Source organism: Xanthomonas sp. NCPPB 3218 (genome assembly GCF_056725185.1).
Genome location: NZ_CM161516.1, coordinates 4,063,070 through 4,119,612, shown reverse-complemented (window position 1 = coordinate 4,119,612; position 56,543 = coordinate 4,063,070). Strand labels below are relative to the sequence as shown.

47 protein-coding genes, 2 other RNA genes and 1 riboswitch (2 of these 50 running past the window's edge) are annotated in these 56,543 nt (G+C 66.5%); of the genes, 27 read left to right on the top strand and 22 right to left on the bottom strand.

Going from position 1 to position 56,543, the window contains the following annotated elements:
* On the top strand, positions 1-117 hold the 3' end of the coding sequence (gene arsC / locus AC1PLS_RS17025) for an arsenate reductase (glutaredoxin) (protein WP_481104512.1). Its footprint begins 306 nt before the window's first position; 117 of the gene's 423 nt are visible here — the last part of the coding sequence; its start codon lies off the left edge, out of view; the stop codon is at positions 115-117.
* A 201-nt stretch (positions 118-318) separates the two neighbouring features.
* Positions 319-834 (top strand): peptide deformylase, encoded by a 516-nt coding sequence (gene def / locus AC1PLS_RS17020; protein WP_046344300.1) that lies wholly within the window; start codon positions 319-321, stop codon positions 832-834.
* Between the two features lie 60 nt (positions 835-894).
* Here def and ettA read toward each other — a convergent pair whose 3' ends face one another.
* Positions 895-2,556: an energy-dependent translational throttle protein EttA gene (ettA, locus tag AC1PLS_RS17015; RefSeq protein ID WP_024940592.1), complete on the bottom strand. Its 1,662-nt coding sequence runs from the start codon at positions 2,554-2,556 to the stop codon at positions 895-897.
* Between the two features lie 226 nt (positions 2,557-2,782).
* On the opposite strand from ettA, the gene AC1PLS_RS17010 reads away from it, so the two are divergent.
* From AC1PLS_RS17010 to ribD, 5 genes are all read left to right on the top strand, one after another.
* On the top strand, positions 2,783-3,298 hold the full coding sequence (locus tag AC1PLS_RS17010) for an RcnB family protein (protein WP_024940591.1): 516 nt from the start codon (positions 2,783-2,785) through the stop codon (positions 3,296-3,298).
* Positions 3,299-3,489: 191 nt separating this feature from the next.
* The gene (gene glyA, locus AC1PLS_RS17005; protein WP_046344297.1) at positions 3,490-4,743 is read left to right on the top strand and encodes a serine hydroxymethyltransferase; all 1,254 of its coding nucleotides are present in this window, start codon (positions 3,490-3,492) and stop codon (positions 4,741-4,743) included.
* Positions 4,744-4,845: 102 nt separating this feature from the next.
* Positions 4,846-5,370 carry a transcriptional regulator NrdR gene (gene nrdR, locus AC1PLS_RS17000; RefSeq protein WP_006453216.1) on the top strand — a complete coding sequence of 175 codons (525 nt, stop codon included), beginning with the start codon at positions 4,846-4,848 and terminating at the stop codon, positions 5,368-5,370.
* Complete coding sequence (locus tag AC1PLS_RS16995) at positions 5,367-5,852, top strand: GNAT family N-acetyltransferase (protein WP_184379242.1); 486 nt, start codon at positions 5,367-5,369, stop codon at positions 5,850-5,852. Before nrdR ends, AC1PLS_RS16995 begins: the two co-directional genes overlap by 4 nt.
* On the top strand, positions 5,849-6,943 hold the full coding sequence (gene ribD, locus AC1PLS_RS16990) for a bifunctional diaminohydroxyphosphoribosylaminopyrimidine deaminase/5-amino-6-(5-phosphoribosylamino)uracil reductase RibD (RefSeq protein WP_184611329.1): 1,095 nt from the start codon (positions 5,849-5,851) through the stop codon (positions 6,941-6,943). The genes AC1PLS_RS16995 and ribD overlap by 4 nt, the downstream gene beginning before the upstream one ends.
* Positions 6,944-7,038: 95 nt before the next feature.
* Here the strand turns inward: ribD and AC1PLS_RS16985 are convergent, their stop codons facing one another.
* Entirely contained in the window at positions 7,039-7,662 is a 624-nt protein-coding gene (locus AC1PLS_RS16985; RefSeq protein ID WP_104567979.1) for a hypothetical protein, read from the bottom strand.
* Positions 7,663-7,881: 219 nt separating this feature from the next.
* Positions 7,882-8,060, top strand: a riboswitch (FMN riboswitch).
* Positions 8,061-8,222: 162 nt separating this feature from the next.
* Here AC1PLS_RS16985 and AC1PLS_RS16980 point away from each other — a divergent pair.
* From AC1PLS_RS16980 to AC1PLS_RS16955, 6 genes are all read left to right on the top strand, one after another.
* Positions 8,223-8,825: a riboflavin synthase gene (locus AC1PLS_RS16980; protein ID WP_054592512.1), complete on the top strand. Its 603-nt coding sequence runs from the start codon at positions 8,223-8,225 to the stop codon at positions 8,823-8,825.
* Complete coding sequence (gene ribB, locus AC1PLS_RS16975) at positions 8,822-9,961, top strand: 3,4-dihydroxy-2-butanone-4-phosphate synthase (RefSeq protein WP_039519001.1); 1,140 nt, start codon at positions 8,822-8,824, stop codon at positions 9,959-9,961. The genes AC1PLS_RS16980 and ribB overlap by 4 nt, the downstream gene beginning before the upstream one ends.
* Before the next feature lie 270 nt (positions 9,962-10,231).
* Positions 10,232-10,696 carry a 6,7-dimethyl-8-ribityllumazine synthase gene (gene ribH, locus AC1PLS_RS16970; protein ID WP_005997267.1) on the top strand — a complete coding sequence of 155 codons (465 nt, stop codon included), beginning with the start codon at positions 10,232-10,234 and terminating at the stop codon, positions 10,694-10,696.
* A complete protein-coding gene (gene nusB, locus AC1PLS_RS16965) occupies positions 10,693-11,181 on the top strand; it encodes a transcription antitermination factor NusB (protein WP_024940797.1) in 489 nt (162 codons plus the stop codon). Before ribH ends, nusB begins: the two co-directional genes overlap by 4 nt.
* A gap of 110 nt (positions 11,182-11,291) precedes the next feature.
* Positions 11,292-12,266, top strand: a complete 975-nt coding sequence (thiL, locus tag AC1PLS_RS16960; RefSeq protein ID WP_154832628.1) for a thiamine-phosphate kinase — start codon at positions 11,292-11,294, stop codon at positions 12,264-12,266.
* A gap of 340 nt (positions 12,267-12,606) precedes the next feature.
* Positions 12,607-14,187: a CocE/NonD family hydrolase gene (locus tag AC1PLS_RS16955; RefSeq protein WP_184433522.1), complete on the top strand. Its 1,581-nt coding sequence runs from the start codon at positions 12,607-12,609 to the stop codon at positions 14,185-14,187.
* A 619-nt stretch (positions 14,188-14,806) separates the two neighbouring features.
* Here the strand turns inward: AC1PLS_RS16955 and AC1PLS_RS16950 are convergent.
* On the bottom strand, positions 14,807-15,751 hold the full coding sequence (locus AC1PLS_RS16950; RefSeq protein ID WP_184433524.1) for a DegV family protein: 945 nt from the start codon (positions 15,749-15,751) through the stop codon (positions 14,807-14,809).
* 476 nt (positions 15,752-16,227) lie between these two features.
* On the opposite strand from AC1PLS_RS16950, the gene AC1PLS_RS16945 reads away from it, so the two are divergent.
* Positions 16,228-17,043, top strand: a complete 816-nt coding sequence (locus tag AC1PLS_RS16945; protein WP_046344285.1) for a GH12 family glycosyl hydrolase domain-containing protein — start codon at positions 16,228-16,230, stop codon at positions 17,041-17,043.
* A gap of 500 nt (positions 17,044-17,543) precedes the next feature.
* Here the strand turns inward: AC1PLS_RS16945 and AC1PLS_RS16940 are convergent, their stop codons facing one another.
* The 5 genes from AC1PLS_RS16940 to AC1PLS_RS16920 all read right to left on the bottom strand — a co-directional run bounded on the left by AC1PLS_RS16940 (position 17,544) and on the right by AC1PLS_RS16920 (position 22,986).
* Positions 17,544-19,145 (bottom strand): rhamnogalacturonan lyase B N-terminal domain-containing protein, encoded by a 1,602-nt coding sequence (locus AC1PLS_RS16940; protein ID WP_481103884.1) that lies wholly within the window; start codon positions 19,143-19,145, stop codon positions 17,544-17,546.
* Between the two features lie 246 nt (positions 19,146-19,391).
* On the bottom strand, positions 19,392-19,718 hold the full coding sequence (locus AC1PLS_RS16935) for a hypothetical protein (protein WP_184434363.1): 327 nt from the start codon (positions 19,716-19,718) through the stop codon (positions 19,392-19,394).
* A 157-nt stretch (positions 19,719-19,875) separates the two neighbouring features.
* Positions 19,876-20,271, bottom strand: coding sequence for a ribosomal maturation YjgA family protein (locus tag AC1PLS_RS16930; protein WP_184433527.1), 396 nt, complete (start codon positions 20,269-20,271; stop codon positions 19,876-19,878).
* A gap of 37 nt (positions 20,272-20,308) precedes the next feature.
* Positions 20,309-21,589, bottom strand: a complete 1,281-nt coding sequence (locus AC1PLS_RS16925; protein WP_166770300.1) for an amidohydrolase family protein — start codon at positions 21,587-21,589, stop codon at positions 20,309-20,311.
* Positions 21,586-22,986, bottom strand: coding sequence for an amidohydrolase (locus AC1PLS_RS16920; protein WP_184433529.1), 1,401 nt, complete (start codon positions 22,984-22,986; stop codon positions 21,586-21,588). Before AC1PLS_RS16920 ends, AC1PLS_RS16925 begins: the two co-directional genes overlap by 4 nt.
* 140 nt (positions 22,987-23,126) lie before the next feature.
* On the opposite strand from AC1PLS_RS16920, the gene AC1PLS_RS16915 reads away from it, so the two are divergent.
* Entirely contained in the window at positions 23,127-23,687 is a 561-nt protein-coding gene (locus tag AC1PLS_RS16915; protein ID WP_102251291.1) for a DUF924 family protein, read from the top strand.
* A gap of 290 nt (positions 23,688-23,977) precedes the next feature.
* Here the strand turns inward: AC1PLS_RS16915 and AC1PLS_RS16910 are convergent, their stop codons facing one another.
* The gene (locus AC1PLS_RS16910) at positions 23,978-24,847 is read right to left on the bottom strand and encodes a hypothetical protein (protein ID WP_184433531.1); all 870 of its coding nucleotides are present in this window, start codon (positions 24,845-24,847) and stop codon (positions 23,978-23,980) included.
* Between the two features lie 166 nt (positions 24,848-25,013).
* On the bottom strand, positions 25,014-25,940 hold the full coding sequence (gene grxD, locus AC1PLS_RS16905) for a Grx4 family monothiol glutaredoxin (RefSeq protein ID WP_024938949.1): 927 nt from the start codon (positions 25,938-25,940) through the stop codon (positions 25,014-25,016).
* A gap of 45 nt (positions 25,941-25,985) precedes the next feature.
* Here grxD and AC1PLS_RS16900 point away from each other — a divergent pair, with 45 nt between their 5' ends.
* From AC1PLS_RS16900 to AC1PLS_RS16890, 3 genes are all read left to right on the top strand, one after another.
* A complete protein-coding gene (locus tag AC1PLS_RS16900; RefSeq protein WP_172837895.1) occupies positions 25,986-26,777 on the top strand; it encodes a polysaccharide deacetylase family protein in 792 nt (263 codons plus the stop codon).
* Between the two features lie 290 nt (positions 26,778-27,067).
* Positions 27,068-29,257 carry a TonB-dependent siderophore receptor gene (locus AC1PLS_RS16895; RefSeq protein WP_481103883.1) on the top strand — a complete coding sequence of 730 codons (2,190 nt, stop codon included), beginning with the start codon at positions 27,068-27,070 and terminating at the stop codon, positions 29,255-29,257.
* Positions 29,258-29,697: 440 nt separating this feature from the next.
* A non-coding RNA gene (locus AC1PLS_RS16890) (sX9 sRNA) lies at positions 29,698-29,773 on the top strand.
* Positions 29,774-29,807: 34 nt separating this feature from the next.
* Here the strand turns inward: AC1PLS_RS16890 and AC1PLS_RS16885 are convergent.
* The 3 genes from AC1PLS_RS16885 to AC1PLS_RS16875 all read right to left on the bottom strand — a co-directional run bounded on the left by AC1PLS_RS16885 (position 29,808) and on the right by AC1PLS_RS16875 (position 32,499).
* The gene (locus AC1PLS_RS16885) at positions 29,808-30,479 is read right to left on the bottom strand and encodes a methyltransferase (protein WP_003483442.1); all 672 of its coding nucleotides are present in this window, start codon (positions 30,477-30,479) and stop codon (positions 29,808-29,810) included.
* A 71-nt stretch (positions 30,480-30,550) separates the two neighbouring features.
* Positions 30,551-31,228 (bottom strand): SGNH/GDSL hydrolase family protein, encoded by a 678-nt coding sequence (locus AC1PLS_RS16880; RefSeq protein ID WP_184433535.1) that lies wholly within the window; start codon positions 31,226-31,228, stop codon positions 30,551-30,553.
* Positions 31,228-32,499 carry a pyridoxal phosphate-dependent aminotransferase gene (locus AC1PLS_RS16875; RefSeq protein ID WP_016902304.1) on the bottom strand — a complete coding sequence of 424 codons (1,272 nt, stop codon included), beginning with the start codon at positions 32,497-32,499 and terminating at the stop codon, positions 31,228-31,230. The genes AC1PLS_RS16880 and AC1PLS_RS16875 overlap by 1 nt, the downstream gene beginning before the upstream one ends.
* Positions 32,500-32,652: 153 nt before the next feature.
* Between AC1PLS_RS16875 and rsgA the strand changes: the two genes are divergently transcribed.
* The 3 genes from rsgA (at position 32,653) to AC1PLS_RS16860 (ending at position 35,924) form a co-directional block, all read left to right on the top strand.
* The gene (rsgA, locus tag AC1PLS_RS16870) at positions 32,653-33,744 is read left to right on the top strand and encodes a ribosome small subunit-dependent GTPase A (RefSeq protein ID WP_104567984.1); all 1,092 of its coding nucleotides are present in this window, start codon (positions 32,653-32,655) and stop codon (positions 33,742-33,744) included.
* Positions 33,744-35,006, top strand: coding sequence for a flavohemoglobin expression-modulating QEGLA motif protein (locus AC1PLS_RS16865; protein WP_104556107.1), 1,263 nt, complete (start codon positions 33,744-33,746; stop codon positions 35,004-35,006). Before rsgA ends, AC1PLS_RS16865 begins: the two co-directional genes overlap by 1 nt.
* Positions 35,007-35,243: 237 nt before the next feature.
* Positions 35,244-35,924 (top strand): type 1 glutamine amidotransferase domain-containing protein, encoded by a 681-nt coding sequence (locus tag AC1PLS_RS16860; RefSeq protein WP_024938957.1) that lies wholly within the window; start codon positions 35,244-35,246, stop codon positions 35,922-35,924.
* 66 nt (positions 35,925-35,990) lie between these two features.
* Here the strand turns inward: AC1PLS_RS16860 and AC1PLS_RS16855 are convergent.
* The 3 genes from AC1PLS_RS16855 to AC1PLS_RS16845 all read right to left on the bottom strand — a co-directional run bounded on the left by AC1PLS_RS16855 (position 35,991) and on the right by AC1PLS_RS16845 (position 40,812).
* Positions 35,991-36,067: non-coding RNA, sX9 sRNA (locus tag AC1PLS_RS16855), on the bottom strand.
* 334 nt (positions 36,068-36,401) lie between these two features.
* The gene (locus AC1PLS_RS16850) at positions 36,402-38,321 is read right to left on the bottom strand and encodes an amylosucrase (RefSeq protein ID WP_481103882.1); all 1,920 of its coding nucleotides are present in this window, start codon (positions 38,319-38,321) and stop codon (positions 36,402-36,404) included.
* Between the two features lie 34 nt (positions 38,322-38,355).
* Positions 38,356-40,812, bottom strand: coding sequence for a TonB-dependent siderophore receptor (locus tag AC1PLS_RS16845; RefSeq protein WP_481103881.1), 2,457 nt, complete (start codon positions 40,810-40,812; stop codon positions 38,356-38,358).
* A gap of 267 nt (positions 40,813-41,079) precedes the next feature.
* Between AC1PLS_RS16845 and AC1PLS_RS16840 the strand changes: the two genes are divergently transcribed.
* On the top strand, positions 41,080-42,399 hold the full coding sequence (locus AC1PLS_RS16840; protein WP_481103880.1) for an MFS transporter: 1,320 nt from the start codon (positions 41,080-41,082) through the stop codon (positions 42,397-42,399).
* Between the two features lie 151 nt (positions 42,400-42,550).
* Here AC1PLS_RS16840 and AC1PLS_RS16835 read toward each other — a convergent pair whose 3' ends face one another.
* The 4 genes from AC1PLS_RS16835 to AC1PLS_RS16820 all read right to left on the bottom strand — a co-directional run bounded on the left by AC1PLS_RS16835 (position 42,551) and on the right by AC1PLS_RS16820 (position 47,508).
* Entirely contained in the window at positions 42,551-43,582 is a 1,032-nt protein-coding gene (locus AC1PLS_RS16835; protein WP_184632524.1) for a LacI family DNA-binding transcriptional regulator, read from the bottom strand.
* A gap of 439 nt (positions 43,583-44,021) precedes the next feature.
* A complete protein-coding gene (gene phbB / locus AC1PLS_RS16830; RefSeq protein ID WP_024938962.1) occupies positions 44,022-44,762 on the bottom strand; it encodes an acetoacetyl-CoA reductase in 741 nt (246 codons plus the stop codon).
* Between the two features lie 121 nt (positions 44,763-44,883).
* Positions 44,884-46,212: a CitMHS family transporter gene (locus tag AC1PLS_RS16825; protein ID WP_024938963.1), complete on the bottom strand. Its 1,329-nt coding sequence runs from the start codon at positions 46,210-46,212 to the stop codon at positions 44,884-44,886.
* Between the two features lie 102 nt (positions 46,213-46,314).
* Entirely contained in the window at positions 46,315-47,508 is a 1,194-nt protein-coding gene (locus AC1PLS_RS16820) for an OprO/OprP family phosphate-selective porin (protein ID WP_104544796.1), read from the bottom strand.
* A 243-nt stretch (positions 47,509-47,751) separates the two neighbouring features.
* Between AC1PLS_RS16820 and AC1PLS_RS16815 the strand changes: the two genes are divergently transcribed.
* The 4 genes from AC1PLS_RS16815 (at position 47,752) to AC1PLS_RS16800 (ending at position 51,711) form a co-directional block, all read left to right on the top strand.
* Positions 47,752-48,453, top strand: a complete 702-nt coding sequence (locus AC1PLS_RS16815) for a response regulator (protein ID WP_104556113.1) — start codon at positions 47,752-47,754, stop codon at positions 48,451-48,453.
* Positions 48,446-49,831, top strand: coding sequence for a sensor histidine kinase (locus AC1PLS_RS16810; RefSeq protein WP_039510483.1), 1,386 nt, complete (start codon positions 48,446-48,448; stop codon positions 49,829-49,831). The genes AC1PLS_RS16815 and AC1PLS_RS16810 overlap by 8 nt, the downstream gene beginning before the upstream one ends.
* Positions 49,831-50,880, top strand: a complete 1,050-nt coding sequence (locus AC1PLS_RS16805) for an ABC transporter substrate-binding protein (RefSeq protein WP_047127218.1) — start codon at positions 49,831-49,833, stop codon at positions 50,878-50,880. The genes AC1PLS_RS16810 and AC1PLS_RS16805 overlap by 1 nt, the downstream gene beginning before the upstream one ends.
* Positions 50,881-51,072: 192 nt before the next feature.
* Positions 51,073-51,711, top strand: coding sequence for a response regulator (locus AC1PLS_RS16800; RefSeq protein ID WP_024938967.1), 639 nt, complete (start codon positions 51,073-51,075; stop codon positions 51,709-51,711).
* A gap of 199 nt (positions 51,712-51,910) precedes the next feature.
* Here the strand turns inward: AC1PLS_RS16800 and AC1PLS_RS16795 are convergent, their stop codons facing one another.
* Positions 51,911-52,981: an aldo/keto reductase gene (locus tag AC1PLS_RS16795; RefSeq protein ID WP_481103879.1), complete on the bottom strand. Its 1,071-nt coding sequence runs from the start codon at positions 52,979-52,981 to the stop codon at positions 51,911-51,913.
* A 507-nt stretch (positions 52,982-53,488) separates the two neighbouring features.
* Positions 53,489-55,609, bottom strand: coding sequence for a TonB-dependent receptor (locus AC1PLS_RS16790; protein ID WP_260300140.1), 2,121 nt, complete (start codon positions 55,607-55,609; stop codon positions 53,489-53,491).
* A gap of 365 nt (positions 55,610-55,974) precedes the next feature.
* Between AC1PLS_RS16790 and AC1PLS_RS16785 the strand changes: the two genes are divergently transcribed.
* Positions 55,975-56,543: the 5' portion of a LysR family transcriptional regulator gene (locus tag AC1PLS_RS16785; protein WP_184433548.1), read on the top strand. 334 nt of this gene lie beyond the right edge of the window; 569 of the gene's 903 nt are visible here — the first part of the coding sequence; its start codon is at positions 55,975-55,977; the stop codon falls past the right edge of the window.

The window sequence follows — 56,543 nt, the reverse complement described above, 5'->3', positions numbered from 1 at the left end:
CGCTTGTGCCACCCCTCCGAACGCGTGCTCGACCTGCTGCCGCACGCGACGAGCGGCTTCGTCAAGGAAGACGGCGAACGCGTGCTGGACGATGCCGGGCAACGCGTAACGGGCTGATAGACAGATACCCGAAACGCAGTCGCTCCACATCAAGCGCAGCCACCTCAGCTCAGATGCGAAACGCCAAGCAGCGCCACTGACGCCCCAGCGACCAATCCCTAATCCTGATTCCCGACTCCCCAATCCCGACTCCCCAACCTCACCCCCACCTACCGCACAGGTCTTAGAATCGCCGCAACGTTTCCCGGGAGCAGTCAGATGATTCGCGAGATTATCCGCATGGGCGACAAGCGCCTGCTGCGCGTGGCGCCGCCGGTGACCAACCTGGGCAGTGCCGAGCTGCGCGCGCTGGTGGCCGACATGTTCGAGACCATGGACGATGCGCGTGGCGTGGGCCTGGCCGCACCGCAGATCGCGGTGGACCTGCAGCTGATGGTGTTCGGCTTCGAAGCCAGCGAACGCTATCCCGATGCGCCGGCGGTGCCGCGCACCGCGTTGGCGAATGCGCAGATCGAACCGCTGTCGGAGGAGATGGAAAACGGCTGGGAAGGGTGTCTGTCGATTCCCGGCTTGCGTGCGGTCATTCCGCGCTATCGCCACATTCGCTACCGCGGCTTTGCGCCGGATGGCAGCCCGATCGAGCGCGAGGCCGAAGGCTTCCACGCACGCGTGGTGCAGCACGAGTACGACCATCTGGTCGGCCGCCTGTATCCCTCGCGGATCGAGAACTTCGCCACCTTCGGCTTCGAAGACGTGCTGTCCTACGACCTGTAGGCCATCGGTCGCAGCTGCACCCGCATGTGACAAGGGCGCCTTGCGGCGCCCTTGTCGTGCTTACTTGAGCGCCTTGAAGCGCAGACGCTTGGGACCTGCGTCATCGCCCATGCGGCGGCGCTTGTCTTCTTCGTACTCGCGGTAGTTGCCTTGGAAGAACTCCACGTGCGAGTCGCCTTCGAACGCCAGGATGTGCGTGGCGATGCGGTCCAGGAACCAGCGATCGTGCGAGATCACGAAGGTGTTGCCCGGGAACTCCAGCAACGCATCTTCCAGCGCGCGCAGGGTCTCGATGTCCAGGTCGTTGGACGGTTCGTCGAGCAGCAGCACGTTGCCGCCCTGCAGCAGGGTCTTGGCCATGTGCAGGCGACCGCGCTCACCACCGGACAGCGAGCCGACCATCTTCTGCTGGTCCTGGCCCTTGAAGTTGAAGCGGCCGATGTAGGCGCGCGACTGGATCTCCACGCCGTTGATGTTGAGGATGTCCAGGCCGCCGGCAATCTCCTGGAACACGTTGTGGTTGCCTTCCAGCTTGTCGCGGCTCTGGTCCACGTAGGACAGCTGCACGGTCGGGCCGACCACGATCTCGCCGGAATCGGGCTTCTCCGCGCCGGTGATCATCTTGAACAGGGTCGACTTACCGGCACCGTTGGGGCCGATGATGCCGACGATGGCGCCGGGCGGCACGATCATCGACAGATTGTCGATCAGCAGGCGGTCGCCGAACTTCTTGGAGACGTTCTTGAACTCCATCACCGCATTGCCCAGGCGCTCGCCTGGCGGGATGAAGATCTCGTTGGTCTCGTTGCGCTTCTGGTAGTCCACCGACTGCAGCTCTTCCAGGCGGGCCAGACGCGCCTTGCCCTTGGTGCGGCCGCCCTTGGCGTTCTGGCGCGACCATTCCAGTTCCTTCTGGATCGCCTTCTGGCGCGACTTTTCCTGGTTGTCTTCCTGCTTGAGGCGCTCGTCCTTCTGGGTCAGCCAGTCGGTGTAGTTGCCCTTCCACGGAATGCCGCGGCCGCGGTCCAGTTCCAGGATCCACTCGGCGGCGTTGTCGAGGAAGTAGCGATCATGCGTCACCGCCACCACGGTGCCGGTGTAGCGCGCCAGGAACTGCTCCAGCCATTCCACCGATTCGGCGTCCAGGTGGTTGGTCGGTTCGTCGAGCAGCAGCATGTCCGGCTTCTGCAGCAGCAGCCGGCACAGCGCCACGCGGCGCTTTTCGCCACCTGACAGCTTGCCGACCACCGCGTCCCACGGCGGCAGGCGCAGCGCATCGGCGGCCACGTCCAGCTGGTTTTCCAGGGTGTGCGCATCGCCGGCGGCCAGGATCGCTTCCAGGCGTTCCTGTTCCTTGGCCAGGGCGTCGAAATCGGCGCCTTCCTCGGCATAGGCCAGGTACACCGCATCCAGCGCGGCCTGGGCCTGCAGCACGTCGCCCACGCCTTCCTCGACCGCTTCGCGCACGGTGTGCTCGGGGTTGAGCTGCGGTTCCTGTGCCAGGTAGCCGACCTTGATGCCGGCCTGGGGACGGGCTTCGCCCTCGAAATCGGTGTCCACGCCGGCCATGATCTTCAGCACCGTGGACTTGCCGGCGCCGTTCAGGCCCAGCAGGCCGATCTTGGCGCCCGGGAAAAAGCTCAGCGAGATGTCCTTGATGATCTGCCGCTTGGGCGGGACCACCTTGCTGACGCGGTTCATGGTGTAGATGTATTGCGACATGGGTGCTCCGTGGACGCAGGCAGCCCACCGGCCGGGGCCGGAGGCAGCGGAAAAGGGATTGCGCCGATTATACGGGCAACCGGCCTGGCTCGCGGCGGCGCGGCCGCAGCTAAACGGCAGCTTACCTTCCACCTGAATGGGCGTTTTCGTAATCGATTCCAGCAAGAATGCGTTAAGGCGGCCAGCGCCTTAATGAAATTGCGACATCGCAGACAGGAGCAATCCCATGAACCGCAAACGCATCGTGACTGTTGTGCTTTCCTCCATCCTGGCGCTGGGCTCCGTGGCCCCGGCAGCGTTTGCCGACGACTGGGGCCGCGGCCACGACCGTCGTGGTCATGATCGCGACGATCGCCACGACCGCGATCACCGTGGCAATTGGCGCAACGACCGCCGCGACTGGCACGACGAGCGCCGGGCCGACCGCCGCGATGACCGCCGTTACTACAGCAACGGCTACCGCGAGGGGTATCGCGATGCCCGTTATCAGGACCGTCGCTACGACCGCAACCGGGTCTATGTCTACGATCGCCCCAGCTACTACCGCCCCGGCCCGCCGCCGCGCCCGTACTGGGCCCGCGGTCAGCGTTACCACGGCCCGGTCTACGTGATCAACGACTACGACCGCTACAACCTGCGCCGCCCGCCGTATGGCTACCGTTGGCAGCGCGACAACACCGGCAATCTGCTGCTGGTGGCCATCGCCACCGGGGTGATCGCCGACCTGGTGCTCAACAACTAAGCCTGTCTACCGTCCGGGTCAGGCCTGGGTAGGCAGGGAACCCGCAAAGGCGCACTCCGGTGCGCCTTTGTCGTTCAGGACGGAACCCGCAATGGCGCGCCCGGCCTGCGCCCGCGTCTCAATTGGTCACCTGTCCATGCGGGGGCTTACAATCTGCGCCCCTACTGGCAACAGCTGCCCCGGAGCTCTGCATGTTCTCGCGCGACGTCCGACTGGAAACCTACGACCCCGAACTGGCCCAGGCCATCGCTGCTGAAGCCGGCCGCCAGGAGGATCACGTCGAGCTGATCGCCAGCGAAAACTACTGCAGCCCGCTGGTGATGGAGGCCCAGGGCAGCCAGCTGACCAACAAGTACGCCGAAGGCTACCCGGGCAAGCGCTACTACGGTGGTTGCGAGTTCGTCGACATTGCCGAGCAGCTGGCGATCGAGCGCATCAAGCAGGTGTTCGGCGCCGATTATGCGAACGTGCAGCCGCATAGCGGCTCGCAGGCCAACCAGGCGGTGTATCTGGCGCTGCTGCAGCCCGGCGACACCATCCTGGGCATGAGCCTGGCCCATGGCGGCCACCTCACCCACGGCGCCAAGGTCAACGTCTCCGGCAAGCTGTTCAACGCCGTGCAGTACGGCGTCAACGAGCAGGGCCTGATCGACTATGACGAAGTCCAGCGACTGGCCACCGAGCACAAGCCGAAGATGGTCGTGGCCGGGTTCTCGGCGTATTCGCAGAAGATCGACTGGGCGCGTTTCCGCGCCATCGCCGACAGCGTCGGTGCGTATCTGTTCGTGGACATGGCGCATGTGGCCGGCCTGGTCGCCGCAGGCGTGTATCCGAGCCCGCTGGAGCATGCGCACGTGGTCACCTCGACCACGCACAAGACCCTGCGCGGCCCGCGCGGTGGCATCATCGTGGCCAAGGGCGCGAGCGAAGAGCTGCAGAAGAAGCTGCAGTCGATCGTGTTCCCCGGCATTCAGGGCGGCCCGCTGATGCACGTGATCGCGGCCAAGGCGGTGGCGTTCAAGGAGGCGCTGGAGCCGGAATTCAAGACCTACCAGCAGCAGGTGGTCAAGAACGCGCAGGCGATGGCCAACACGCTGATCGCACGCGGCTACAAGATCGTGTCCGGCGGCACCGAAAATCACCTGATGCTGGTGGACATGATCGGCCGCGACGTCTCCGGCAAGGACGCAGAGGCCGCGCTCGGCAAGGCGCACATCACCGTCAACAAGAACTCGGTGCCCAACGACCCGCGCTCGCCGTTCGTCACCTCCGGCCTGCGCCTGGGCACCCCGGCAATCACCACCCGCGGTTACCTGGAGCAGGACAGCATCGACCTGGCCAACTGGATCGCCGATGTGCTCGACGCCCCCAGCGACGAAGCGGTGCTGGCCAAGGTCCGCGACGCGGTGACCGCGCAGTGCAAGAAGTATCCGGTGTATGGCTGAGGTGCCGGGATTGGTGATTCGGGATTGGGGATGCGCGACAAGCGCGTCCTTGCTCCTGCTGTTGCCAATCCCCAATCCCCACTTCCCAATCTCGGCGACCTGATGCACTGCCCCTTCTGCCAGCACAACGACACCCGCGTGATCGATTCGCGGGTGTCCGAAGACGGGACGACGATTCGTCGGCGTCGCGAGTGCGAGGCGTGTGGCGAGCGTTTCAGTACCCTGGAGACGATCGAGCTCAAGCTGCCGACCGTGGTCAAGAGCGATGGCGGGCGCGAGGCGTTCGACGCGCGCAAGCTGCGCACCAGTTTCGACCGCGCGCTGCAAAAGCGCCCGGTGTCCGAAGAACAGATCGAAGCGGCAGTGCGCGCGGTGGTGCATCAGTTGCGCATGTCCGGCGAGCGCGAGGTGGGCTCGCTGCGCGTGGGCGAATACGTCATGGTCGAGCTGCGCAAGCTGGATCATGTGGGCTATGTGCGCTTCGCCTCGGTGTACCGCAGCTTTCAGGACGTGGCCGATTTCCGCGAGGAAATCGAAAAGCTCGAGCGCGAGCTCCCGGTCGGCATCGAGCAGTTGCCGTTGCTGGAAGCGGCCCTGGAGCGCGCCGGCAAGCCCGGCAAGCGGTGAGCGCGGTCCGCATCGCGTGCGTGGCCGACGCGCCGCAGCTGCTGCCCGCCATCGCGCAGGCGCATCTGCAGGCCTTCGGCAGTCTGTTGCCGGACTGGAATTTCGATCAGGCCTTGAGCGAGTTGCGTAGCCACACGCGCGACGGGGTGATCCCGACCACGTGGGTGGCGCTCGATCAGGCGCAGTGGCTTGGGTCGGTCAGCCTGCTGGAAAACGACGATTCGCGCATTCGGCAATGGTCGCCATGGCTGGCGTCGCTGTACGTGCAGCCGCAGGCGCGCGGGCAGGGCATCGGCGAGGCGCTGGTGACGCACTGCGTGCAGGCCGCCGCGCGCATGGGCGTGCCGGCGTTGTACCTGTATTGCCAACCAGTGCTGGTGCCGTTTTATCAGCGGCTGGGCTGGCAGACGCATGCAGAATTACTGCTGGGGCCGATGCAGATCGTGGTGATGTGTATCGAACCGCAAGCGGCAACGCAATGAGCGCAACGGCCGACGACCATCGCTGGATGGCGCAGGCATTGCGCCTGGCCGAGCGTGGCGCCTACACCACCCGCCCCAATCCGATGGTTGGCTGCGTGATCGTGCGCGATGGCGCGTGCGTAGGCGAGGGCTTTCATCAACGTGCCGGCGGCCCGCATGCGGAAGTATTCGCACTGCGCGCGGCTGGCGCGCTGGCGCGTGGCGCCACCGCCTATGTCACGCTGGAGCCGTGTGCGCATTACGGACGCACGCCGCCCTGTGCCCTGGCCTTGATCGATGCCGGCGTTGCGCGTGTGGTTGCGGCGATGGCCGACCCGTTTCCGCAGGTCAACGGCGGCGGATTTGCGCTGCTGCGCGAGGCCGGAATCGAAGTGCTCAGTGGTGTCCTGCAAACACAGGCGCGCGCGCTGAATCGTGGGTTTCTGTCGCGGGTGGAGCGTGGGCGGCCGTGGTTACGTGTCAAGCTCGGCGCCAGCCTGGATGGGCGTACGGCGCTGGCCAGCGGTGAATCCAAGTGGATCACCGGAAGTGACGCGCGCGCAGACGTGCAGCGCTGGCGCGCGCGTGCGGGCGCGATCCTCACTGGTGCGGGCACGGTGCTGGCCGACGACCCCTCCATGACGGTGCGGCTGGGCGATGACACGCCGGTCGTGCCGCCGCTGCGCGTGGTGCTCGATGCCGGGCTACGGACGTTGGCGTGCAGGAACCTGCGTCAGGGCGATGCGCCCACGCTGTATCTGCATGGCGAGGATGTCGCCGCGCCGTCGCTGGACGATGCGCAGTTCCTTGCGATGCCGTTGCAAGCCGGCCGCTTCGATCTGGCGGCGGTGGTGGCACTGCTTGGCGAGCGCGGCATCAACGAGGTGCATGTGGAAGCCGGCGCAACGCTGAGTGGTGCGCTGCTGCAGGCCGGCCTGGTCGACGAACTGCTGGTGTACATGGCGCCGGTACTGCTGGGCGATACCGCCAGGCCGCTGCTGGCCGGGCTGGGCATCGAGACGATGGCGCAGCGCGCTGCGTTGCAGCTGCTGGATGTGCGCCAGCTCGGTCAGGATCTGCGTCTGCGCTATGCGCCGGTTGTTGCCGGGTGAGCGCTGCATGGCCTGCGCGATACCGCGCAGCTGTGCTGTTGCGCGCATGAAAAAGGCCCCGCATGCGGGGCCTTCGTGTATCTGAGTCGCGTCGATCAGAAGCTCGCGCGCACGCCGACCTTGTACTGGTTGGCGTCGTCGATGAACTGCGCTTCGGCGACCAGGCCCCAGGTGCGGGTGAAGTTGACCTGACCACCCAGGGTGCCGACGAACTCGCCTTCGTCCACGTCGCTACCGTCGATATAGCCGGCCTTGATCCAGGCTTCGGTCCGCGGCGAGGGCTTGCCGCGCAGGCCCAGGTTGGCGAAGCCCAGGTTGGTCGAATCCGATGCCTTGTCGATCGAACGGCCGCGCAGGCGCAGATCGGATTCGACTTTGGTGCGCAGCACGCTGATGTCGGCGGTGAACTCGACGCGCTCGGTCATTTCCTGGCGGTAACCGATACCCGCCGTGGCCTGCTGCAGGGTGCCGTCGATCACGAAGCCGCTGCCGAGGTTGTAGTCCTTGGTGGCACGCTCGTAGCTGGCCAGCAGGTAGACCGGCTGGGCAATCTGCCAGGAGCCGCGGATGTAGCCGCCATCGATGTCGTCGGACGCGTCGTTGACGTTGATTTCGGTCCGGTTCCAGCCGCCTTCGACGTAGGAATAGCTCAGGCCTTCGGCCGATGCGGCAAACGGTGCGGCGGCCAGCAGGGCAGCCAGAATCAGGGTGTTACGCATTGGATGTCTCTCTCCGAATTGATGTCCGTGTCTCCGTCCCGTTGCGGGAGGGAAAAAAGCGACGTCTCCCGTCGCGGCGCGTAAATTAACAGATCCTTCACAATCCTGGCTATGGGGGATTTCCCCACATGACGCAGTGTCCTGCCAGCCTTGGCCCACGCTCAGCCATCGCGCCGATGTGCCCTGTTAGACTTTGCGCACCGGTTCGCCGGTACTCACGAACGTCTTCAGGGCGGGGTGCGATTCCCCACCGGCGGTAGGCATGCGCAAGCATGCGAGCCCGCGAGCGCTTGCACTTCAGGGTTGAGCGGATCCACGCGAAACCCCTGCTGCGCAAGGTCAGCAGATCCGGTGCGATGCCGGGGCCGACGGTATAGTCCGGATGAAAGAAGACGGCCAACGCGCAGCCTTGCGGCTGTGCGCGCGCCTGTTTGCCTTGTGGCGTTTTTCGCTCAACTCCTGCGAGAAACGACTATGTCCATGCGTCACCCGTCGCGCTGCGTCGCGATCTTTCACCGCACTCCGTCCGCACTGTCGTCATCAACGACGGGGGGGCGCTGATGTTTACCGGAATCATCGAAGGCGTCGGCCATCTGGCGGCGCGCCAGCCGCAGGGCGGCGATGTGCGTTTCACCTTCGCCACCGGCAACCTGCCGTTCGAGGCGGTGCAACTGGGCGAAAGCATTGCCGTCAACGGCGTGTGCCTGACCGTGATCGCCTTCGACGCGGGCAGCTTCCAGGCCGATGCCTCCACCGAAACCCTGTCGCTGACCACGTTGGGCGCCTTGCCGGAAGGTGCGTTGCTCAATCTGGAGCGCGCGATGCGCCCGACCGACCGCCTCGGCGGGCATCTGGTCAGCGGGCATGTCGACGGTCTGGGCCAGGTGCAGTCGGTGCACGGCGATGCGCGCGCGCAGCGCTGGCGGTTTGCCGCCCCGCCGGCGGTGTTGCGCTATGTCGCCAAGAAGGGCTCGATCTGCGTGGACGGGGTCAGCCTCACCGTCAACGAAGTGGACGCGGACGGCTTCGAGGTCGCGTTGATTCCGCACACGGTGGCCAACACCGCGTTTGCGCAGACCGCAGTTGGCGCGCAGGTGAATCTGGAAATCGACCTGGTGGCGCGCTATGTCGAACGCCTGCTCGGCACGCGGGGTGCGGCATGAATTTCGCACCCGTTCCGGAATTGATCGAGGAACTGCGCGCCGGCCGCATGGTGGTGATCGTCGATGACGAGGACCGCGAGAACGAAGGCGATCTGATCATGGCGGCCGAGCTGGTCAAGCCGTCGGACATCAACTTCATGGTGACCCACGCGCGCGGTCTGGTGTGTCTGTCGCTGACCCGCGAGCGCTGCGCGCAGCTCGGCCTGGCGCCGATGGTGCGCAACAACACCGCGCAGTTCCAGACCAACTTCACCGTGAGCATCGAGGCGGCCGAAGGCGTGACCACCGGCATCTCCGCCTACGACCGCGCACACACCGTGCGCACCGCGGTGCGGCCGGATGCCAAGCCGCAGGATCTGAGCCAGCCGGGGCATATCTTCCCGCTGATCTCCCAGCCCGGCGGCGTGCTGACCCGCGCCGGCCATACCGAGGCGGCCAGCGACCTGCCGATGTTGGCCGGGCTGGAACCGGCCGGCGTGCTGGTGGAAGTGCTCAACCCGGACGGCAGCATGGCGCGCCGCCCGCAGCTGGAAGTGTTCGCGCGCGAGCACGGGCTGAAGATGGGCTCGATCGCCGATCTGATCGCCTACCGCCTGGCTAACGAGCACACCGTCGAGCGCGTGGACGAGCGCGAGATCAGCACCGAGTTCGGCCCGTTCACGCTGGTGACCTACCGCGACCGCATCGCCCACGACCTGCACTTTGCGCTGGTGCGCGGCACTGCCGATCCGGCCACGCCGACACTGGTGCGCGTGCAGGTGGAAAACCCGCTGGCCGATCTGCTGCACTGGCAACGCGACGACTTTGGCGTGGCCGCCACCGATGCCTTGCGTGCGATCGCCGCCGAAGGGCAGGGCGTGATGGTGGTGCTGTCGGCACCGCGCGACACCGAATCCTTGCTGGCGCGGCTGCGCCAGCAACCGGAAGCGGCCACCAACGCCAAGGACGTCAGCCAGTGGCGGCGCAACGGGGCCGGGGCGCAGATCCTGGCCGAACTGGGCCTGGGCAAGCTGCGCGTGCTGGGCACGCCGCGGCGTCAGGTGGGCCTGGCCGGGTTTGGGCTGGAGGTGGTGGAGTACCTGGAATGCCACGCGGGCGAAGGGGTGCGCTCGGTGCCGGCGGCCGCGCTGCCCTGACGTAGCGTGGGCGGCATGGAGCCGCCGCCGTCCGATGGTTGCCGGGCGCGCAGCAGGAACCGTGTTGGCCGGGCGGTTCCTGCGGTTGTTGCGTATCGACCATGCCCGCTGCGAGCTGCCAGCTGCCGCCGCACCAGCCCCTGCTGCGCGCTCCACAATCGTTTCCTGGAGACATGGCCGGGCCTGCTTCGGCACCCCGGCCGGCACGTACCGGCCGGGCCAGGCCCCGGCAGCTGTTAAACTTGCCGCCCCCTCGAGTTGCCGACCCGCATGACCCACTACGAAGGCGATCTCCGCCCCACCACCGCGCGCTTTGCGATCATCGCCAGCCGCTGGAATGCCCGCATCACCGACGCGCTGGTCACCGGTGCGCGTCAGAGCCTGGCCGGCAACGGCATCGGCGAGGACGCCATCGACGTGATCCGCGTGCCGGGCGCCTGGGAAATTCCGATCGCCGCCAACCGCCTGGGGCAATCCGGACAGCATGCGGCGATCATCGCGCTGGGCTGCGTGATCCGCGGCGACACCCGCCACTACGAACACGTCGCCGACCTGTGCGCCGAAGGCCTGATGAGCGTGCAGTTGCAGACCGGCGTGCCGGTGCTCAACGGCGTGCTCGCGGTCGAGCGCGTGGAAGATGCCGAGGCGCGTGCCGGTGGCAGCCATGGCAACAAGGGCGAAGAATGCGCGCTTGCGGCATTGGAACTGGTCAATTTGATGGAGTTGTTGCCATGAGCAAGTCCGGTGGACACGCCCGCCACGTCCGTCGCGACGGCATCGACCCGGTGCTGCGTTCGCGCGCGCGTCGGCGTGCCTTGCAGGCGGTGTATGCCTGGCAGATTTCCGGCGGGTTCGCCAAGCAGGTGATCTCGCAGTTTGCGCATGAGCAGGCGCACGAAGTGGCCGACCTGGCCTATTTCGAAAACCTGGTCGAAGGCGTGCTGAGCAACCGTGCCGAGCTGGACACCGCGCTGACGCCGTATCTGGATCGCGGCGTGGAAGAAGTCGACGCGATCGAGCGCGCAGTGCTGCGCCTGGCTGCCTACGAGCTGCTGTATCGCCAGGACGTGCCGTACCGCGTGGTGATCAACGAAGCGATCGAAACCGCCAAGCGCTTCGGCTCCGAGCACGGCCACACCTACGTCAACGGCGTGCTGGATCGCGCCTCAGTGGAGTGGCGCAAGGTGGAGTCGGGCGCTAGCGGCGCTAGCGGCGCCTGAGGCGCCGCGGGCTTGGGCAGTTGGGATTGGGGATTGGCCGCCGCGCTGGTCCCTGCCAATGTGCGCCGTGACCAATCCCCACTGCCAAATCCCCAATCTCGGCCCTTCAAATGCCCGAATTCGATCTAATTGCCCGCTTGCGCGCGCGCATTGCGGCGCGTGCGGATGTGCCGTTGGGGATTGGCGACGATGCGGCATTGCTGCAACCGCCGCCGGGCGAGCAACTGGCGATCACCGCCGATACGCTCAATGCGGGCGTGCATTTTCCGCACGAGACGCGTGCCGAGGATCTGGGCTGGAAGACGCTGGCGGTCAATCTGTCCGACCTGGCCGCGATGGGCGCGCAGCCGCGCTGGTGCACCCTGTCGCTGTCGTTGCCGCACGACGATGCCGCATGGGTCGACGCATTCGCCGATGGATTCTTTGCACTGGCCGATGCGCATGCCATTGCGCTGGTCGGTGGCGACACCACGCGCGGGCCGTTGGCGTGTGCGGTGACCGCGATCGGCAGCCTGCCGCCGGGTGCGGCGCTGCGTCGCGATGGCGCGCGTGTGGGCGACGACGTCTGGGTCACCGGCGCGCCGGGCGAGGCGGCGGCGGCGTTGTCGCTGTGGCAAGCCGGCCAGCTGGACGTGACCTGCGCGGCGGCCGATCCGTTGCACGAACTGTGGCGCGGCCGGCTGCTGCGCCCGCAGCCGCGCGTGCAGGCCGGGCTGCGCTTGCGTGGCCTTGCGCATGCCTGTGTGGACATCTCCGACGGCTTGCTCGCCGATCTGGGCCATCTGTGCGAACGCAGCGGCGTGGGCGCGCAGCTGGCGCTGGCGGCACTGCCGGCGATGCCGCGCAGTACCGGGATCAGTGCGCTGCAATGCATCGGTTGGCAACTCGGCGGCGGCGACGACTACGAGCTGTGCTTCACCGCCGCCGTGCAACACCGCGACGCGGTGGTGCAGGCGATGGACTTCGCCGGAGTCGCGGTGACGCGCATCGGCCAGATCGTCGCCACGCCGGGCGTGGTGGTCCACGACGCCGACGGCAACCCGTGGCAGCCGCCGCAACGCGGATATCAGCACTTCGTGGGCTGAGCTGAGCGCGCAGGAAGCGTTGCGCGGGCGTGCTGCATTGCAGCCAACGTCTGCGGGTCGGGAGCGGCCATGCGATGGCATCCGCCGGCTTGCACTTCAGCACGTGCCAGCCGTTGCGGCGCCTACGCTCCCGCCTCCCGCCTCCCGAATCCCGAATCCCGAATCCCGAATCCCGAATCCCGAATCCCGAATCCCGAATCCCGAATCCCGAATCCCGAATCCCAGCCCTTGAGCCATACCGTACCGTCTGGTACGTTCGCGACGTTCTCCCCCTGAACCACGGATGCATGGCAGTTGCCGCTGGGCCATCCCGGCCCGGCCTTGCGTGGGAGAGATCCGCATGAACAAGCGTTGGATCGGAGGCATCGCCGCATTGGCGTTGCTGGTGGCATCGGCGTCGGCGGTGGCGGGCGCTTTCAGCAAGACCTACGAACGGATTCCCGGCTGGGACGGCGCGCCGATGGGCGCACTGGTCTTGGTGCCGCAAGGGCAGGGCAGCGGGCCGTTTCCGCTGATCGTGATGCCGGCCAGTTGGTCGTTACCGAATCTGGAGTACCTCGGTCGCGCGACCCAGCTGGCCAGCGATGGCTACGTGGTCGTCAGCTACACCTCGCGCGGGTTCTGGGATTCGGCCGGGCAGATCGATATCGCCGGCGCCGACACCGTGGAAGACGTCAGCGCGGTGATCGACTGGGCGCTGGCGCATACGCCGGCCAATGCGAATGCGATCGGTGCGTCGGGCATCTCGTATGGCGCGGGCATCAGCCTGCTGGCGGCCGAGCGCGATCCGCGCATCAAGGCCGTGGCTGCGCTCAGCGGCTGGGCGGACCTGGAAGCGTCGCTGTATTCCAACCGCACCGTCAGCCAGCAAGGCGTTGGGCTGTTGGTCGGTGCCGGCGCGTTGACCGGACGTCCCGGCCCGGATCTGGCGCAGATCAGCACACGGGTTGCCGTTGGCGATTACGACGGCGCCGTGCAGGGCTTCCTGCCGCAGGCCGCGTCGCGCAGCCCGGCAAGCGATGTGGCCGCGCTCAATGCGCGTGGCACGGCGGTGCTGCTGGGCAATGCCTTCAACGACGGCCTGTTTCCGCCGAACCAGACCATCGCATTCTTCAATCAGTTGCGCGGGCCCAAGCAGTTGCTGCTCAGCCAGGGCGATCACGCCACCGCAGAGCTGCCGGGCGCGCTCGGCCTGCCCAACGAGGTCTACACGGCGACCACGCGCTGGTTCGATCGACATCTCAAGCAGCTGCGTAACGGCGTGGACAGCGAAGCGCCGGTGCGGCTGTCGCCGCGCGCGGGGCAATGGCTGGAGTACGCGGACTGGGCGTCGGTGCAACAGGGCAACACGCGCCTGGGGTTATCCGCACCGTCCGGATTGCTCAGCCCCACCGGCGGTTTGATCGGCGGCACCGCCAGCGGATGGCAATCGCGCATCGCCACCGATGTGCCGACGTTGGCCGACTCGGGCGTGGTCCTGGTCAGTGGTTTGTTGCAAGGCATCGGTGTGCCGGTCACCACCTCGATTCCGTTGGTCAATCGCATCGGTGCGGCAGTGTGGGTGGGTGCGCCATCGAACACGCTGCGGCGGCTGGCCGGCAGTCCATCGCTGCGCGTGACCGTGGTACCCAGCCAATCGAAAGTGAGCCTGTTCGCGTATCTGTATCGCATGGACGCGCTAGGCGTGGCGCAACTGATCACGCATGCGCCGTACTCGCTACGCGGGGCTACACCTGGCCAAGCAGTGACGCTGGATTGGCCGCTGCAAGCAGCTGCTGCGGAGATTCCGGCAGGGCAGCGCCTGGTGCTGGTGATCGACACGCAGGACGTGCGCTACACCGATGCCAGCGATGGCGGCGGCACGGTGACGTTTACCTCGCCGGCGGCAACGCCATCGGTATTGAACGTGCCGCTGCGGTAACGCTGCGCTGGGCTTACTCGGATGGCGCCGCGTCTGGTCATCGTTCAATGCAAGCCGAGCAACGCGCAAGCTTTGGAAAGTATCGATTAACTCTCAGAGCGGTGTCCTCGCCGCTTGCGGGACCCTTGGCGGCATGGATGCCGCCACGGAGCTTCCAGGGATGGATTCACGGCGTGTCCCGCAAGTGATGAGGGTACTGCGCGCTCGACTCATCGAGTTTTTGAATTAAGCGTCTGATCGCGTCCGGACAATGCCAACGTTCTAAGTCGCGATTGGGTTAGGCGTTTGTGTTTCGAGAGTTCGAACAGTACGGATAGATCAGTTGTAGAGCGGTTGCTCTGCGGCCTGGCGGTAGGGCCCTTGCCCGCCCACCCTCGCGGGACACGCCGCAAGTACGTCCGTGTAGGCTCTTACGCGGCATCCATGCCGCGTAAGGTCCCGCGACGGTGGGCGGGCAAGGACCAGTCGAGATGGTCGGTGTGCACGGGCAAGCAGGGCATGACATGTCGGGATGGTCGGTGTGCGTGGTTGTCTTTGGAGATCCGGGGTGCGCGGATAGGTCAGCTGTAGATCGGCGTGTCCTGAAGCCGGCGGGGGCGCCGCGCCCTCGGCCTTGTTTTCAGGCCGAAAAGGTATGCGGTTCGGCTGCAAATGCCACGGCCAGTGCGCCCTTGCCGACGTTGACCATGCCGGTCAGGCTCATCACGCTTTCGAACAATTCCACGTCGTGGGTCTGACAGGCGCTTTGCAGGGCGGCGTAGCCGGGCAGGGCGTGCAGCTCGGCCAGTTCGCCGCCGTAGCCCACGCAGACGGTCGGTGTCATCAAGCCCTCGCGGATCTTGCGCACGGTAAAGCCGAACAGCTTTTCGGTCGACGGCTCGAAGCCTTTCAACTTGGCCACCGGTTCGGTGACGCCGCGGTAGGCGCGCAGCACTGGCTTGATGTCCAGCGCACTGCCCAGCGCGGCGCCGATCAGGCCCACGCTGCGATCGCCCTTGGTGCGTGCACGCGCACGCAGGTAGTAGAGATCGCGCGGAATCATGTAGCCGTAGGTGTGTTCGGCCAGCTGTTCGAGCCGGCTGCGGATTGCCGCCACGCCCTGACCCTGCGCGCGCAGGCGTACCGCTTCCACTGCGGTGATGCCCTGGCCGGCAAACAGGTTGAGCGTATCGATCACGCGCAGCGCGAACGGCGAGGTGTGGCCGGCGGCCTGCCGGATCGGCTTGTAATCGTTGAGGATCGCGAAGCTGGCCTGCATCGCGTTATCGAAGATCTGGCTGCGCAGCTTGGAGATGGTCAGGCAGAACACGTGGTCGTAGTCGATGACCAGCCGTTGCAGGAACAGGTCGCGAATCTGGTTGACCGAAAACGGCGTGGTTTCCGCTTCGTGCCCACGCTCGGCCACATGTGCCTGCAGAAAGCTCAGCGTCGCTTCCTCATCGCGGTGATCAGCCAGCACCGCTTCGCCGATACGTACGCTGATCGGCAATACGATGACGTTGTTTTGTTGAATGAAGTCCTGCGGCAAATCGCAGGCACTGTCCACCACGATTCCGATGCGCATCGTCGCCCCCTCCGGCTGTTGCGTTATCTGTAACTGCGAACGCTATCGCAAAACAGCAGAGGCGAGTAGGGCCGCGGTCGAAGGCCGGGTGCCGAAGCGCGCAAGCCGCGGACGGGAGCCTGGCGCGCGGTCATCAGGCAAGCTCGACGGAGGCGAATGGACCGCCGCAAGCAGCTGCAGGCGCTGTCAAAACGCAGATCGCCCCGATGTGGCTCCGCAGCATTGGCATGCACCGCGCTGTCATGCAGATGACCGGTACATCCTGTCGCACTGTGATTTACCTTGCGAACTGAGGATCGGCGCACGCTTCGGCTGCAAGGTGGCGCCCGCTATCGCAGATGGCGAGCGAGGCCTGCTGCAATTGCTATAGCTCCCGTCACAACGCCGCTGCTAGGGTCCGACGCGACCGCTGCAAAGCGGCTCTCGACGCTGCCGCACCGGCATCGCCGCGCTGAACTTACTCGGAGAGAGTCAACATGCAAAACAGCCAATCCAGCACCCTTACTCAGACTGGCGCACAGGCGCCTACTACACGGCGGCGCGCATCGCGCTGGTGGAAGGCTGCGCTGGCCGTGGGTCTGGTCGCGCTGACGCCAGCGGCGCTGGCCGGTCCCTACAAGATCTTCGGTAACCACTATGCGTGGGTCAATAATTTCAACGATCCCAACAACATCATCCAGGGCACGTTCGGCACCGGCAGCACGCCCGAGCTGACCGTCACCTTCAACTTCGCCGACTACAATCTCTACGGCTACCCGGCGATCGTGCGCGGCTGGCATTACGACTGGAACCCGACCAGCGATACGCTGTTTCCGCGGCAGATTTCCTCGCTGAGCAAGATCCCGCTCAAGTTCACCTACAGCGCCGGCGGGACCAATCTCGCAGGCGACTTTGCCTACGACATCTTCTTCCGCTGGGATACCGCCAAGGGCAACCCGCAGCTGGAAGTGATGATCTGGGGCGACCACAACTCCTGGCCGATCGGCACACTGACTGCCAGCAAGGTGATCACCGCGGGCGGGCGTACCTTCGACCTGTGGGAGGGCTTCAACTCCGGCGCCGGCTATTACGTCTATACGTTCATCCCGACCGGCACCGCCGGGCAGGCCACGCTCAAGACCAGCGGCAGCCTCAACGTGGACGCCAAGCCCTTCCTCAACTGGCTGCAGACCAACCGGTCCAAGGATGGGCGCTACAACAACAGCATGTATCTGCATGCAGCCGAGGCGGGTTTCGAAGTGGTGCGCGGCAATGGTTGGGCCAAGGTGAGCGCGACGCTGGATGCGCAGTAAGCACGATGCCCATCGGCGACATGGCCGAGGGTGCGTCATTAGCGTAAAGACCGGCGTGCAGCACACCGCACGCCGGTGATCGCACCTGCGGCGCTGGCCTGACAATCGTCAACGATTGCAGGCCGCTCGAGAGCCAACGAGGTGGCATGTGCGCGACGCATGCATTGCATGCCTTGCGTCCTGGCTGCCGACGGCTCGCGCAGCGGATCGACTGACGGCAGTCGGGCAGGCCGAGTCAGCGCGCAGGTCATATGCATGGCGACGTGCATCGACCGTGCAGTGTGAGGGTCTGCCGCTTCCGGAATCTCATGCACCGCCGCAATCACCGCACGCAGTTGCGCGCGGTGATTGCCATATCGGTGTGGCTGGCGCTGCCATCGCCAGCTTTGCACACGTGCCAGGCGAATGCGGGCAGTGCCACGGTCTCTGCAATGGGTGCGAGGCGTTGTTACGTGCAGCCCTTGCTTGTCCGACCACCGCTCGCTGGATTGGCGGATTGCTTACAGCGCCACCAGCTGGATACTGTCGAACACCACGGCCGGGCTGAGAAAGCCGTTGTCCGGCGATCCCGAGGCGATGCCGATCTCGATCCGGTTGCTGCCCGATTGCAGCGCAGATGCGGGGATGTCCACCTCATACAGGGTGTTGTTGCCGCGCCATGTGCCGCGGGTGATGCCGCGTGTCCTGGGTTGCGTGGGCGTGGCCGGCACCGGGCCATTCCAACGCGCATTGACGTTGATCTGCGGGCGCGCGCCGACCTGCGTCAGCGGCACGAAGATGCGCAGGCGATAGCCACGCACTTCACTGGAGCCCAGGGTGAAGTCGATGCGGGTCGGGGTGTTGATGCCGCGCCATTGCACTGCCGGAAAGCTGCCCGCACTGCTCGATCCAACCGTATAGGTCACCGGGGTCCAGCGCATGCGCTTGTCGGATGGATGCGCGCGTGGCAGCAGATCCGCGTGGCGGAAACCGGCCGGCGTGCCATCGGCCGTGCCGATCTGCCATTTGATGGTCCCCGGCAGCACAACCGCTTGCAGTGCCGCTTGCGTGGTCGCGTTGGCGTGGATCTCCACGTCGCGTTGCGCGACTTCCAGTTCGTTCTGATAGAGCGTCATGCGGTAGCGTCCCGGGCGCACGCCGGCAATCTGGCAATCGCCGCTGCCGTTGGCGGTGGCCCAGTACTCGGCCTCGTCGTTGCGCAGGCCGATCACGGCAGGCTGGCCGGACAGCACGCCGCTCACCCGGCCGCTCAGCGCGCCGCGCACGTCACTGGCGAGATAACCGGTCAACCCCAGCGTTGCATCGACGAAGGTGGTGTCCAGTTGTGCGCTGGAGGGCGTCCCGCCATCGGTGAACAGCAGCCCGTACACCCCATGCAGGCCACCGCGGAATGCCTCGGTCTGGGTGTGATCGGAATACATGTAGTTGTAGAGCTCATGGGTCACGCGGGTTTTCTGGGTGGCGATGTCCTTGAAGAACGGCCCGCCGGAACTGCGCTCGCGGTTGCCCATCAGCATGAACACCGCCACGCCCGAACCGCTGACGCCGTGCACCTGGTCGTCCATCATGCGGCGCGCCGAATAGAACTTGGAACTGGTGCGTCCGTCCGGCAGCAGGAACACGTCCTCGCCTTCCACCGGGCTGCCGACATTGGAGTCCGGCTCCTGCTGCGCATTGGGCAGCTTGGCAACGTTCAAGCGGGTGACAAAGCGTAGCTCGCGGATCGGCAGCAGCGTCGGTGCATAGGTGGCCATGTAGATCGCGTTGCGGCCCTTGCGTGCGATGTAGTACTGGGTCAGGTCGCCGGCCTTGGCAGAGACCACGATCGTGGCGTCCACCACGCGCGCCTCCACACTGGCGCTGCCGAGGCCGGAGGCAATCTGCGAGCCCTTGGACTCGGTGGTCTGCAGCGCGTTGTCGCGATAACGCATCGAGACGATGTCGCCGTTGCCGGCGTTGACCGCAAACACCAGCTCGGCGCCGGTATCGACAACGACACGGTCGCCGCTGCGGGTGACGCCAAATGCGGCGATGGCCGGCGCGCTGACGCCGCCGTACAGGAACAATGTGCAGGCCAGGATGCGCAGGATAGTGCTGGGCATATCGATCTCCATGCCGAAGTAGGGGCGTCGCTATGGTGCCGACGCGCGATGCTAGGCGGGCTGGACAACGACGGCGATGGCCGGACCTGCAGAGCGTGCACCGCGTACAAGATGCAGTGCTGAAACGCAGCGCAGTTCACGCTCCTTCTGCGATGCGCAGGCATGCGGGACGACGCCAGGGCATTGCGGTGCGCCAGTCGGGCATGCGCCCTTGCGCATCAGTGCGGCCGCGCTTGTCGTGCAGCGTCAGTCCAGGGCGTCGCGCGCCGAGGCGATGGCAGCCATCCACTGTTCGCGTTTGCCGATCACGAAACGGTGCTCGCCGCCGTCGTGCAGCTGCACCGCCAGCGATGTCGGCGCCACCGGCAGCAGCCCGAACAGGCGCGTCCAGCGTGGTTGCATTGCTGCGATCTGGCTCAGGTGCACGGTCAGCGACCGGGTCTGTATGTTGTAGGGATGTGGCTGAAAGTGCAGTGCATCGGCGGTCAGGATCAGCCGCCCGCCGACCGCTTCCAGCCCGCGTAGCAGGTTGGCCGGCGCCTGGCGCAATACGACGCGATCGATCGAGCGCAAGCCGCCTCCCTGGAACAGCGAGGTCACTGCGACGCGGCGGCGGCGCGGGCACGCCGTTGCTGCCGTTGCCGGGACGGGATGCCAACGCTGTCGATCAGTGTCGATGAGGAGACGCAGAACATGCGGTAGGCCCGAGGGAGTGTATCAATGCAGTTGTTTATCGCTGGGAAGACGCGGCGACGCGGCACGATGCCATATCGCCGATGTACGCCACCCCGCCGCCGACCAGATACATCAGCAGATCGTGCACGGTGGCGGTATTGCCAAGCGCGATGTAGGCCGCGCTGCCCGGGCGCAGCCCGAGCCGGTCGGCCAGATGCAGCGCCTGCAGCCCTTCGATCAGGCACCCGATCGCCACCGCCAGCACGCACGCCCAGCGTGGCGGCAGCGCAAGCACACCGCGCAATCCGCAATACACCAGGATCACCGCCAGCACATCGCCCAGGCTGCCGCGCACCCACGGCCCGCCAAGTCTGCCAGCACCGATCGCCACTTCGATGACAAACACGGCGAATGCGACCGACAGGTAGGTGCAGCGCACGCCCAACGCCATGCGGGTCACCGCGCTCCCATGCGCACGCCGCTCCCGATCATTTCAGATAGGCCCGCGGCAACGCGCCGGCCGGTTGCATGTAACGCTCGCGCAACTCGGTCTGGCGTGAGCGCATCGGCATGTCGCGACCGCCCAGCCACACCTGCTCGGCGTAGTGGGCGACGTCCAGCGGGTCGCCTTCCCACAGCACCAGGTCGGCCTGCTTGCCGACCGCAATGCTGCCGATGCGATCGGCCACGCCGAAGATCTCCGCCGGCACCCGGGTCAGGCCGGCCAGGCCGGCTTCCCACGGCAAGCCGTTGGCCACCGCATTGCCGGCCAGCTGGCGCTGTTTGCGCGCGTTATGCGAGGCATCGCCACTCTGGGCAAAGCTGACCTCCACGCCGGCCGCGCGTAGCCGTGCGGCGTTTTCCAGCGTCGCACCGATCTGGTCGAAGGTGGACGGCAGGTCCGCCAGCGCATCCACCAGCACCGGCACCCTGGCCTGCGCCAGTTGCGGCGCGAGTTTCCAGGCCTCGGCGCCGCCGGCAATGGCGATGCGCACCTTTTCGCGCTGCGCCCAACGCAGCAACTGGCGGATGTCTGCGGCACGCTCCACCTGCACCACGATGCGTCCTTGCCCGGCCAGGTACCTGGCCAGCACGCTGCGGCCGACCGGGGTCAGCAGCGCATGCGGCGAGTCGGCCGGCACGCGTCCGCGCGCTTCGGCCACCAGTTGGTCGAGCAGCATCCATTGCGCGGCGCGCGAGCTGCCGGTGAGATCGGACGCCGCCGCACCGATGCGGATGAACAAGGCATGCGGGCCGAGCGGGTCCGGGCTGCCGTCCAGCCGCACCACGCCGCCTTGCCCGGCGATGAAGGCACCGCTGGTGGTCGCGCCCAGCGCGGTGAAGCCGATGCCTTCCACGCGCGCCACCGGCACCAGCACCGAATCGGGGTTGTAGGCCAGGGTGACGTCGAATTCCGGACGCATCGGTTGGTCGCTGAGTTTGACGCCGCTGTCCACGGTGCTGTCTTCGCCGGAGACTTCTTCGATGCCGATCTCGGTGATGCCGCCGAACAGGGCCGGCGTCAGCGGGCGGCCCCTGGCCTCGACCACGCGGCCATCGGCCGGCACGGCCAGGTTGCTGCCGATCGCGCGGATCATGCCGCCCTGCACCAGCACATCGGTATTGCGCAGCGTGCCTTGCGCGGTGGCGGTATGCACGGTCGCGCCACGGATCAGCACCTGCTGGCCGAATGCGGGCAATGCAAGCACGGCCAGGACCACCGCGGAGATTGCGCGCAGACGCGGGCGCATTCCAGTTGTGCGGCTCATCGCGCCACCTCCTGGCCGAGCATGAAGTCCGACACCGGCTGCAGGCGGCGATCGTGGCGGTCGTAGACCTGCGCGCCGTCGATATAGACCTGTTCGGCCAGCGCGTAGGAGCTGAAGGGATTGCCGTTCCACACCACCATATCGCCCATCTTGCCCGGCTCCAGTGCGCCGGTCTGCTGCTCGATGCCGAGCGCCTTGGCGGCATTGCTGGTGAGCCAGCGGATCGCACGCTCGGGCGGAATCTCCATTCCGCTGCGGCGCGCGTTGGCGAGCACCTTGGCCGCTTCCTGATTCAGGCGCTGGATGCCTTCTTCCGAATCCGAATGCACGATGGCGCAGCTGTTGGCCGGCCTGTCGACCAGCGCGATGTTTTCCTGGATGCCATCGAAGGCTTCCATCTTGAAGCCCCACCAGTCGGCCCACAGCGCACCGCAAACGTTCTCCTGCGCCAGCCGGTCGGCCAGCTTGTAGGCCTCCACGCCGTGATGGAAGGCGGCGATGTGGAAGCCGAACTCCTTGGACAGGTCGAGCATGGTCGCCATCTCGTCGGCGCGGTAGCAATGGATATGCACGCGGATGTCGCCGTTGATCGCGCCGGCCAGCGTGTCGAGCTTGAGATCGCGCTTGCCGCCGGCATCGCCGCTGCTGTCGTTGTCGCCGCCGCTGCTCCACCAATGGCGCTTTTTCGCAGTCTTTTTCTTCGGTGCATTCTTCTGCAGGTACTCGGCCGCGTCGATGAAGGCGGCACGGTAGCCGGCCACGTTGCCCATGCGCGTGCCGGGGCCACCCTTCTGGCCGTACACGCGCTTGGGGTTCTCGCCGCAGGCCATCTTCAGGCCCCAGGGGGCGCCGGGAAACTTCATGCCCTGGTAAGTGGTGGAGGCGACATTCTTGAGGGTGACGCCGCGCCCGCCGATCAGATTGGCCGAGCCAGGCAGTACCTGCAGCGAAGTGACGCCGCCAGCCAGGGCGGTGCCGAAGCCGGGATCCTGCGGCCAGATCGAATGCTCGGCCCACACGTTCGGCGTCACCGGGGCGGTCATCTCGTTGCCATCGCTGTGCGCGCTGACGCCGGGGCTGGGATACACGCCCAGATGCGAGTGCACGTCGATGATGCCGGGCGTGACCCATTTGCCGGTGCCGTCGACGCGGCGCACATCTGCCGGCGCCTCCAGCCCGCGCCCGACCGCGGCCACCTTGCCGTCGCGCAGCAGCACGTCGGCGTCGTCCAGCCGCTGGCCGGTGCCGGTGAGCACGGTGGCGTGCTGGATCAACACCGGAGCGGACGCGAGCGCACGGTAGGTGCTGGGATAGGGGTCTTGCACGAAACGCGATGCCGCAGACACAGGACCGCACAGCACGGCCGCGCCGAGCGCGGCGAACAGGATGGAACGCATGGATTTCCCCGGTGCAACGAAAACGTCAGCCGCAAACCTAGCGGCCGGCGGCGTGCTTGCCAAGTGCTGCACCGTCGGCGGCGGCGGGCTCATCACATGCGCCAGTGCATGCTATGCCGTATTCGTCAGGGAATACGTCGATGATCGTCAAGTCAGAGCGCAACAAACAGGCCGATGTGGTGCTGGCTTTCTGGGAACTGGCCGGCTCGGCCCGCTGGTTCACGCACAACGATGCGTTTGATGCCAACTTCCGCCAGCATTTCAGCGAGCAGCACTTTGCAGCGGCGCGTGGCGAGTACGCGCACTGGATGGAACGTGCCGAAGATGCGCTGGCCTTGCTGATCCTGCTCGACCAGTTTCCGCGCAACGCGTTCCGCGGCAGCGCGCATGCCTACGCCACCGATGGCCTGGCGCTGTCCTGCGCCAGGCAGGCAATCGCCAGCGGCTTCGATCAACAGGTGTCCGCGCAGTTGCGGCTGTTTTTCTATCTGCCGTTCGAGCATGCCGAAGATCTGCAGGAGCAGGCGCGCTCGGTGCAGCTGATCAGCGCGCTGGACGATGCAGAAACCACGCGCTGGGCCGTGGAGCATCAGCAGATCATCCAGCGCTTCGGACGCTTCCCGCATCGCAATGCGGTACTGGGGCGCGAGACCACCGCCGAAGAGCAGCAGTTTCTCGATGACGGCGGATTTGCCGGCTGAGGGAGGCGACGATTGGCCTGCCGCGGTTGCACGTAGCTGTGGCTTTTCCGCGCTGCACATTGCGTATGGCCACGCGCAGCGAGTGGGCGATCGACGCGATCGGTTGATGGCGCACATGCGCGCGCTGTCGCGCGTTGATCGACATCGTGCGGCGGTGCAATCACACCGATGGTCTTGCACCGGCGATGCGAATGACTTGCGCGGCGGCGAGTTGCGCTCTTCCGGATCCGGTGCGTGCCGCAACGTGACGCCCATACCGCTGCGGGCATCGGCCATCGCGCGGCAATCGCTCAACAGCCGCCCATCAAGGCTTCCGAACGCCAGTGCGTGCCTTCGCCGAGCAGCAGGTAGAAGCCGTAACTCTCGTAGCCGCTTTCCGACAGCACGAAGTCGAGCGTGCCGTTGCCGTCGATATCGCCGAACTGCAGCAGGTGCGTACGCAGTGGCAGGTCTTCGCAATCGTCGCAGCCACTGGCCGCGCTGCCCTTGCGGAACTGCCAACTGCTGCCGTCATGCTCGAAGATCGCAAGCACGGCCAGGACACCGGTCGGGTTGTCCGGGTTGCCGGTCCTGGTCGGGTGATGGGAGGTCAGCACGGCCACGCGTCGCTGCGGCTGCCGCGTGTCGGTCACGATCTGCAGCGCCGCCAGATCCTGCGCACGATCGGCAGGGAATGCCGTCAACGCCTGGGCCAGCGCCGCCGGCTTGACGCTGTTGCGCAGCTGCGCAGTGGCGCCGGTCTGGCGCAACAGCTCGGCCTGTTCGGCAGCGGTGGCGTTACGGCTGGCAAAGCGCTTGCCGGGATTGAGATCCACCGTCGATAACAGCGGCGAATCGGACAGCGTGCTGGTGCCCTTCAAGCGCAGTCTTGCCGTGCCGCCGCACATGCTGTTGTCGTCGACGCTCAGCGACGCAAGCCGCACGGTGCCGGTGGAAACGCCTGCATTGAAGACCTGCAGCGGCTGGCTCAGCAGCGACCTGGGCATGCTGGACTCCTTCGCCACGCCGCTGCCCAGCCACACCGGAATGTATTCCAGCGCGTCTTCGCTTGGCTGGCTGTCGTAGGTCTGTACCAGCACGACTGCGCGCGCCGGCTCGGCGGCCCGTGCGGCCAGCGGCAACAGCGCGGCCAGTGCGAGAGAGAGCAGGCGGGTGTGCATTGCAGCGACGTCCTTGTGCATATCGATCCATGAAAAAACGGACGCTCGGTGGAGCGCCCGTTCGGGGTGTGCACTGTAGCAAACGCGGCTCAAGACCTGGCCGGCAATTGCGGCGAGCCATCGCCGGATGCGGATTCCCCGCCACCGGCTGTGCCGTCTGGCTTGCTCAGTACTTGGCCACGCCGTTGTCCACCTCGTCCGACCAGGCGTCGATGCCGCCGGTGACGTTGTAGACGTTGCTGAAACCCAGGCCGCGGAAGTGCTCGGCCGCCTGCAGGCTGCGCCCGCCGCGGTGGCACAGGAACGCCAGCGGGGTGTCCTTGGGCAACTGCTCGATGGCGGCGCGCTCGTGCGCGTCCAGTGTGCGGAACGGCGCGGCAACGCTGGCCAGGGCACGCTCGTCGGCCGGGCGCACGTCCACCAGGGTCAGCGTACCGGCCTTGATGCGGTCGTCGGCATCGCGCACCGACAGCTCCTGCACCGGCTTGGGCGCATTGGGGTTGTCGATGGCCAGGCCACGGCCGCGGATGTCGTCCACCCAGTCGATGGTGATGCCGTCGGCGCGGCGGGCGCTGGCCAGATCGAACTGCACGCGCAGGCCGTTGGATTCGGCCGCGATGGCGTTCGGGTTGGTCGGCGCCAGCTGGAAGTTCGGCTGGAAGTTGGCATCGATGGCCAGCGTCAGCGAGGCATCCGGCGCATCGGCCAGCGCGCCCTTGAGCATCTCGACCGCGGCCGGGGTGATGGTGATCTTGGGCGGAGTCCGGTCTGGCGCCTGCAGGCCCAGCATGCTGCTCAACTCGCCGCTGTCGGCCATCTGCAGGATGATGTCGCTGCCGCCGATCAGCTCGCCGTCCACATACAGCTGTGGAATGGTCGGCCAGTCGCCGTAGGCCTTGATGCCTTCGCGGATCTCCTGGTCGGCCAGCACGTTGACGTGGGCATAGTCGATGCCCAGACCGTCCAGCACGCCAACCGCCTTGGCCGAAAAACCGCACTGCGGCATGCCTGGCTGGCCTTTCATGAAGAGCACCACACGGCTGGATTGCAGCAGCGTATCGATGCGGGAACGCAGGGCGGGATCGAGGGACATGGCAGCACTTCGGTCAGATCGTGGAGTCCGGGCATTCTACGCCGCATGGCATCATGCGGCATGACCACGCTTCAAACGCTGTATCGCATCCCCTCGCACCCGTACCGCTGGGTGGGCCTGCTGGCCCTGTCGCAGGCGGCGGTGGCGCTGCTGTGGTGGCATCTGGGCTGGGCCTGGGGCGTGCCGGCGTTGCTGGTGTCGCACGCCTTGTTCGTGGTGCCGGTGTTCCTGCCGCGCGCGCGCCTGTACGCGCCGGTGCTGGCGCGCCTGCCGGGCCGCGCCCCGCAGGTGTGGCTGACCATCGACGACGGCCCCTCCGACGACACCCCGGCGATGCTGGACCTGCTGGACGCCTTCGATGCCAAGGCCACGTTCTTCGTGGTCGGGGCGCGCGCCGAGCAACGGCCTGAACTGGTGCGCGAGATGGTGCGCCGCGGGCATGGCATCGGCAACCACAGCCATACCCATCCGCAGGCCTGGTTCTGGGCGCTGGGCCCGCACCGCATGGCGCAGGAAATCGGCCAGGCACAGCGCGTGCTGGCCACCATCACCGGGCAGGCGCCGCGGCTGTACCGCTCGGTGGTGGGCATGACCAATCCCTTCGTCGCCTCGCCGCTGCGTGCGCACGGGCTGACCCGCGTGGCCTGGAGCGCGCGCGGTTTCGACGGGGTGCGTTGCGAGCCGCAGGCCACCGTGGCCCGCATCGTGCGCGACCTGCGCCCCGGCGCCATCGTGCTGCTGCACGAAGGCGCCGCACACGGCCACAACCTCACCATCCTGCGCGGCGTGCTGGAGGCGATGCACGCGCGCGGCCTGGCCGGGCGGCGTCCGCTCTGAGGTCCTTGCGCACCGCCTAGCCGATGGCGTGGAAGCAGAGCGTGCGTTGCCGGATCCTTCGTCCCTGTCGGCGGGAACGCTCTGGTGCGACGCGTCTTTTTTGTTCGCCGGATTGCCTGGAGCTGGCGCTCCTGAGTTCCGGCATCGATCCGCGCATGTATTGACAGCGATTTAACGCGGATCGAACATGCGCCCCCAGCCAGCAAACGGTGCGCGCCTTCCGGTGGCGCTGCCGACGCCAGCCTCAATAGCCGTCATCGACGGCCATACTCGCTCTTGAGGCTGACCCCATGTCCCATCGCATCGTCCCTGCGCGCGCGCTTGCGCGTGCGGATCTCCGTTCGCCGCAGCTTCCGCTGGCGTACTCCCTGCTGGCGCTGGCCTGCGCGTGGCCGTTGGCGGCTGCGGCGCAATCGAGCACGCGCGACCCGGTCGATCTGGACCGCCTGCAGATCGAGGCACACCGCGGGGCCGCGACCGAAGGCCGCGACTCCTACACCGCCGATGTGGCGCGCAGTTCGACCAAGCTGGAGCTGTCGCTGCGCGAGACGCCGCAGTCGGTGGTGGTGGTGACACGCCAGCAGATCGTCGACCGCAACCTGCAATCGCTGCAGGACGTCACCGACACCGTGGCCGGCTTCAACTCGCCGACCTGGGACACCGAGCGCACCTACATCAACGCGCGCGGCTTCGAAGTGGACTATTACCGCATCGACGGCATTCCCACCGACTACACCGGCGATGTGCAGCAGAACATGGCGATCTACGACCGGGTGGAAATCATCCGCGGCGCCAACGGCCTGACCACCGGCGCGGGCAGCCCGGCCGCGTCGATCGACCTGGTGCGCAAGCATGCCGACAGCGATGTGTTCACCGGTCGGGTCGATCTGTCGGCAGGGCGTTGGGACCGCTATCGCGGCACCGTCGACCTGCAATCGCCGTTGAACGCCGCCGGCAACGTGCGTGGGCGGGTGGTTGCCAGCGACGAGGACAAGCAGTCGTTCCGCGATTACTACAGCAAGCAATCGTCGCTGTTCTACGGCATCGTCGATGCGGATTTCAGCGATGCCACCCGCGGCTACATCGGCGTCAACAAGCAGCGCAACGACGGCCGCGGCACCACCTGGGGCGGGGTGCCGGCGTACTTCAGCGACGGCAGCCGCACCGATTTTGCACGCTCGGATTCGTTCACGCCGCGCTGGGCGCGCGGCGTGGCCGATACCAGCAATGCGTTTGCCGGCCTGACCCATCGCTTCGACAACGGTGCGCAGCTGCACGTGGAATACTCGCATCAGCGGTTCGAAGCCGATTGGAAGTCGGTGCTGTTCGGCTACTTCGATTACCCTGACCGCCAGACCGGCCTGGGCCTTGCCAACACTTTTGGCGGGCGCTATCCCGCACTCACGGCGCAAAACAGCCTGGATGCCTACCTCAGCGTGCCGCTGACCTGGTGGGGCCGCAACCACGAACTGGTCGCCGGCGCCACCTGGATGAATCGCAACGTGCGCAGCTGGTCCAACGCGCCGCAGCCACCGCAGGTGCTGACGGCCGAAAGCGTCTACGCCTGGACCGGCAGCATGGCGCAGCCGCAATGGACGCCGCTGGTGAAGGGCGAAGAACGCGACGTGCGCCAGGTGGCCGCCTATGCCGCCGGCCGTTTCAGCCTGACCGACGCGCTCACTGCCATCGTCGGCGCACGCGTCACCGACTGGAAGAACACCGATCAACTGGTGCCGGCCAATACCTACGAGCGTCGCGGCCGCACCACGCCGTACGCCGGCCTGATCCTGGACGTGGACGACCACCATTCGCTCTACGCCAGCTACACCGGCATCTTCAAGCCGCAAAACAATCGCGACCGTAGCGGGCGCTATCTCGCCCCGCTGGAAGGCAACAGCTACGAGGTCGGCGCCAAGGGCGAATACCTCGGCGGCCAGCTCAACGCGGCGCTGGCGTTGTTCCGTATCGAGCAGGACAACCTGGCGGTCAACGACCCCGGACAATTCGTGCCCGGCACCACCAATCAGGCTTTCCTGGCCGCGAAGGGCACGGTCAGCCAGGGCGTGGAATTCCAGCTCGACGGGCAGCTGTCCGAGCAGTGGCGGATCGCGTTCGGCTTTGCCCAGTTCGATGCCAACGATGCCAGCGGTGTCGACGTCAATCCGACCAGTCCGCGTCGCGAGGCCACCCTGTTCACCAGCTGGCAGACCGGGCCGTGGCGCGTGGGCGGTGGCCTGAGCTGGCAGTCGGCCATCCACGAATTGATGTCCGGGCCACAGGGCACAACGCAACGGCTGACCCAGGGCAGCGTGGTGTTGACCAACGCGATGGCACGCTACGACATCAACCAGGCATGGTCGGCGCAGCTCAACGTGCGCAACCTGTTCGACCGCAAGTACTACGCCAACATCGTCTATCAAAGCCAGTTGATCTACGGCGACCCGCGCGATGTGGAGCTGACGCTGTCCTGGAAGTTCTGACCTTGCTCCAGACGACAGGCTTTGGCGGTATCGATGCCGCCATAGGTCCTGCGACGGTGGGCTAACCAAGCCTTTGCCTGCATCCAAACGGCGCGTCGACTCGGTGACTTGGTTGTCCCGAAGTGATTGGTCGGCGCGGATGGATCAATTGTAGAGCGGCTGCTCTGCGACTCGCTGCAGGCCCTTGCCCGCCCACCCTCGCAGGACACGCCGCAAGTACATCCCTGTAGGCTCTTACGCGGCATCCATGCCGCGTAAGGTCCCGCGACGGTGGGCGGGCAAGGACCCGTCGAGATGGTCGGTGTGCATGGCTTTCAACAAGGCAACCAGCGGACTCTCTGGGGCGTGGGGCACCGCCCTTGAACAACGTGGCCCGGGATCATCCGTATGACGTCAACAGCGGCTGTCAAAACGGCTGCGCGGCCGGTGCCCGTTGCGGCATTTGCTATGCGTACACCCCGGTTTATGCGTGCCGTCCACATCCGTCCGGCGACCGCGCGTTACGTTCTGTCAGTCGTTGTAAAGCGAGCCAGGCACGTTGTGCACGGCCTCAGCGCGGCTCGGCCACGATCAACCAGTTGTTGAACGGCGTGTTGCCATACAACGGCGCAAACGTCGCACGCAGACCGGCGGCATCCAGCTGCGCCTGCAGGCTGTCGCGGGTGGGATAGCTGCGCGGCATGCGCTGCATCCAGCCGCTCAGATGCGCCAGCACGTCGGTCACGCGGCTGGTGCGGCCACGGCTGCTGGCATCGCCCAATGCGCTGCGGATCACCAGCTTCGCGCCCGGCGTGAGCATCTGCGCCACGCTGCGCAACAGGCTGGCCTGCATGTCGGCCTGCAGATACTGCAGCACGTCCAGAATGGTCACGCTGCCGCGGTGTTGCGGCCAGGCCACGCTCAGATCGACCACGGCGAACTGCGTATTGCCCAATGCCGAGCGCTGCGCGATGTGCTGCGCGCGGCGGATCTTGGACGCGTCCACATCCACCCCGTGATACGCCAATGCCTGGCCATCGGCACGCAATGCGTGCGCGAGCAGGCCCAGCCCGCAGCCCAGATCCAGCACCGGCGCGGTGGTGCTGCGCAACTCGGCCAGCACGCCCGGATACAGCGGGTCGGTGCGCAGCTTGGCCTGGGTGTAGTAATAGTCGTAGCGATTGCCCAGCGGATGCGGCGGCAAAAACGCGCGCGCGATCGCCAGCGCCTGCGCGCGGCTCATGGGTTGGGTGGCGGTGCTGTGCAATGTCGTTCCTTGGCAATGAGGCTTGGTGCGCGGCTAGCTTGGGCCTGCTAAGGCGATCGGGGCTGCCCACGCGTGGCGTGGTCCATCCCGATCGCGTTGGCAGCCGCTATCGCATCGCGCGCCGCTGGCAGTGCCAGTGAGGTCCAGCGCGCATACATGGCGCCGGAGGGATGCAGGCCATCGTCGACCAGCATGTCGGCAGCGTCGCCGCCATCGCGGCTTGTGGCGGTGATGTCGACAAAGCGCACCGAGCGCGCGGCGCAGCGTTCGGCGGCTACGCTGTTGAAGGCATCGATCTGTGCGCCGATCAGTGGCGCATCGCCGCCCTGCGCATGCGCAAACGGAGTCAGCCCCCAATCGGGAATCGACAGCACGAACACGCGTGCCGCAAGGCCGCCGGCGAACCCGATCGCACGCTGCAACAACGCATCGAACTGGCTGCGGTATTCGTCCAGCGAGCGTCCGCGGTATTGATTGTTGACACCGATCAGCAGGCTCACCAGCTCGAACGGCCCCTGCGGCGCAGCGGCATCGAGACCGGCCTGCAGCTCGTCGGTGGTCCAGCCGGTGGTGGCAATGATCTGCGGCGGCGCCACATTCCAGCCGTAGGCACGTAAACCGTCGACCAGTTGCACCGGCCAGCGCTGCTCGGGGGCGACGCCTTCGCCGATGGTGTAGGAATCGCCGAGCGCCAGATAGCGCAGCGGCGTGCCGGCCGCCGCCATCAGGCCACGCTGCGCGACTTGAGCGGCACGACCTTGGTGACCGCCTCGGCGCGGCGTGCCAGCGCACGGTCGATGCGTGCGAAGACATCGCGCATCACCGGCGCTTCCGGCATCAGGGTCACGCGGAAGTGGTGGCGGTAGGGCACGTTGAAGCTGGAACCCGGCACCACCAGCACGCCTTCCTCGTTCATCAGGTCGAGCGCGAATTCGTGATCGTCGAAGTTGCGTGCGGCCGGGCCGACCACCGCCGGGAACGCATACAGCGCACCGGCCGGCGCCACCAGCGACAGGTGCTCGCTGGCCGCGCAGGCCTCGATCACCGCACGGCGGGTTTCGTACAGACGGCCGCCCGGCGCGCACAGCGCCGAGATGGTGTCCGGCCCGTTGACTGCCGCGTCGATGGCGTACTGGCCCGGCACGTTGGCACACAGGCGCAGCGCGCCGAGCAGGTCCATCGCGTTGCGCAGGTCGTTGATGCGCGACTGCTCGCCCGACAGCAGTGCCCAGCCCACACGCCAGCCGCAGGCGCGGTGCACCTTGCTCAGCCCGCTGAAGGTGATGCACGGGTGCGCACCGGCCAGCGGCGCCACCGGCACGAAGGCCGCGTCGTCGTACAGCACCTGGTCGTAGATTTCGTCGACCATCAGTAGCAGGTTGTGCTTGCTGGCGATGGCCACGATGCGCTCCAGCAGCTCGCGCGAATAACTGGCGCCGCTGGGATTGTTTGGATTGATCAGCACGATGGCGCGGGTACGCGAAGACACCAGCGTTTCGATCTCCACCGGATCCGGCTGGAAGCCGTTTTCCGGTGCGCAGCGGTAATACACCGGCCGGCCATCGTTGAGGATGGTGGCGGCCGACCACAGCGGATAGTCGGGCGAGGGCACCAGCACTTCGTCACCGGGATTGAGCAGCGCACGCAGCGACAGGTCGATCAGCTCGCTGACCCCGTTACCGACAAAAATGCGGTCCGGGTGCGCATCCGGGTGCTGGCGCCGCGCATACGCGGTGGCGATCGCCTCGCGCGCTTCCGGCAGGCCTTGCTGATGGGTGTACGGATCGGTGCGGCCCATGTCGTCGGCGATCGCGCGCTGCAGATGCTCCGGCGCACGGAACCCGAACGCGCCCGGATTGCCGATATTGAGCTTGATCAGCTTGCGGCCCTGCGCCTCCAGTTCCCGCGCTCGTCGCGCCAGCTCGCCCCGGATTTCGTAGCGGACTTCGGACAGACGCTCGCGGATGGCGAGCGGCTTTTGCGGGGCAGTGGACATGCGACGGGCCGGTTGTAGGCGTGAGGCTTGGCATGGTAGCGGAAATATGACAGGCGGACATGCTTGCATCGGCAACGATGTCAAGGGGCGCTTCAGCCCGGGCGCAAGGCCCGATTGCACAAGCCGCTGCGGCCAGCCAGCTAGAATCGCCCCATGAGCATTGTGTCCCCCGATTACCCCACCCTCCAGTCCATTGGTTGGCCCTGGCCTGGCCCTGCCGAGGATCCGGCCTGGCAGGCGCTCTTTGCCGCGCATCCGCAGGCGTTGCCGGCGCGGGTGGTGGAGCAGCACCGCACCGGCTACGTGGTGGCCGATACGCCGGAGGCCGGTCTCAAGGCCGAATCGTTGCCGGAGTGGCAGCGGCCGCGGTTTCCCAGCCATGAGCGGGCGTCGGTGGGCGATTGGGTGCTGATGGAGGGCAAGCGCATCGTGGCCTTGCTCCCGCGGCGCACCTCGATCAAGCGCGGTGCGGCCGGCGAGCATTACCACCAGCAGGTGATCGCGGCCAACATCGATACGGTGTTCATCGTGTGCGGGCTGGATGCGGACTTCAATCCGCGCCGCATCGAACGCTATCTGCTGCTGGTCGGCGGCGGCGGTGCCGAACCGGTGGTCGTACTGACCAAGGCCGACCAGACCGAATACGCGGAGGACGCATTGGCGGTGCTGGAGGAACTGGAAGCGCAGAACATCCCGTTGCGCGCGGTCAACGCCAAGGATCCGGACAGCGTGGCGGCGCTGCGGCCGTGGCTGGGCGATGGCCGTACCGCAGTGCTGGTGGGCTCGTCGGGCGCGGGCAAGTCGACGCTGACCAATACCCTGCTCGGGTCGCAGAAGATGAAGACCAATGCGGTGCGCGAGAACGATTCGCGCGGCCGGCATACCACCACCCACCGCGCCTTGATTCCGTTGCCGTCCGGTGCCTGCCTGATCGATACGCCCGGCATGCGCGAGCTCAAGCCCACTGGCGAAGAAGATCTGGCCGAGGGCGGCTTCTCCGATGTGGAGGCGTTGGCGGCGCAGTGCCGCTTCAACGATTGCGCGCATATCGCCGAGCCCGGTTGTGCGGTGCGTGCGGCGATCGAGGCCGATACGCTGGATCCGGAGCGGGTGGCCAATTACATGAAGCTGCGCGTGGAAGTGGCCGCAGCAGCCGAAAAGCTCGCCACACGCCTGGCGCAGAACAACCGGGGCAAGGGATCGGGCCGGCGGCCTGCCAGCATCGACCGCAACGGACGCCGCTGATGCCATCGCGCAAGGGGCCGCCGGACATCGTCCATCATGCGGCGCTGGATGCGCGCCTGGTCAAGGCCGTACGCGGTGTGCGTCTGCTCGCGCTGGCCAGCTGGCCGCGCTCGCTGCAGGAGCCGTTCCTGCAAAGCGTGGCACGTGGGCAGCCGGAGCTGCCGCAGGTGGAGTATCCGCGACTGGATTTCGGCGATACCCGGCGCGAGCTGGCGGCCATTGCCAAGCAGGCCGATCCGCATCACCCGCTGGGCGCCTACCTGATCGACTCGACACATAGCTGGGGCCTGGCCGCCGGCCTGCTGGAATCGCTGGGTACTCCCGCAGTCAGCGATTACTCGGCGCAGCTGTTCGGCGTGCCCGACGACCCGATGCCGGGCAACGGCCCGAGCACGCGCGAGGCAGCGCGGCACTTCATCCAGATCGCGCAGGAGCTGGACCGCGAACTGCTGGCGCCGGAAGAACAGGTGCCGGTGTCGGCAACCGCCCTGCGCATGCAGCTGCAGAACGATCTGGACGCCTTCTTCGAAGGGCGCGTCATCACCGTCACGCTGGATCCGGATCTGCTGGCCAAGGCGGCGGCCGGCGCGCATCGCATCCGCCTGCGCAGCGGTGCCACCTTCAGCGATTACGACCGCGCGCAGCTGTTCCATCACGAGGCGCTGGTGCATTCGCTGACCGCGCTCAACGGGCGTGCGCAGGTGCACCTGCCCAGCCTGGGCATTTCCTCGCCGCGGACCACCGCGACCCAGGAAGGCCTGGCGACATTTGCCGAGCAGATCACCGGCAGCATCGATATCGAACGCATGAAGCGCATCAGCCTGCGTATCGAGGCGATCGCGATGGCGCGCTCGGGTGCGGACTTCATCGAGGTGTTCCGCTATTTCACCGCAGGCGGGCAGAGCGCGGCGGAAAGCTTTTCCTCGGCGCAGCGCGTATTCCGCGGCGTGCCGACCTCCGGCGGCGGTGCCTTCACCAAGGACACGGTGTACCTGCGCGGGCTGGTGGCGGTGCACACCTTCTTCCGGCATGCACTGCAGCGCGATCAGCTGCAGCTGTGCCGTTACCTGTTCGCCGGCAAGATGGCCCTGGGCGACGTGGCGCGCCTTGCGCCCTTGTTCGACAGCGGCGTGCTGGTCGCCCCGCGCTGGTTGCCGCCGTGGGTGAGCCGGGTCAGCGGCCTGGCCGGCATGCTGGCGTTTTCGTTGTTCGCCAATCGCATCCGCATGGATCAGCTGCAGCCACCGGCGATGAACGTCTGAAGCCTGCCGCGCAACTTGCGCGCAGTTATTGCGCCAGCGCGGCGGCGCGGCGAAGCTGCCGCGGGCGCGAGTCGGGCAATACCGCGCAGCGCCTGACACGTGCCTGGCAGTGCATTGCTTCCACTGCAAGGCGCTGAACGGTAAGCATCGTGCCGACGCGTTCTACACGATGCTGCAACGGACTGCACCGGACACTGTTCGCCTTGCCCGAGATGGGCCATGACACGAGGCGATACGATGAAAATCCTGATGGTGCTCACTTCCCACGACCAACTCGGCGATACCGGCAAGAAGACCGGCTTCTGGCTGGAGGAGTTTGCCGCGCCGTATTACGTGTTCAAGGATGCCGGCGCAGACATCACCCTGGTCTCGCCCAAGGGTGGCCAGCCACCGCTGGACCCCAAGAGCGACGAGCCCGATGCGCAGACCGAGGCTACCAAGCGCTTCAAGCAGGACACCGACGCGCAGCAGGCTTTGGCCAGCACGCAGCGCCTGGCGGACGTCAAGGCCGATGACTTCGATGCGGTGTTCTATCCGGGTGGCCATGGCCCGTTGTGGGACCTGGCCGAAGACGCGGATTCGATCGCGCTGATCGAGGCATTCGCCGCGGCCAACAAGCCGCACGGCCTGGTGTGCCACGCACCGGGCGCGCTGCGTCGGGTCAAGGGCAGCGATGGCAAGCCGTTGGTCAACGGCCGCCGCGTCACCGGCTTCACCAACAGCGAAGAAGAGGGCGTGGGCCTGACCAAGATCGTGCCGTTCCTGGTCGAAGACGTGCTGACCGAACTTGGCGGCCGCTACGAGAAGGGCGCCGACTGGGGCGTGCATGTGGTCACCGATGGCTTGCTGGTCACCGGCCAAAACCCGGCTTCGTCGGAGAAGGCTGCCGAGGCGTTGCTTGAGTTGTCGAAGCGCTGATTCTGCGGTTGTCGTGTGGTGATGCCTGGACGGCCAACGGAAGACATCGCGGGTTTGATTCAGAGCGGCCAACAAAACGGAGCGAGTAGTCGTCAGGTGATGTACGGACATCGCGGAGGCACCGGAGTGTACGCGTGGTGCATATCGGTGCCGAGCGGCAGCCGCACCTGTCTGACGGTAAGTGCAGTAGCTTTTTAGCGTCCTTCGTCGTGTGCTTTAAAAGCGCCGCATCGTCCAACAACCGGAAGCAATCCGGTGCTCGCAACCAAACGAACCGGCCATGCTGACTGGTCCTTGTCCGCCCACCGTCGCGGGACCTTACGCGGCATGGATGCCGCGTAAGAGCCTACAGGGACGTACTTGCGGCGTGTCCCGCGAGGGTGGGCGGGCAAGGGCGCTGCTGCCAGGCCACAGATCGTCCGTCCTAGCCACAGATCGTCCGCCCTGCAAGCGCGCGACAGACCTGCACCATCGCGTTTAAGCAATACGCTCCAGCCAACGCACTGCATACGCCGGCAGCACCAGTCGCATGTCATTGCTCAGCGACTCAGCAGCCGTCTCGCCGCCATCTGCCACCACCTTCCATCGGCCATCTCCGAACGCGGCAAGCTCTATCGTCAGCGGTTGGTCGCCGAAGTTGTGCACGGCCAGGAAGCGATCGCCACGCGTCAATGCAAACAGGCGTGCATCGCCCAGCGCAACGCTGCCCAGCGCCTGATCGGCGGCCAGTGCGGGCAGCGCGGCACGTTGCCGGATCAATCCACGTAGCCGGCGATACACCGTGCCGCTCAGACTGGCTGCATCTTCGCGCTGCGTTGCAAGCTGCCAATCCATCGCCGGGCGATGCAACCAGCGACCTTCGTGCCGACGCTGCGGATCGTCGCGGTAGCTGCCGTCGTTGGGCAGGGCGAGTTCGTCGCCCATGTAGATCAACGGCACGCCCGGCATCGCCAGCGCGATGGCATAGAGCAACACCAGCCGATCCACCGCCATGCGCAACGCCGCCGTATCGCCCGATGCCCGTGCGGCCTGGATCCCGGCCAGTGCCGCGGCCATGCCATTGGTGCCGTGCACGCCGTCGCCACTGCTCTGGAAGCTCTCGCCACGCGCGTAGCTGCCCGGCACCTCGTTGGCATAGAAGCGCGCGACATCGCGCAGTGCGAATGGCGGCTGCGCGGCGTTGCCGGCGGCTTCGTGTTGCAGCACGTTCCAGCCGATGTCGTCGTGGCAGCGCACATAGCTCAGCCACGCGCAGTTGGTCGGCAAGGGCGGGCTATGCGCGATGACGTTGTGCAGGATGTCGCCGCGTTGCAGCGCCAGCGCCGACCACCCGGCCGCCATCAGCGTGCTGTGATAGGCCAGGTGGCATTCGTGGCCCTGGTCTAAACCGCTGCCGAAGTAGGGCGGCAATTGCGTCATCGGCACGATGGCTTCGGCCTTCATCACCACCGACGGCGCAACGATGTCGGTGACCGCGCGCAGCGCCACCAGCAAGGTATGCGCCTCGGGTTGATTCATGCAGTCGGTGCCGGTGCGCTTCCACAGATACGCGGTGGAATCCAGACGGAAGGCTTCCACACCCAGATTGGCCAGCTGCAGCATCGCCAGCGCCATCTCGCCGAACACCGCCGGGTTGCTCCAGTTCAGATCCCACTGATAGGGATAGAACGTGGTCCACATCCACTGGCCGGTGGCGTCCACCCAGGTGAAGTTGCCGGGTGCGGTATGCGGGAAGACCTGCCCCAGCGTGGCTTCGTACTGGTCGGGCTGCGTGCGATCGGCGAAGTGATGGTAGTAGTCGAGATAGCGCGCATCGCCGGCCCGCGCCGCCTGCGCCCAGGCGTGATCGTCGGCGGTATGGTTGAGCACGAAATCCGCGCACAGGCTGATGCCTGCCTCGCGCAGGCGCGTGGTCAGTGCGACGAGATCGTCGTTGCTGCCCAGGCTCGGCTCCACCTGGCCATAATCGCTGACCGCAAAGCCACCATCGTTATCCCCGGCACGTGCGCGCAGAAACGGCAGCAGGTGCAGATAGCGCACACCCAGTTCCTGCAGATACGGCACGCGTTCGGCCACGCCCTGCAGCGTGCCGGCGAAGCGGTCCACGTAGGCGCTGTAGCCCAGCATGTGCTGCTCGCCGAACCAGCCGGGCTGGCGCGTGACGTCCAGCTGTTGCAGCGCCTGCGGGCGCTGCTGTGCGTGGCTGCCCAACGCACTCAGCCACTGCGTCAACCAGGATGCAGTGTCGGGGCGTGCGCCGTACAAAGCGTGCAGGGCATCCAGCAGACGCGGCGCATGCCGGTCGAAGCGCGGCAACAGCACGCTCGCACGCTGCGCATCCAGGGGCGCGGCAAAGGCCGCGCGCAATGCAGAGAAATCGGTGGGGGAGGTGCTCATTGGCAAGCGCCGGGACGAACCCGGCGAGGGGTCCTTAGAAGTCGTAACGCAGGCTGATGCTGGTGGTGCGGCCGGCAATCGAGCGCGCGCGGATGATGCCGTTGGCCGGGATGCTGGCTTCCTCGGCCTCGGTCAGGCCGAAGGTGTTGAACAGGTTGTTGACGTTGAGCGCGACGGTCAGTGCGTCGGTCACGCGGTAGTCGCCGAACAGGTTCACCTGCGTATAGCCCGGCATCTTCAACTGGTTGGAGTCCTGGGTGTAGGCATCGGTGGTGCCGATCAGGTTGACGCCGAACTGGTAGCCGTCGCCGCGATAGCTGGGCGTCAACTGCCACACCACATCGGCCTGGCGACGCGGCACGTTGCCGGTGTTTTCCGGAGTGATCTGGTCCTTGGAAATCTCCGCATCGGTCCAGGTCAGGCCGCCGTTGACGGTGAAGCCTTCGTAGCGATAGCTGGCTTCCAGCTCCACGCCGTGCGCCTCGTAGCTGCGGTTGAAGAAACGCTGGCTGGTGACCTCGAAGTTCTGTTCCTCGGTACGCGCCGAGAACGCGGTGGCGAACAGGCTCAGGCCGTCGCGGCGCCACTTCAGGCCGGCTTCGGCCTGGCGGACCACGTTGACGCCTTCATCGGAGGAGACCGAGCCGTCGTCGCGGACCACGCCGAACAGCAGGCGGTCGGCATTGGCGCGTGCGCCGCGGCTGATGCGCGCGAACGCGCCCAGGTCGTCGTTGATCAGGTAGTTGCTGCCCAGCGAATACGACAGGTAGTTCCAGTCGTAATCCACCGGCCGTGCGTTGGCGGTATCGACCGTGGCCACGCGCTGTTCCACCGGCTGGATCACGCCATCGCCATTGACGTCCAGGTTCTGCGCGATCGCGGTGCCGGCATAGCTGCCGCGTGCATCGCCCATGTCGTAACGCAGGCTGCCGTCGATGCTGAACTTGCCGCTGTCGAAGGTCAGTGCGACGTACGGCGCGTTGACGTCGTAGCGCACGTCGTAGCTGCGGGTGATGCAGCAATCGCCCCAGAACGGGGTGCCGTACGCATACAAGCCATTTTGCGAGCGCGACACGCCGCCGGCATCGACCACGTTGAGCAGGCGCGAATCGCGGCCCAGGCTCTGCACGTAGGAGTTCCAGGTCCAGTCCATGTCGATGGTCTGGCGCGAGCTGTAATAGCCCATGCGCAGGTTGAGCGTGCGGCCGTCGCCGCCGAACTCGCGCGAGACGCTGAGGTCGTTGGTGACGTTGCCCAGGTCGTTGATCGCCACGTTGAACAGATGCGTGCGGATCGCGTTGCCGGTGTAGGCCTGTCCGGCGTCCGGGCCGCTGGCCTGCACCAGTTGCGCGCCGGCGCCGCCGATGGACGCGGCCAGCGTGGCGGCATCGGTGACCTCGGCCGGGAATGGGCTGACGAAGCGGCCGCTGTTGTCGGCGATGCGGAACTTCTCGCTCAGGTTCCAGCCGCTGCCCAGGTCGAACCAGGCCTCGGCGCCGATGGTGCGCGAGATCGGGTGCATGCCGTCGCCCAGGTCGGTGCGGCGCGGCTGGTTGTTGCCGTCCAGGCCGACATCGGTACGGAAATTGCGGCTGTACAAGGTGTCGTTGCGCGGATCGAAGCCGGCAAAGCCGCCCAGGTCCGGCGAGCCGTCGCGGCCACGCACGGAGGTCGGCACCGGCAGATAACCGGCGGCGCGATCGTTGAGGTATTTGCCGTAGACGCGCACGTAGCCGTTCTCGAACAGCCGGGTCAGGTTGGCCTTGAGCTGGCCGCCCTTGTCGGTGGTGTAACCGGCATCGCGCACGCCATCGCCCTGGCGGAAGAAGCCGCCGATGTTGAACTGCCAGTTTTCCGCGAACGGCGCGCCGTAGTCGAAGTCCACGCGGGTGTTGTCGTAATCCAGGCCGCGGCTCACGCCGACGCTGCCGCCTGCGGTGTCGCCGGTCTTGCTGATGAAGTTGATGATGCCGCCGGGCGCGTTGCTGGTGAACGTCGATGCCGAGCCGCCGCGGATGGCTTCGATGCGGTCCAGGGTGAAATCCGAGCGCAGGAAGATGTCCGAGTTGCCGAAGGCGATATCGCCGAATTCCATCACCGGCAGGCCGTCCTCCTGCAGCTGCAGGAACTTGGCGCCGCCGGAGGCGACCGGCAGGCCGCGCACGGCGATGTTGGCATTGCCTTCGCCACCGCTGGATTCGGAGCGGATGCCGGGGATGTTGCGGAAGATCTCGGCGGTGCTGCGCGGCGCCGATTGTTCGATCGCCTCGGCGCCCACGGTGCTGACCGACACGCTGGACTTCAGCTTGGTGGTGGCGGTGGAGGTGCCGGTGACGAACACCGAATCCAGATTGACCGCGGCGCTGTCGGCGGCCGGCGGGGTGACGGGTGCGGCCGTGGTCGCGTCCTGCGCCAGCGCGGCAGGCGCGCACAGGCAGGAGGCGACCGCGCAGGCCAGGGCATGCAGGCGCAGGGTGTGCAAGGTGGACATTGCGGTTCTCTCTCTCACGGATGGTGGTGTGCCGACGCCTGCATCGTCCCCTCCCAGGGAGTGGCCGTGTGGCCTGCAGTGCGAGCGCAGTAATACGCCCCAATACAATCGATTGCAATATTGCGCTGCAGCATCATTCCTAGTCTTGCGAGCTTATGTTTCGGCAAGCGAAAACGTGTTGCGGCGCAGCGTTACAATCGATTGCAAAGGCGGCAGGGTACAGTGCGCTGCGGCCACTGGGAGCCGCACCGATGCCCAGGGTTCTGCATGTCGTCGACCGCCACTCCGTTCTCCTTCGCGCGCATCCTGGCGCTCAACGCCGGCTTCTTCGGCGTGCAATACAGCTTTGGCCTGCAGCAGAGCAACATGAGCCCGATCTACAACTATCTGGGCGCCGATCACGCGAGCCTGCCGTACCTGTGGCTGGCCGGGCCGATCACCGGGCTGGTACTGCAGCCGTTCGTCGGCGCGTGGAGCGACCGCTCGGTGACCCGTTGGGGCCGGCGCATGCCGTATATGGTGCTGGGCGCGCTGGTGTGCAGTCTGTGCCTGCTGGCGATGCCGTTCAGCACTGCGCTGTGGATGGCGGTGTGCCTGCTGTGGATCCTGGATGCGGCCAACAACGTGGCGATGGAGCCATACCGTGCGCTGGTCAGCGATGTGCTGGCGCCACCGCAGCGGCCGCTGGGCTATCTCACCCAAAGCGCGTTCACCGGGCTTGCGCAGACGCTGGCCTATCTCACCCCGCCGTTGCTGGTGTGGATGGGCATGAACCAGGACGCCGCCAATGCGCACCACATTCCCTATGTCACCATCGCCGCCTTCGTGATCGGTGCGGGGTTTTCTGCGGCCTCGATCCTGCTCACCGCGCGCAGCGTGCGCGAGCCGGTGCTTGCGCCGGCAGAGATCGCGCGGATGCGCCAGACCGGTGCCGGCCTGGGCGCCACAGTACGCGAAATCTACGGCGCCCTGCGCGCAATGCCGCCGACCATGCGCCAGCTCGCGCCGGTGATGCTGTTCCAGTGGTACGCGATCTTCTGCTACTGGCAGTACATCGTGCTGTCGCTATCGACCAGCTTGTTCGGCACCACCGAAGCCGATTCGCATGGCTTCCGCCAGGCCGGCCTGGTCAATGGGCAGATCGGCGGGTTCTACAATTTTGTCGCGTTTCTGGCCGCGTTTGCGATGGTGCCGCTGGTGCGCCGCATCGGCCCCAAGTACACGCATGCAGCCTGCCTGGTCGCGGCCGGCGTGGGCATGTGGGTGTTGCCGGGCATCCAGGACCGCTGGCTGATGCTGCTGCCGATGATCGGCATCGGGCTCGCCTGGGCCAGCATGATGGGCAACCCGTACCTGATGCTGGCCGACAGCATTCCGCCCGAGCGCACCGGTGTGTACATGGGCCTGTTCAACCTGTTCATCGTGCTGCCCATGCTGATCCAGATCGTCACCTTGCCGCTGTACTACGAGTGGCTGTTGCACGGCGACCCACGCAACGTGATCCGCCTGGCCGGCGCACTGATGCTGGCCGCCGCTGTGGCGATGCTATGCGTACGCGTCCGCAAGCCCAAGGCAGCAATGGTGTAACCGCGACGCGTTACGTCTGTGTCGCTGCGTACTGAAACAACCGACCGCGATAACGTGGACAGCAACGCGCAGTTACGCGCCGCGCACCAGCACGCCCGCTCTTACGATTCCCCAATCCCCAATCCCCAATCCCCAATCCCCAATCCCGGCCTCACGCCGACTCACGCACCACCAACTTCACCGGCATCTCCACCGACTCCACCGCTTCGCCGCCGATCAACGCCAGCAGCCGGTCCACCAGCAGGCGCGCGGCCAGGCCCAGGTCCTGCCGCACCGTGGTCAACGGCGGTTGGCTGTAGGCGGCCAGCGGAATATCGTCGAAGCCCACCAGCGAGATGTCCTGCGGCACGCGATGCCCGGCTTCGACCAGGGCGCGGATCGCACCGACCGCAATTACATCGGAGGCGGCGAACAGCCCGTCCGGCGGATCGGTCTTCTTGAGCATCGAGCGGGTGAGGCGGTAGGCGTCTTCGCTGAGGAAGTGGCTGCGCGCATGCAGGCGCGTATCGAACTCCAGCCCGTGCCGCTGCAGCGCATGGCGATAGCCGGCAAAGCGCGGTGCAACCTCGGGTAACTGGTCGTCGCCGAGAAAGGCGATGCGGCGACGGCCGCTGGCAATCAGATGTTCGGTGGCCAGCGCGCCGCCCTGGAAATTGTCGCTGCCCACGCTGATGTACGACTGCCCGTCGATGCGGCTGCCCCAGACCGCCATCGGCAGGCCATCGCGCGCGGCTTCGTCGAGCGCGGCATGTTCGGAACTTTGCCCCAGCACGATCACGCCATCGGAGCGGCTGCCGCGTGCGAGTTGTTCCACCCATCCGTCCTGATGCCGGTCGAGCTTGGACAGCAGCATGCTGTAGCCGCGCCCGGTCAGTTCCTCGGCCAGCAGCGCCAGCATCGTCATCATGAAGGGGTCCGACAGCGGCTGGTCCAGCGCATGCATCATCGGCACCGCCACGCTCACCGTGTTGGAGCGTTTGGCGCGCAGGCTGCGCGCGATCGGATCGACCTGGTAGCCGGCATCGGCGGCAATCTGCTTGATGTACGCACGCGTCCGCTCGGCCACCACCGGGCTGCCGGCCAGGGCACGCGACACGGTGGATTCGGACACGCCCGCCATGCGGGCGATGTCGGCCATCTGCGGGCGGGCACCCGGCGTGGCGCGTTCTGAAGGTTTGGCCATGTCAGCGCAGTGCGGAAAACGCCGAGTGTAATCAGTTCGCGCTGGAGGCGGGTTGATCGACGCAGTGGCGCCCGCTTGTGCGCGCTGGTCAAACGCAATCACGCACCTGCATGCAAGCGGCAGGCGCGCGGGGCGTGCATGACAGCGGCCACGACTAGCGGGGGGCTTTGGAGCGGTGAGGCTTCAGGGGAGTGAGGCTTCAGGGGAGTGAGGCTTCAGAGCAGTTGACCATCAGAGCAGAGCAGTTGACCATCAGAGCAGTGATGCGTCAGAGCGGTGATGCTTCACCGCCACTAGCAAGGACTGCGCTCAGCGCTCGGCTGGCGCGCTGGGTGTTCGGAGCCGGCATGTATCCTCCACACGAGTCCTACTCGAGCGTGTCGTCCGCATCGACCTGACGGCCGCTCGCTACGTTCTGTCTACGTTCTGTCAGCGGCTCTCAACCCATGTACAGACCGCCGTTGACCGCATAGTCGGCGCCGGTCACGTAGGCGGCCTCATCGGAGGCGAGCCAGGCGCACAGCCCGGCGACTTCGGCCGGTTTGCCGAGCCGGCGGATCGGCACCGAGGTGGCCAGGCGGTCGAGCACGTCGGGTGGGAAACTGCTGATCGAGGCGCTGGCGATATAGCCCGGCGAGATGGTGTTGACGGTGACCCCGCGCGAGGCCACTTCCTGCGCCAGGGCGCGGCTGAAGCCATGCATCGCCGCCTTGGCGGTGGCGAAATTGATCTGCCCGATCTGGCCCTTGTGCGCACTGACCGAGCCGATGTTGACGATGCGTCCCCAGCCGCGCGCGGTCATGCCGTCGACCACCTGCTTGGTGATGTTGAACAGGGAATGCAGGTTGCTGGCGATCACCGCGTTCCAGTCGTCGCGGCTCATCTGCCGGAACAAGGTGTCGCGGCTACCACCGGCGTTGTTGACCAGCACATCGATCTCGCCGACCTCGGCCTTGACCTTGGCGAACGCGGCCACGGTGGAATCCCAATCGGCGGCATTGCCTTCGGAGGCGACGAACTCGAAGCCCTGCTCGCGCTGTTCGCGCAGCCAGGAGGTCTTGCGCGGCGAATTGGGCCCGCAACCGGCGACTACGGTATGCCCGCTGCGCGCCAGCTTCTGGCAGATCGCGGTACCCACACTGCCCATGCCACTGGTGACGTATGCGATGCGAAGTGTCATTGCTTGAACTCCTTCGGAGTTGGGATTTGGGATTGGGGATGAGGGGATTCGTAACAGCGGGCATTGGTTCGCTCTGGCTTTGGCGAATCCCCAATCCCGAATGCCGAATCCCGGCGCGCGGCTAGCGCGCCAACGGAAACAGGCCAAACAACAACCCGCCCGCCAACATCAGCAGGGAGATCAGCACCGCCCACTTCAGCGTGAAGCGTTGATGGTCGGCGAAGTCGACCTTGGCCAGGCCGACCAGCAGATAGGTCGATGGCACCAGCGGGCTGAGCAGATGCACCGGTTGCCCGGCCAGCGAGGCGCGCGCCATTTCCACCGGGGTGATGCCGTAGTGGCCGGCGGCCTCGGACAGGATCGGCAGCACGCCGAAGTAGAACGCGTCGTTGGACATGAAGAACGTAAACGGCATGCTGACGATCGCGGTGATCACCGCCAGATACGGGCCCCAGCTGTCCGGGATCACCGCCAGGAAGCTGCGCGACATCGCTTCGACCATGCCGGTGTTGGACAGGATGCCGGTGAAGATGCCGGCGGCGAAGATCAGCGACACCACCGACAGCACGTTACCGGCGTGATTGACCAGGCGGCGGCGCTGCTCGGCCAGGTTGGGGTAGTTGATCATCAGTGCCAGCGCAAAGCCGATCATGAACAGCACCGGCATCGGCAGCACGCCGACCACCAGCGCGGCCATCAGCGCCAGGGTCAGGAGCAGGTTCACCCACAGCAGCTTGGGCCGCTTCATGTCCTCGGTGTCTTCCACGCGCGGCAGTGCATCGCTTTCTTCGGGGATGCTGGTGTCCAGCCAGTTGCCGTCGGCCGGCAGGCGCACCACGCCCAGGCGGCGCCGTTCGCGCATGCCCAGAAACCAGGCCAGCGTGAGGATGCCGGCGATCGCCATCGCCATCGCCGGCACCAGCGGCACGAATACATCGGCCGGATCCACATGCAGGGCGGTGGCGGCACGCGCGGTGGGGCCGCCCCACGGGGTCAGGTTCATCACGCCGCTGGCCAGGATGGTCACGCAGGTGAGGTTGAGCGCGTTCATGCCCAGGCGCTGGTACAGCGGCAGCATCGCCGACACGGTGATCATGTAGGTGGTGGAGCCATCGCCGTCGAGCGAGATCAACATTGCCAGGATCGCCGTGCCCATCACGATCTTCAGCGGATCGCCCTTGACCAGGCGCAGGATGCGGCCGACCAGCGGATCGAACAGGCCGGCATCGATCATCACGCCGAAGTAGAGGATGGCGAACATCAGCATCACGCCGGTGGGCGCGATCTTCTTGATGCCGTCGAGCATCATCTCGTTGATGCCGGTGCCGAAGCCGCCCAGCAGCGCGAACACGATCGGCACCGTGATCAGAGCCACCAGCGGCGACAGCCGCTTGCTCATGATCAGGTACATGAAGGTGATCACCATTCCGAAACCGAGCGCGGTCAGCATGCGGGCAAATCCTTTGAGGCGTACAGCAGGGGGAGAGTGGAGCGCGCGGCGGCGGGTGCATTGCGGCAGCGGTGACGCATCGTGCGAAGGTCAGGCAAACGGTCAGAAGTCGTACTGGAAGCGGCCGGTCACCGCCAGCGTGTGATCGACCACCGCATCGGCCATGCGGTCGCGGTTGCGGCTGTCGATCACATTGAGCATCACGCGCAGGTTCGGCTTGAAATACCAGTTGCCGCCCAGCGTCCACGACTGCGTGCTGGCATTGATGAAGTCGGGTTGGCCATCCAGATGCTGATCGCCGCGCATGTAGTCGTAGCGCAAGGCCAGCTCGAACGCGCCGGAGGGGCGATTGGGCGTCTTGATCCGGCTGAAACGTCCGGTCTTGCGGTCGTAGCCGCGCGACTCGCCGGTGACGAACCAGCTGACCAGGCCGTAGCTGGCCAACACCTTGGCATGCTGGGAGCCGTCGTCGAGCAGGCCGCCGCTGAATTCGCTCTGCCACGACCATGGGCCCAGCACTTCGGCGTATTCCAGCGACCATTTATCGAAATCGGTATCGCGGCCATCGGCAAAGCGCGCCAGGGTGATGCGGCTGTTGTTGGCCAGATCGTTTTCCGGACGTGGCCGGATCAACAGGGACGCCGCGCCGCCGCTGCCCGGATGCGAATAGCGCTCGTGCGCCAGCGACACGCCCAGGTGGCGCAGCCGTGCCTCGCCCATCTCCGGTGCGAAGGTCAGCCGCGTGCCGAGCGCGCCGCCCTTGGTCGAGGAATTGTCGATGCTTTCCAGGCTGTAGGCCGCGGTGGACCAGGTCGCATCGGGGCGATTGGCCTGCCAGGAGATCGCCTTGCGATAGATCGGCGCCAGCGTGGTGGAGGCATAGCCGCGTTCCAGGAACGGGCCGTAGTTGGAGCCGGTGCGATCGTCCAGCGAGAAATATTGCTTGAACTGGCCCACGGTCAGCGTACCGGCGGAAAACTTCTTGGCGACGTACACATCGCGCGCCAGGATGCCGCGGCTGCCGGACTCGTATTGCAGGCCGGCAAATTCCGCCTCGGCCTTGTAGGTGAAACCGTAGAACTTGCCGGCCACATCCAGCCACACGCGGCGGAACTGGGTGTCGTTGCGCTCGGGCGTGCCGCGTTCGTCGTTGTCGAACACGGTGAAGTCCCAATGCACGCGCCCACCCACCTCGGCGGTGACCGGGCCGTCGCCCTCGGCCGCATGCGCCGCCGGTGCCAGGCACAGCGCGGCGCAGGTGGTGAAGACGCGCAGACGCAAGGTGTCGTTGCTCACAGACCCTCCCAGGTACATGTGTGAATCACGTTCAGCGATGCACCGCACAAGCACGCTGCGGCGCGTTGGCAGCAGCCTAGTCCGGTGAAGCTGTCATGGACCTGTCGTTTGGGCGGGGATTGGGGAGTTGGGATTGGGGATTGGCAAGAGCCAAAGAAGCTTTTGTTTGCGTGGCCTGTTACCTTCCGGCCGCGAGAGCGTTGCCTTTGCGAATCCCCAATCCCGACTCCCCAATCCCCGCCCATGCGCCTGCTGCTAGTCGAAGACAACGCCGATCTCGCCGATGCCATCGTGCGGCGCATGCGCCGTAGCGGGCATGCGGTGGATTGGCAGTCCGATGGCCTGGCGGCGGCGAGTGTGCTGCGCTATCAGAGCTTCGATCTGGTGGTGCTGGATATCGGCCTGCCCAAGCTGGATGGGTTGCGCGTGCTGGCCGGGATGCGCGAGCGTGGCGATACCACGCCAGTGCTGATGCTGACCGCGCGCGATGGCATCGAAGACCGCGTGCAGGCGCTGGATGTCGGGGCCGACGACTACCTGGGCAAGCCGTTCGATTTCCGCGAGTTCGAGGCGCGTTGCCGGGTGCTGCTGCGGCGCAACCGCGGGCAGGCCAGCGAGGTGGTGCAGATCGGCGGGTTCGTGTTCGACAACGCCGCGCACACGCTGGTGCTGGACGGGGTGCCGATCGAGTTGCCCAATCGCGAATACCGCCTGTTCGAGATCCTGATCGGGCGCCTGGGCCATGTGGTGGGCAAGGACGAGATCGGCAACGGCTTGTTCGGTTTCGACGACGATGCCGGGCCGAATGCGATCGAGCTGTATGTCGGCCGCCTGCGTCGCAAGCTGGCGGGCGCGCCGTTGCGCATCGTCACCGTGCGCGGCGCCGGCTACAAGCTCGAAGAAGCCGATCCGCATGCGCCGGTGGAGCCGGGCCTCGATGGCTGAGCCGCGCATGGTGGCACCGTCGATCCGGCGCACCTTGCTGCTGTATCTGGGCAGCCTGTCGGTGCTGGGCGCGGTGGTGCTGTTCTTTGCCGCACGCGACTACGGCGAGCGGGCCGCCAACCGCTCCTACGACCACCTGCTGGTGTCCTCGGCCCTGTCCATCGTCGACAGCGTGGCGCTGGTCGGCGGCGACTGGCAGGTGGACCTGCCGTATGCCTCGCTGGACCTGCTCGGCATGGCACCGGAAGACCGCGTGTTCTACCGCGTGTTCGATGCGCAAGGCCGCACCATCACCGGCGAAGAGAGCTTGCCGTTGCCGGCGCGTGCGCCCGGCGACGAGCGCCCGGTGCTGTTCGATGCCGACTACAGCGGCGAGCCGGTGCGCTTTGCGGTGGTGATGCATCGGGTGGCATCGGCCTCCGGGCAGGGCGAGGTGCGCGTGCAGGTCGGTCAGACCCGGCGCGCCCGCGATGCGGTGGCACGCGATGTGGTGCTCAACGCGCTGGTGGCGATCGGCGTGCTGTCGCTGCTCGCCCTGGGCCTGGTGTGGCTGGGCGTGTATCGCGCCCTGCGCCCGTTGCAGCGTATCGAGCGCGACCTGTCGCGGCGCGAGCCCTCCGATCTGAAACCGCTCAGCGTGCCGGCGCCGCAGGAAATGCAGTTGATGGTGACCGCGCTCAATCGCTTCATGGCGCGGCTGTCGTCCAGCAACGAAACCCTGCGCGCCTTCATGGCCGAAGCCGCGCACCAGATGCGCACGCCGCTGGCCGCCTTGCGCGCTCAGGCGCAGCTGGCGATGGACGACGACGACCCGCGCGAGATGCAACGCAGCCTGGTGGCGATCGAGCGCAATGCCAGCCATATGAGCCGGCTGCTCAATCAATTGCTCAGCGACGCCAGCGTGATCCACCGCGCCAACTTGCAGCGCTTTGCCACCGTGGACCTGGCCGAAGTGCTGCACCAGGCCTTGCACGAGGCCTTGCCGCGCAGCGACGGCGCACCGCGCGTGCACCTGGCGATCGATCCGCAACCGGCACTGCTGCGCGGCGATGCGTTGCTGCTGCGCGAGGCGCTGAAGAACCTGATCGACAACGCCTGCAAATACGGTGCCGGGGCACCATTGCAGGTGGCGCTCACCAGCGACGGCAGCCATCACGTGCTGACCATCGCCGATCACGGCCCCGGCATTCCCGCCGCCGAAGCCGAGCGCGTGTTCGAGCGTTTCGTCCGCGGGCCGGATGCGCCGGCCGGCGGCGCGGGGCTGGGGCTGGCCATCGTCAAGCGCGTGGTCGAAGCGCACGGCGGGCGCATCGATCTGAGCAACCGCGTCGGTGGCGGGCTGATCGCCTCGTTGCATTTTCCTGGAGGGACGCGGTGATGCGCGTGCTGTTGCTGATGGTGGTCTTGCTGGCGCCGGTTGTTGCGCGCGCCGCGCCCGGCGATGTGCGGGTGTTTCCCGCGCACGGCCCGAAACAGGCGCAATTACGCGTACAAGGCTCCACCGATCTGGAAGTGTTCGGCGCGGTCATCCAGGACTACCAGCGCCTGCATCCGGGCACCGAGGTGATCTACGAGGACGTGATTGCCTGGGACATCTACGAGCGCTATCTGCATCCGGGCAAGGCCACGGCTGCCGCCGACATGCTGATCAGCGCCAGCATGGACCTGCAGACCAAGCTGGTGAACGACGGCCACGCGCTCGCGCATCGCTCCGCGCAGACCGAAGCGCTGCCGGCGTGGGCGCAGTGGCGGCACGAAGTGTTCGGCATCAGCTACGAGCCGGTGGCGATCGTCTACAACACACGCAAGCTGGCCGCCGCGCGGGTGCCGCGCACACGCCGGCAGTTGCTGGCCTTGCTGCGCGCGCCCGACGCGCCGCTGCGCGGCCGGGTCGGCACCTACGATGTCGAGCGCAGCGGCGTGGGCTATCTGTTCGCCACCCAGGACGGGCAGGTCGGCAGCATCGCCGGCGCGTTGCTGGCCGCGTTGGGGGCCAACCAGGTCAGGCTGGAAGAACGCACCGGCACCTTGCTCGACCGCGTCAGCCGTGGCGAGCTGCTGCTGGCCTACAACGTGCTCGGCTCCTACGCGCAGACGCGCATCGACGCCGGCGCGCCGCTGGGCATCGTGCAGCCGCAGGACTACACGCTGGTGGCCTTGCGCACTGCGGTGATCCCCAGGACTGCACCGCACGCGCCGGAGGCGCGCAGGTTCCTGGATTACCTGCTCTCGCCACGCGGCCAGCAGGTGCTCTCGCGCGAGGCGCGGCTGATGCCGATCCTGCCGGCCGCCGGCGGCCGCGGCGGCTCGGCGCAGCCGCCGTTCCGGCCGATCCCGCTTGGCCCCGGCCTGCTGGTGTATCTGGACAAGCTCAAACGCCGGCAGTTCCTGGATGCCTGGCGGGCCAGCACGCAGCCGCCGCGCTAGGCGAGCGCCGACGAACTGCGCGAACGGCCGCATGCCGGTGCGATGTGCGCTGCCGGCCTTGGCGTGCAGGGCATGGAGGCGGCGATTTCCACGCCCATGCTGGCTGCCCGGCAGGCCGGATGCCCGCGCAGCGAGGCGGGGATGGATGTCCTGACGCGGGAAACCGACACAGCCATGTGCCAGACTTGGCGCATGGCCGATCTCACCATCCTCGTCGCCGACGACCACCCGTTGTTCCGTGCCGCCGTGATCCACGTGCTGCAGCAGACCCTGCCGCAGGCCGATGTGGTGGAGGCCTCCAGCGCCGCCACGCTGAGCGCGATGCTGCGCTCGCACCCCCAGGCCGAGCTGGTGCTGCTGGACCTGGCGATGCCGGGCGCACGCGGCTTCTCGGCGCTGCTGCACGTGCGTGGCGAGCATCCGGACATCCCGGTGGTGGTGATCTCTTCCAACGATCACCCACGCGTGATCCGGCGCGCGCAGCAGTTCGGCGCGGCCGGCTTCATTCCCAAATCCACCCCGGCCGAATCGATCGGCACTGCGGTGGCCAGCGTGCTGGAGGGCGGCACCTGGTTCCCGCCGATGACTGCCGAGCGCTCGGAGGCCGACGCGCAACTGGCCTCCAAGCTCGCCCAGCTCACCCCGCAACAGTTCCGCGTGCTGCTGAGCCTGGCCGATGGCCTGCTCAACAAGCAGATCGCACACGAACTCGGGCTGGCCGAGAACACTGTCAAGGTGCACGTCACCGCCATCCTGAAGAAACTGGACTGCTACAGCCGCACGCAGGCGGCAGTGCTGGTCAAGGCGCTGGAGCCGGAAGGCGAGGGCTGATCGCTCCTGGTGATCGTGTGCTGCATCGTGTTTTGCGATGACGATGACGATGACGTGCTGGGACGCAGCGCCGTGCATAACGGCGATGCAAACGCGCGATGACGCGACGGATTGATCGGTCGTGCCGTTGTCGATGAAAAATCATTGCACGTGAGGCAGTGCATCGCTGCCGACGGATCGTCCGTCGGCGATGCATCCATCAACTGCGTAACTGCACCTTGTAGGTGCCGTAGATGAGTTGCTGCGCCATGGGCCGGCCGATAAAGCGTTCCGGGAAGATCGGCGCCAGCGCGCTGATCCGATCCAGCCGAGCCAGGTGTTCATCGCTCAAGACGATTTCCAGCGCACCGAAGTTGTCCTCGGCCTGCTGCAGCGTGCGCGCGCCCATCACCGGCGAGACCACGGCCGGATTGCGCAAGGTCCAGGCCAGCGCCACCTGCGAGCGCGAGGCGCCCAGTCCCTCGGCGACCGCACCGACCGCATCGGCGATCTCCAGCGAGCGTGCATTGAGATGCCCGGTCGAGGCGATCACGCCCTTGCGGCTGGTCGAGACCTCGGCCGCGTTGTCGTCGGAGAGATCGGCGCGGCTGTACTTGCCGGTCAGGATGCCACCGCCCAGCGGCGACCATGGCAGCACGCCCAGGCCCAGCTCGCGTGCCATCGGCAGCAGCTCGTGTTCGACGCTGCGCTCGACCAGGCTGTATTCGATCTGCAGCGCCACCAGCGGCGACCAGCCACGCAGGTCGGCCAGTGTCTGCAACTGCGCCACCCGCCAGGCCGGGGTGTTGCAGATGCCGAGGTAGAGCACCTTGCCCGACTGCACCAGATGCTCCATCCCGCGCATCACTTCCTCCGGCGAGGTGGTGAAATCCCAGGCGTGCAGGTACAGCAGGTCGATGCGGTCGGTGTCGAGCTGGCGCAGGCTGGTCTCCACCGAGCGGATCAGGTTGAGGCGATGATTGCCGCCGGCGTTGATGTTGTCCGGATCGCGCGCCATGGTGAACTTGGTGGCCAGCACGAAGCGCTCGCGGCGGTGCTTGAGCAGCGCGCCGAGGATGCGCTCGGAGCCGCCGTTGGTGTAGTTGACTGCGGTGTCGATGAAATTGCCGCCGCGGTCGGCATACGCATCGAAGATGCGCCTGGCTTCGTCCGCGTCCGCGCCCCAGCCCCAGTCTTCGCCGAAGGTCATGGTGCCCAGCGACAGCGGCGAGACGCGCAGGCCGGAGCGGCCAAGCAGGCGATAGTGGTCCAGCGACAGTGTCTGACTCATGCGGTGTGTCTCCCGATAGTGGCGTTGTGCGTGTTGCGATGCACTGTGCCGCGGGCCGCCGGGTCGGCGTGAGCCTGGTGATCCGGCATTCTTGCCCGATCGTCCGGATCGTCACCTCGGCATCGTCACGCAGGAATGCGCGCTACTGGGAGGCGATTGAGCGACCAAGACGCTGATGTCTGCGACTTCGTTGCAGGGCCCTTGCCCGCCCACCCTCGCGGGACACGCCGCAAGTACGTCCGTGTAGGCTCTTACGCGGCATCCATGCCGCGTAAGGTTCCGCGAGGGTGGGCCGGCAAGGACCAGTCGAGTTGATTGGTGCGCATGGCTTTCAATAAAACAGCCAGCAAACTGTCTTGTGCGGTGTCCCGCAAGCGGCGAGGGCACCGCGCCCTCGACCGCCCAGGCTGTTGACTGCATCTAAACGACGCAACGAATCGGCATCCATGCGCAGCAGCACGCGTGCGCAGGCGTATCGCGCGCGCTGCTGGCAATCACGCCACGCCATCAGAAATCCAGCGAATAACCCAGCGTGATGGTGCGGCCGCGTCCTGCGAAGTAGCGCAGCGGTTCGACCAGGGCCGATTGCGAGTAGTAGGTGATGTACTGCTTGTCGAACAGGTTGGACACACCCATGCGCACTGCGCCACGCGGCAACGCGTAGTTGAAGGTCGCATCCACCAGCGTGTAGCCGCTGAAGCGCTTGTCGGCCTCGTCGAAGGATTGGCTGAAGGCATGCTGGGCCTGCACGAACGAGGAGAACTTCGGCGTCCACTGCGCCGACCACGAAGCGATCACCCGGTTGGGCGCCACGTTGAGCCCATCCAGGCGTGCGTCCAGCTGCCCATCGTTATCGCTGTCGTAGCGGCCACGGGTGTAGGCATAGGACAGGCGCAGGCGATGTGCCGCATCCAGGCGATAGCCCAGGCTGGCGTCCACGCCCTGCACGCGGGTCTTTTCGCGGCTCATCATGAAGGCGCCGTTGATCGGCACCACGCGCGTGCCCAGGTCCGAGTTGGACTGGAAGTAGCTCAGGTCCGCGTCGAAGGCGCCGCGCGTGAGGCGGGTGCCCGCTTCCACGCTCTTGGTCAGGATCGGCTCCAGCGTGCTCAGGCTGGCCACGCGCGTGCCCGGCGTGTTGATCGCGCGCAGCACGCGGCCCACGTCCGGCATGCCGAAGCCTTCGGAATAGCTGGTGAAAAAGCTCACACCCTCGAGCGGCGTGTAGACCAGGCCGGTGTTGTAGAGGGTCTGGTTGAAGTCGAGCGTGCCGCCTTCGACAGCGACCCGGTTGTAGCGCCACAGCGTCTGGTAGCTGTCGATCTGCAACTCGGCTTCTTCGCGGCGCACGCCGGCGTGCAGGGTCAGCGTGGGCAGCAGCTTGTATTCGCCTTGCACGAACAGCGATAGATTGCGGTAGTCCGACTCGGGCACATAAGTCCGCCCGGTGCCGTATAGATCCTGCTTGCCGGTGTCGGCCAGCAGGTCGACGCCGCCGGTGAGCTTGAGCCGGCTGTCGAGCAGGTCGTCCCTGGTCAGGCTGATCTTGCTGCCCCACTTGGAGGCGACCGAACGCGATTGGTCGTACAAGGTGCCGACCGGGGCGATGCGCGGGTCCTGAAACGTGGACGAGTTGTCGGCGCCGAACAGCCCTTCGAATTCCTGGTTGAACACCATCGCGCTCAGCTGCATACCGGCCAGATCGTCATGGGTGTACGACAGGCTGGAGGTCAGCACATCGTTCCAGGGCGCGGTGCCTTGCGGGGTGCCGCGCACCGAGCTGGTGGGCAGGCCTTGCGCGCGGTTGCCGGCGACGCCGATGTAGTCATTGTCGTTCTTGATGCGGTAGCGGTTGACGCTGACGCTCAGGCGCTGGGTGTCGGTGAGCGCGTAGCCGAGCTTGGCCAGCACGTCGTAGCTCTTGGACGTCATCAGGTCGCCCTGGGTGTTGTCGGCGCCGATCGGCCGGCCTTGTCCATCCACATACAGGCCCTGGTCGCTGTAGCTGGCCGAGAACAGGTAATCGAGCCTGTCCGAGCGGCCGTCCACGCGGTAGCGGGTCTCGACGCTGCTGGTTTCCGCACGCGTTTCGGAGGTAGGTGCGGTGGCCTGCACGTCGATGTGCTGGTTCAACGAGCCGTCCTGTGGGCGCCGGGTGATGATGTTGATGGTGCCGCCGGTGGCGCCCAGGCCGTTGATGGCATTGGCGCCCTGGATGACTTCGATGCGCTCGACCATCGCATAGTCGATGGTGTGCGCTTCGCGCCCGGTGGGGCGGATCGGATTGGACTGCGGCACGCCGTCGATCAGGATCAGCGGCGTGCGCCCGCGCAGGGTTTCGCCGCTGCCATTCATCTTGCCGCGGCTGGGCGTGTACGAGGGAATCAGGTTGGCGAGCAGGTCGGAGGAGTTGCTGGAGATCGTCAGCTGCTGCTGGATCTGCGCCTTGTCGATGATCAACACCGTCTGCGGCGATTCGGCCACGGTCATGTTGGAGCGCGAGGCGGCGACCACCACGGTGTCCAGCGTGTCGGTGACGTCCGATTGCGCGGACGCGGTGGCAGAGGCGAGCAGGCAGAAGGTGGCAACGAACGGCATGCCGGCCGATCCGGAGACGGGAGACTTCATCGGGCAAGGAACTCCAAGGCGCGGTCGGCACAGACGCAGCATGTGCACGGCAACGCGAAAGGTGAAGATTAAATGGGAATCATTATCGCCATTCTAGCAGGCGCGAGCGCCGCCACGCTGGGCATGCCGCAGCGTCGTGCGCTGCGAATGCGCGCGTTGGCAGCATCGCGGCGATGCCCGAGCCATGCGCCGCGCGTGCAGGTATCACCTGCGTCGGAAACAGGCCTGTGCATTCCTGCGGCGATGACCTCACGCACGAATGTTGCAAGCCGCGCGCGCCGCATCTGCACGCGTCTGCGCACGCAGCGCAGCAGGCAACTGTCTATGCTATGGCGACCGCCATCGAACATCGCAGCCGCGGCATCGTGACCATCAAATTCGACCTCAACGATCTACAGGCATTCCGTGCCGTTGCCGAAAACGGCAGCTTCCGCCGCGCTGCCGAACGCATCCGCATCACCCAGCCGGCGCTCAGCCGCCGGATCGACAAGCTCGAGTCGGCGTTGAACGTCAAGCTGTTCGAGCGCACCACGCGCAAGGTCGCGCTCACCACGGTCGGGCAGGCGTTCATGCCGCAGGTCGAGCGCATGCTCGACGACCTGGACATGGCGCTGATGAGCATCGGCGATGCCGGATCCAGCCGGATGGGCACGGTCACCGTGGCGTGCGTGCCGTCTGCGGCGTACTACTTCATGCCCCAGGCGATTCACGGGCTGCATCAGCTGTTTCCGAAGATCCGCATCAGGCTGTTCGATGGCAGCGCCAGTCACGTCAGTGCGGCAGTGGCCTCCGGCGAGGCGGATTTCGGCGTCAGCTTCAGCGGCAACCTGGCACCGGAGGTCGAGTTCGAGCCGTTGCTGCAGGAGCGCTATGTGATTGCCTGCTGCCGGGACCATCCCCTGTCCGGGCGCGAGCAGGTCAGCTGGCAGGAAGC

What these genes read in the sequence shown, in the direction of transcription:
- nusB (WP_024940797.1), top strand. Translation starts at nt 10,693, where the DNA reads ATGAGCAAGTCCGGTGGACACGCCCGCCACGTCCGTCGCGACGGCATC.
- AC1PLS_RS16950 (WP_184433524.1), bottom strand. Translation starts at nt 15,751, where the DNA reads ATGCGCATCGGAATCGTGGTGGACAGTGCCTGCGATTTGCCGCAGGAC.
- AC1PLS_RS16900 (WP_172837895.1), top strand. Translation starts at nt 25,986, where the DNA reads ATGGCATCATGCGGCATGACCACGCTTCAAACGCTGTATCGCATCCCC.
- ribH (WP_005997267.1), top strand. Translation starts at nt 10,232, where the DNA reads ATGACCCACTACGAAGGCGATCTCCGCCCCACCACCGCGCGCTTTGCG.
- AC1PLS_RS16825 (WP_024938963.1), bottom strand. Translation starts at nt 46,212, where the DNA reads ATGCTGACCGCGCTCGGTTTCGGAATGGTGATCACCTTCATGTACCTG.
- AC1PLS_RS16865 (WP_104556107.1), top strand. Translation starts at nt 33,744, where the DNA reads ATGCCATCGCGCAAGGGGCCGCCGGACATCGTCCATCATGCGGCGCTG.
- nrdR (WP_006453216.1), top strand. Translation starts at nt 4,846, where the DNA reads ATGCACTGCCCCTTCTGCCAGCACAACGACACCCGCGTGATCGATTCG.
- rsgA (WP_104567984.1), top strand. Translation starts at nt 32,653, where the DNA reads ATGAGCATTGTGTCCCCCGATTACCCCACCCTCCAGTCCATTGGTTGG.
- AC1PLS_RS16985 (WP_104567979.1), bottom strand. Translation starts at nt 7,662, where the DNA reads ATGCGTAACACCCTGATTCTGGCTGCCCTGCTGGCCGCCGCACCGTTT.
- AC1PLS_RS16805 (WP_047127218.1), top strand. Translation starts at nt 49,831, where the DNA reads ATGCGCGTGCTGTTGCTGATGGTGGTCTTGCTGGCGCCGGTTGTTGCG.
- AC1PLS_RS16930 (WP_184433527.1), bottom strand. Translation starts at nt 20,271, where the DNA reads ATGGCGTTGGGCGTGCGCTGCACCTACCTGTCGGTCGCATTCGCCGTG.
- AC1PLS_RS16880 (WP_184433535.1), bottom strand. Translation starts at nt 31,228, where the DNA reads ATGGCGGCGGCCGGCACGCCGCTGCGCTATCTGGCGCTCGGCGATTCC.
- AC1PLS_RS16845 (WP_481103881.1), bottom strand. Translation starts at nt 40,812, where the DNA reads ATGTCCACCTTGCACACCCTGCGCCTGCATGCCCTGGCCTGCGCGGTC.
- AC1PLS_RS16925 (WP_166770300.1), bottom strand. Translation starts at nt 21,589, where the DNA reads ATGAGCCGCACAACTGGAATGCGCCCGCGTCTGCGCGCAATCTCCGCG.
- AC1PLS_RS16790 (WP_260300140.1), bottom strand. Translation starts at nt 55,609, where the DNA reads ATGAAGTCTCCCGTCTCCGGATCGGCCGGCATGCCGTTCGTTGCCACC.
- AC1PLS_RS16885 (WP_003483442.1), bottom strand. Translation starts at nt 30,479, where the DNA reads ATGAGCCGCGCGCAGGCGCTGGCGATCGCGCGCGCGTTTTTGCCGCCG.
- AC1PLS_RS16910 (WP_184433531.1), bottom strand. Translation starts at nt 24,847, where the DNA reads ATGCACACCCGCCTGCTCTCTCTCGCACTGGCCGCGCTGTTGCCGCTG.
- AC1PLS_RS16810 (WP_039510483.1), top strand. Translation starts at nt 48,446, where the DNA reads ATGGCTGAGCCGCGCATGGTGGCACCGTCGATCCGGCGCACCTTGCTG.
- phbB (WP_024938962.1), bottom strand. Translation starts at nt 44,762, where the DNA reads ATGACACTTCGCATCGCATACGTCACCAGTGGCATGGGCAGTGTGGGT.
- glyA (WP_046344297.1), top strand. Translation starts at nt 3,490, where the DNA reads ATGTTCTCGCGCGACGTCCGACTGGAAACCTACGACCCCGAACTGGCC.
- AC1PLS_RS16795 (WP_481103879.1), bottom strand. Translation starts at nt 52,981, where the DNA reads ATGAGTCAGACACTGTCGCTGGACCACTATCGCCTGCTTGGCCGCTCC.
- AC1PLS_RS16955 (WP_184433522.1), top strand. Translation starts at nt 12,607, where the DNA reads ATGAACAAGCGTTGGATCGGAGGCATCGCCGCATTGGCGTTGCTGGTG.
- AC1PLS_RS16915 (WP_102251291.1), top strand. Translation starts at nt 23,127, where the DNA reads ATGATCGTCAAGTCAGAGCGCAACAAACAGGCCGATGTGGTGCTGGCT.
- AC1PLS_RS16875 (WP_016902304.1), bottom strand. Translation starts at nt 32,499, where the DNA reads ATGTCCACTGCCCCGCAAAAGCCGCTCGCCATCCGCGAGCGTCTGTCC.
- ettA (WP_024940592.1), bottom strand. Translation starts at nt 2,556, where the DNA reads ATGTCGCAATACATCTACACCATGAACCGCGTCAGCAAGGTGGTCCCG.
- AC1PLS_RS16840 (WP_481103880.1), top strand. Translation starts at nt 41,080, where the DNA reads ATGTCGTCGACCGCCACTCCGTTCTCCTTCGCGCGCATCCTGGCGCTC.
- grxD (WP_024938949.1), bottom strand. Translation starts at nt 25,940, where the DNA reads ATGTCCCTCGATCCCGCCCTGCGTTCCCGCATCGATACGCTGCTGCAA.
- AC1PLS_RS16835 (WP_184632524.1), bottom strand. Translation starts at nt 43,582, where the DNA reads ATGGCCAAACCTTCAGAACGCGCCACGCCGGGTGCCCGCCCGCAGATG.
- AC1PLS_RS16850 (WP_481103882.1), bottom strand. Translation starts at nt 38,321, where the DNA reads ATGAGCACCTCCCCCACCGATTTCTCTGCATTGCGCGCGGCCTTTGCC.
- thiL (WP_154832628.1), top strand. Translation starts at nt 11,292, where the DNA reads ATGCCCGAATTCGATCTAATTGCCCGCTTGCGCGCGCGCATTGCGGCG.
- AC1PLS_RS16940 (WP_481103884.1), bottom strand. Translation starts at nt 19,145, where the DNA reads ATGCCCAGCACTATCCTGCGCATCCTGGCCTGCACATTGTTCCTGTAC.
- AC1PLS_RS16860 (WP_024938957.1), top strand. Translation starts at nt 35,244, where the DNA reads ATGAAAATCCTGATGGTGCTCACTTCCCACGACCAACTCGGCGATACC.
- AC1PLS_RS16895 (WP_481103883.1), top strand. Translation starts at nt 27,068, where the DNA reads ATGTCCCATCGCATCGTCCCTGCGCGCGCGCTTGCGCGTGCGGATCTC.
- AC1PLS_RS16815 (WP_104556113.1), top strand. Translation starts at nt 47,752, where the DNA reads ATGCGCCTGCTGCTAGTCGAAGACAACGCCGATCTCGCCGATGCCATC.
- AC1PLS_RS16800 (WP_024938967.1), top strand. Translation starts at nt 51,073, where the DNA reads ATGGCCGATCTCACCATCCTCGTCGCCGACGACCACCCGTTGTTCCGT.
- ribB (WP_039519001.1), top strand. Translation starts at nt 8,822, where the DNA reads ATGAATTTCGCACCCGTTCCGGAATTGATCGAGGAACTGCGCGCCGGC.
- AC1PLS_RS16945 (WP_046344285.1), top strand. Translation starts at nt 16,228, where the DNA reads ATGCAAAACAGCCAATCCAGCACCCTTACTCAGACTGGCGCACAGGCG.
- ribD (WP_184611329.1), top strand. Translation starts at nt 5,849, where the DNA reads ATGAGCGCAACGGCCGACGACCATCGCTGGATGGCGCAGGCATTGCGC.
- def (WP_046344300.1), top strand. Translation starts at nt 319, where the DNA reads ATGATTCGCGAGATTATCCGCATGGGCGACAAGCGCCTGCTGCGCGTG.
- AC1PLS_RS16980 (WP_054592512.1), top strand. Translation starts at nt 8,223, where the DNA reads ATGTTTACCGGAATCATCGAAGGCGTCGGCCATCTGGCGGCGCGCCAG.
- AC1PLS_RS16920 (WP_184433529.1), bottom strand. Translation starts at nt 22,986, where the DNA reads ATGCGTTCCATCCTGTTCGCCGCGCTCGGCGCGGCCGTGCTGTGCGGT.
- AC1PLS_RS17010 (WP_024940591.1), top strand. Translation starts at nt 2,783, where the DNA reads ATGAACCGCAAACGCATCGTGACTGTTGTGCTTTCCTCCATCCTGGCG.